A 56,602-nucleotide genomic window follows, 5' to 3' on the forward strand; every position below is an offset into this window, starting at 1 on the left:
CAAGCGTACGGCACCTCGCCTAGGCTCGGCGTCCCCTCACTCCGGTGTCCATCAGGGGGCATCGCCTACGGTCTGCTTCGCGACGACCTCCTCTCGATGTGTCCGGCTGCGCCGTACGGCGCTGCGCGCCCACCCCCTGATGAACACCTGCGTTCGGCCTCCCGATAGGGGCGGGTGGATCAAGATCAACAGCAAAGCACGGCGGCCTACCGGCCGGCCTGAGTGGTTGGGGTGTGTGCGGCTTCAGATGCTGATCGTTCCCACGCGCAGCAAAGGAATGCATCCTGTGACGCTCTGCGTCACGCTTTGAAACAACGGGAAACGATCATCAAATCCTTGCAAATCCTGCAGGCATAAAAAAAGCGCGACCTCCGGGAGGGCGCGCTTTTTTTGTACGGCGGTGGATCAGCTGCCGAGAGCCTTCGATGCCAGCCAGAACAGGCCGGCCGACAGGGCCACCGTTGCCGGCAGGGTCAGGACCCAGGCCAGCAGGATAGTTTTCACGGTGCCGCCTTGCAGGCCGCTTTTGTTGGCGATCATGGTCCCGGCCACACCCGAAGACAGCACGTGGGTGGTCGATACCGGCAGGCTGAAGATGTTCGCCAGGCCGATCATGCCCGCCGTGGTGATTTGTGCCGACATGCCTTGAGCGTATGTCATGCCTTGCTTGCCGATTTTCTCGCCGATGGTCAGTACCACGCGTTTCCAGCCAACCATGGTGCCCAGGCCGAGTGCCAGGGCGACCGCCAGAATCACCCAGAACGGGGCATATTCGGTGGTGGTGGTCAGGTCTTTGCGCAGTTTGTCCAGGTCAGCCTTTTCGCGAGCATCGAGGCCAGGCAACTTGCCGACCTTTTTCGCCGTGTCGTCCAGGCAGAGCAGGTAACGACGCACTTCAATGCGGCTTTCTTGCGACAGCGAGTGGTAGTCCGCTACACCCTTGAGGGTGCCGAGCAGGGCGGTGATGGTCGGCTCGGTCTGTTGCGGGTTGCAGCGGAATTTCTCCGGCAAATCGCCATCCAGGCTTTTGCCCAAGGCCAGGAACTCGCCCAGGGTATCGGCATTGCGCTTATAGAACTGGCTCAGGTGCAGGGTCGCATCGCGAGTCCGTTCGATCTGGTAGGTGGTGCTGCTCAGGTCGAGTACGAACTGGGCCGGCACGATACCGATCAATACCAGCATGATCAGGCCGATGCCTTTCTGGCCATCGTTGGAGCCGTGAACAAAGCTGACAGCCATTGCCGAGATCACCAGAACCAGGCGGTTCCAGAACGGCGGGTGTTTCTTGTCGTCAAGCTTGCGGCGCTGCTCCGGTGTCTTGTGCATCTTGGACAGCGGACGCCACCATTTCAGGCCAATCAGCACCAGCGCGGCTACCAGGAAGCCGGCTAATGGCGAGAACACCAGCGAGGCGCCGATATCGATCGCTTTCTGCCAGTTGACACCGTCAGCCAATGGGATGTCGTTGATCAGGGCGTTCGCCAGACCCACACCGAGGATCGAACCGATCAGGGTATGAGAGCTGGAGGCCGGGATACCGAAGTACCAGGTCCCCAGGTTCCAGGTGATGGCCGCAGCGAGCAACGAGAACACCATCGCCAGCCCGTGGCCGGTATTCACATTGATCAGCAACTCCACCGGCAACAGGTGGACGATGGCATACGCCACGCCAACGCCGCCCAGCAACACGCCGAGGAAATTGAACACACCGGAAAAGAACACGGCCAGATGAGGCGGCATGGCTTTGGTGTAGATAACAGTGGCTACCGCGTTAGCGGTGTCATGAAAGCCGTTGATGAACTCGAAGGCGAGGACAAAGGCCAGGGCGAGCAAGAGGCTCACAAGCACCCAAGCATCCAGTCCGCTGAATAAATCGATCATGAAGGTTTTCTGACCCGGTCATAAGGGGGCGCGATTATGCCAGAAAACCCCGCAAATCAATGCACTTGCTGCTCATCGGTTACATTCTTCAACGATTTAGTGTGTAACAAGGCCCTAAGTCCCAGCGTTGCCGTAGGTTTTTCAAGCCTTTGATTTCATTGGGTGTTGTGGCGCACGCCGGCATTTCAGCGACTTCGATGGGAGGCTGAACGGGGTGTGTGAAATATCTGTAAGGAGGGCCAGCCAAGCGCCAATAACCTCATCCGGTAGGAGTGAGGTGGCAATCGCCGGCTTTTAGCAGGCGCGATATGGGACGCCAATTCATTCAGCGTGTAGCTGAAGGCGACGCAGGCCCTGAAAACTCAAACCTTCGCAATTATGGCTCTTCGGCTTTGAGTTCCTTTTCCATCTTCTGCAGTTCCTGGGTAAAGGCCTGATCGAGGATGCTGGCGCGTTTACGCCAAGGTTTGCGTTCCGGGTCGGGCTGAGCGGCGTAGGTGGTGACTTCCCCGCCGTAAACTTCCTTGTAACGTTGTTCCTGGCGCTCAAGTTCCGCGCGCAGTTCTTCTTTCGTCACAGTGTTACCTAATTGAGTTGAGATAAATTCTGGTGATACGCACTGCATTCGTTGTGTCGGTCACACGCCTCTCGAACAGAGTGTCCGGGAAGACACCCATTGCGACAGCGTTGTGCTTGACAGCTTCCTTCGTGCAGGCGGCCACGGCACCAGAGCAGAACCACTGACGTAGCATCAGTTCTTTGTTTTTTGCAAACGCATGGGTCGGGCATTCGAAATGAGCGTCAGGCGTTTGCCAGCAGGAAGCGGGGTTGAAACCTCGCGCTGCCTGAGTGATTGGATCCCGTGGTTACCAAGAAACACGGTCATCACTGAGTCGCATTATAGCGGCCGATCGGCAGAACACTATCTCGAATAACTTAAAAGTGCTTCGTTCTGTGAATTTGTTTTGTTACCCGCAAGTCGTCTGTGCAGTGCACTTTTGGGTAACGTCTTTAACAAGCTCATTTCCTGGCGCCATTAAGTCATACAAGTTGAGTGGATTAGAACCTGGTTGTTATTCAGTGTCAGCTAAAGTGTCAAAATCTGTAATGAACGGTTCCCGGTCTTATCGGAAAATGTACTGCAGTCCTCATGCCATTTGGTCGTGCACCAGTTGATTTCGATTATCGATTAATGGTTCGATAATCGCCCAGCCTTGGCTGCCGATGCTTGTGCGCAAGCTCCGGAGCAGCTTGTAATAGCTATCGAATTCTGGGGAATGACCTGACATGAACGATCAATTGCGCAATTCCTTTGCTTCAGTGGCGCCGCCGATCGTCGCTTCACCGGCCAAGCGGATTCAGGCATTCACTGGCGATCCGGACTTCATGACCTCCCTGGCCCGTGGCCTGGCAGTGGTCCAGGCCTTTCAGGAGCGCAAGCGGCATCTGACCATCGCGCAAATCAGCCACCGTACGGAAATTCCCCGCGCCGCCGTACGCCGTTGCCTGCATACATTGATCAAGCTCGGCTACGCGACCACTGACGGTCGAACCTATTCGCTGCTACCCAAAGTCCTGACCCTCGGCCATGCCTATCTGTCCTCGACGCCGCTGGCGGTATCGGCCCAGCCTTATCTGGACCGCATGAGCGAACAACTGCACGAGGCTTGCAACATGGCCACGCTGGAAGGTGATGACATCTTGTACATCGCCCGTTCGGCTACGACCCAACGTTTGATCTCGGTCGATCTGTCGGTGGGCGGGCGTTTACCGGCTTATTGCACCTCCATGGGTCGGATTCTTCTGGCTGCGCTGGACGATGCATCGCTGCACGATTACCTCGAACATGCCGAATTGCAGGCCAAGACCAGCCGCACCCTGCATACGCGCGAGTCGTTGCTCGAATGTCTCCAGGAAGTTCGGCAGCAAGGCTGGTGCATTGTCGACCAGGAACTCGAGCAAGGCCTGCGCTCGATTGCCGTTCCGGTGTACGACGCATCCGGTCAGGTGCTGGCTGCGCTGAATGTCAGCACACATGCCGGGCGGGTCAGCCGCAACGAACTGGAGCAACGCTTTTTGCCCGGGTTGTTGAGTGCCAGCCGTGAGTTGAGTGCCCAGCTGTTTGCGTAAGCTGTTCGGTAAACGCACAGAGTCGCGTTTGGCGAATTGACGCTGTTTCCCTTGCCTCATTAATGTCGCGGCAGCGTCATCCGCTGCTGTTGGCCACCGTGCCAAGCACCGGAAGACGACCGAATAATAATGAAGAGGCGATTGCCCGCGCGTATTCGCCTGCGCTTCTTGCCTGGAATAAAAATAATGAACCAGCCTCAATCCGCTGTCGGGAACTGCCTCGATGTGCAGTCCTTTATCAATGCCCAACCGCTGTCGCGCTATCAATGGCGGGTGGTGATCCTGTGTTTCCTGATTGTGTTTCTCGATGGCCTGGACACAGCGGCCATGGGTTTTATCGCACCGGCGCTGTCTCAGGATTGGGGGATCGACCGCGCCAGCCTCGGCCCGGTGATGAGTGCGGCGCTGATCGGCATGGTCTTTGGCGCACTGGGTTCAGGACCATTGGCTGACCGTTTTGGACGGAAAATCGTACTGGTCGGCGCGGTGCTGTTATTCGGCGCCTTCAGTCTGGCCTCGGCTTACAGCACGAATGTTGAGCAGTTGCTGGTGCTGCGTTTCCTGACCGGGCTTGGCCTGGGCGCCGGCATGCCGAACGCCACCACGCTGCTGTCGGAGTACACCCCGGAGCGCAAAAAATCCCTGCTGGTGACCAGCATGTTCTGCGGCTTCAACCTGGGCATGGCCGGTGGCGGTTTCATCTCCGCCAAGCTGATCCCGGCGTTTGGCTGGCACAGCCTGTTGCTGATCGGCGGGATTCTGCCGTTGATTCTCGGCGTGGTGCTGTTGCTGTGGCTGCCGGAGTCGGCGCGTTACCTGGTGGTGCGCAATCGCGGCACTGACAAGGTGCGCAAGGCACTCGCGCCGATTGATCCGGCGACTATCGCCCAGGCGTCGAGTTTCAGCGTGCCCGAACAAAAAACCGTGAAGGCCCGCAATGTGTTCGCGGTGATTTTCTCCGGCACTTACAGCACTGGTACGTTATTGCTGTGGCTGACCTATTTCATGGGATTGGTCATCGTCTACCTGTTGACCAGTTGGCTGCCGACCCTGATGCGTGACAGCGGCGCGAGCATGGAGCAGGCGGCCTTCATTGGTGCGTTGTTCCAGTTTGGCGGCGTGCTGAGTGCCGTGGCGGTGGGGTGGGCGATGGACCGGTTCAATCCGCACAAGGTGATCGGCACTTTCTACTTGTTGGCCGGGGTGTTTGCCTACGCTGTAGGGCAAAGCCTGGGCAACATCACGCTGCTGGCAACGTTGGTGCTGGTCGCGGGGATGTGTGTCAACGGTGCGCAATCGGCGATGCCGTCGCTGGCGGCGCGCTTCTATCCGACTCAAGGTCGGGCCACGGGCGTGTCGTGGATGCTCGGGATCGGTCGTTTCGGGGCGATTCTTGGTGCCTGGATGGGGGCGACATTGTTGGGCCTGGGCTGGAATTTCGAACAGGTGCTGACAGCCTTGGTGATTCCGGCGGCGTTGGCCACCACGGCGGTGGTGATCAAAGGCATGGTTAGCCATGCGGATGCGACCTGAGGGCAGGACTCAGATTTTTTAGCGAGTTTGATGGCCTCTTCGCGAGCAAACCCGCTCCCACAGGGATCACCCATCACCTGTGGGAGCGAGCCTGCTCGCGAAGCTTTTGATTCGATCAGTAGGAAGACAACAATCTGTTCGATAAACGAACACTTAGTCGATTATCGGATTGTTTGGGTTTTTTCGGCGGCTTAATCTTCAGTCATTCCGGCGCTGCTCATCGCGCCTTGTCCTCCACATCGGTTTACTGAGAATCGGGAGTCCAACCCCATGGCTGAAATCCTTTCGCTGCACGACGCGGTGAAGCAATTCGTCAACGACAGCGATACCGTCGCGCTTGAAGGCTTCACGCACTTGATTCCGACCGCAGCGGGTCATGAAATCATTCGTCAGGGCAAGAAAGACCTGACGCTGGTGCGCATGACTCCTGACCTGGTCTACGACCAACTGATCGGTGCCGGTTGCGCTCGCAAGCTGATTTTCTCCTGGGGCGGAAACCCGGGTGTGGGTTCGCTGCACCGTCTGCGCGATGCCGTCGAGAAGCAGTGGCCGCATGCGCTGGAAATCGAAGAACACAGCCACGCCGACCTGGCCAATGCCTACGTTGCGGGCGCCTCCGGCCTGCCGTTCGCAGTGCTGCGCGCCTACGCCGGCTCCGACTTGCCGAAGGTCAACCCGCTGATCAAAAGCGTGACCTGCCCGTTCACCGGTGAAGTGCTGGCGGCAGTGCCTTCGGTGCGCCCGGACGTCACGGTGATCCATGCGCAGAAGGCCGATCGCAAGGGTAACGTCTTGCTCTGGGGGATTCTTGGGGTGCAGAAGGAAGCCGCATTGGCTGCCAAGCGCTGCATCGTCACCGTTGAAGAAATCGTCGACGACCTGAAAGCGCCGATGAACGCCTGTGTCTTGCCGACCTGGGCCTTGAGCGCGGTTTGCCATGTGCCCGGTGGAGCGCATCCGTCCTACGCCCACGGTTATACCGAGCGCGACAACCGCTTCTATCAGGCCTGGGACCCGATTGCCCGCGACCGTGAAACCTTCACCGCGTGGATCAACGAATACATCCACGGCAGTGCTGACTTCAGTGAATTCCAGGCCAAGCTGGCCGCTGCAATGGAGGCTCAATAATGGCTTACTCCACCAATGAAATGATGACCGTCGCCGCCGCTCGCCGCCTGAAGAATGGCTCGGTGTGCTTCGTCGGCATCGGCCTGCCGTCGAAAGCGGCCAACCTGGCGCGTCTGACTTCCTCTCCAGATGTAGTCCTGATCTATGAATCGGGTCCGATCGGTGCCAAGCCGACGGTATTGCCGCTGTCGATCGGTGACGGTGAGCTGGCGGAAACCGCCGACACCGTCGTCCCGACCGGTGAGATTTTTCGCTACTGGTTGCAAGGCGGGCGCATTGACGTCGGCTTTCTCGGTGCCGCTCAGGTCGACCGCTTTGGCAACATCAACACCACCGTGGTCGGCGATTACCATCAGCCGAAAGTCCGCCTGCCGGGTGCCGGCGGTGCGCCGGAGATTGCCGGCTCGGCGAAAAGCGTGTTGATCATCCTTAAACAGTCGGCTCGCTCGTTTGTCGACAAACTCGACTTTATTACCTCGGTCGGCCACGGCGAAGGCGGCGACTCGCGCAAGCGTCTCGGCCTGCCGGGCGCCGGTCCCGTGGGGATCATTACTGACCTGTGCATCATGGAACCGGAAGCCGGCAGCAATGAATTCGTGGTCACCGCGCTGCACCCGGGCGTGACCCGCGAGCAAGTGATCGCCGCCACCGGTTGGGCTGTCCGCTTTGCCGATCAGCTGGAGCAGACCGCCGAACCGACCGACATCGAATTGGCTGCGCTGCGCGATCTTGAAGCGCGTACTGCTGCCGCCCATGGCCAAGCACCGGGAGAAGCCTGATGCGCGAGGTTTATATCTGCGATGCGATTCGCACACCGATCGGCCGTTTTGGCGGTGGTTTGTCGACGGTTCGCGCTGACGATCTGGCTGCCGTACCGATCAAGGCGCTGATGGAGCGCAACCCGAGTGTCGATTGGAGCGCTGTGGACGAAGTGTTCCTCGGTTGCGCCAACCAGGCCGGCGAAGACAACCGCAACGTGGCGCGCATGGCATTGCTGCTGGCCGGGTTGCCGGACAGCATTCCCGGCGTGACCCTCAATCGCCTGTGCGCCTCGGGCATGGACGCCATCGGCACTGCGTTCCGGGCAATTGCCAGCGGTGAGATGGAGCTGGCGATTGCCGGCGGCGTCGAGTCGATGTCCCGCGCACCGTTCGTGATGGGCAAGGCCGATGCGGCGTTCTCGCGCAACATGAAACTGGAAGACACCACCATCGGCTGGCGCTTCATCAACCCGTTGATGAAGGCCCAGTATGGCGTCGATGCGATGCCGCAAACCGCTGACAACGTGGCCGATGATTACGCGGTTTCCCGTGCTGATCAGGATGCTTTCGCAATGCGCAGTCAGCAACGAACGGCGGCCGCGCAAGCTGCCGGCTATTTCGCCGAAGAAATCGTTCCGGTGCGCATTGCCCACAAGAAGGGCGAAAGCGTGGTCGAGCAGGACGAGCATCCGCGCGCTGACACCACCCTGGAAACCCTGAGCAAACTCAAACCGGTCAATGGCCCGGACAAAACCGTCACCGCTGGCAACGCCTCGGGCGTGAATGACGGTGCCGCGGCGCTGATTCTCGCGTCTGCCGAAGCGGTGAAAAAACACGGTCTGACCGCCCGTGCTCGGGTATTGGGCATGGCCAGCGCCGGCGTCGCGCCACGGGTGATGGGCATCGGTCCGGTGCCGGCGGTGCGTAAGTTGACCGAGCGCCTGGGCGTGGCGGTCAGCGATTTCGATGTGATCGAACTCAATGAAGCTTTTGCCAGTCAGGGCCTGGCGGTGTTGCGTGAACTCGGTCTGGCCGACGACGCAACGCAGGTCAACCCGAACGGTGGTGCCATCGCTTTGGGGCATCCGCTGGGCATGAGCGGTGCGCGGCTGGTACTGACGGCGCTGCATCAGTTGGAAAAAACCGGCGGCAAGAAAGCGCTGGCGACCATGTGCGTTGGCGTTGGCCAAGGCCTGGCACTGGCCATCGAACGGGTCTGATGCGCCGCCGCGCTATCGAACAAGAAAAGAGGATGTTTCATGACTGACAAGCCTGGTTACCGTCGCCCGCAAGCGGGCACCCAGCCGGAATATTTGCACCCGGCCTATCAATCGACCAACCGCCGTTCTCCGTCGAAGCCGTTGGTGTTTTTGCCTCACTCATTGTCGGAAATTACCGGTCCGACTATCGGCGCCGAGTCTCTGCAAGAACGGGACAATGACCTGACCGCCCAGCATCAGGGCGCGCCATTGGGTGAGCGGATCATCATTCACGGCCGCGTGCTGGATGAGAATGGCTTGCCGGTGCCGGGGATTTTGCTGGAGATCTGGCAGGCCAACGCCGCTGGCCGCTACAACCATGACCGCGACCTGCATGACGCGCCGCTGGACCCGAACTTCACCGGTACTGGCCGCACCGTGACCGACGCCGATGGCTGGTACCAGTTCCAGACCATCAAGCCTGGCGCTTACCCGTGGGGCAACCACCACAACGCCTGGCGCCCGGCGCATATCCATTTCTCGCTGTTTGGGCCGAGCATTCTGACGCGACTGGTGACGCAGATGTACTTCCCCGGTGATCCGTTGCTGGCCTACGACCCGATCTACAACTGCGTACCCGACACCAGCGCCAAAGAGCGCTTGATCGCCAGTTTCGACCTGGAAAAAACCATCCCGTCCTACGCCCTCGGTTATCGCTGGGATATCGTTTTGCGCGGCCGCGATGCCACGCCGATGGAGAAATAAGATGACGCTGAACGCGACGACGTCCCACACGGTCGGGCCGTATTACCACATCGGCCTGACCTGGTTGAACCGTGAAAACCTGACCGTTGAACAAACCCTCGGCGAGCGTGTGACGATCACCGGGCAAGTGGTCGATGGCAACGGCGATTTCGTCAACGACGCGATGCTGGAAGTCTGGCAGGCCAATGCCGCCGGCAAGTATGACCATCCAGAAGACGAGCAAGACAAACCGCTGGACCCGAATTTCGAAGGGTTTGGCCGAGTGCCGGTGGACGCAGAAGGGCGATTCCGTTTCACCACCATCAAACCGGGGACTGTGCCGGGGCTCAAGGGCAGCACACAGGCGCCGCACCTGGTGGTACTGGTGTTTGCCCGAGGCCTGGTCAAGCACTTGCTGACGCGAATCTATTTTGACGGCGAACCGGCCAACGCCGGCGACCCGCTGCTGGCCTGCGTACCTGAAGAGCGCCGCACGACCTTGATGGCGAAAGCCAACGGGACGGGCACGTTGCAGTGGAACGTGATCCTGCAGGGCACCGATGCCGAGACGGTGTTTTTCGATTACTGAGTTACCGCACTTCTGTGGCGAGGGAGCAAGTCCTAATACCGGTAAGTTAAGCCCTTACACGATTCGTAGCAGCTGGCGAAGCCTGCGTTCGGCTGCGAAGCAGTCGTAAAATCAGACACCACGTTTTTTCAGGTTAACCGTGGAGGCAGGATTTACGGCCGCTGCGCAGCCGAACGCAGGCTTCGCCAGCTGCTACGAGGAATATGCCGAACCTGAAATCCTTTTACTTACCGGTATTAGGGCTGCCCCCTCGCCACAGGGATGTGCACCTGTGGAGCGGGGCTGTTGCAAAGTATGTCTAGACTCTCACTGTCCCCATCGAGTGAAAAACCATGACAACAATAACCAGTCTCTACACCGCTGAAGAGCGTGGCAAAAGGATCTTTGCAATTGTCGGGGCTTCTTCCGGCAACCTGGTCGAGTGGTTCGACTTCTATGTTTACGCCTTCTGCGCGATCTATTTTGCCCCGGCGTTTTTCCCCTCCGACAACCCCACGGTGCAATTGGTTAACACCGCCGGGGTGTTCGCCGCAGGGTTTTTGATGCGTCCCATCGGCGGCTGGCTGTTTGGCCGGGTGGCCGACAAGCACGGGCGCAAGAACTCCATGATGATTTCGGTGCTGATGATGTGCGCCGGCTCATTGCTGATCGCTTGCCTGCCGACCTACAAGGACATCGGCGTCTGGGCACCGCTCCTGCTGCTGGTGGCGCGCCTGGTTCAAGGCGTGTCGGTGGGCGGTGAATACGGCACCACCGCGACCTACATGAGTGAAGTTGCACTCAAGGGCCAGCGCGGTTTCTTCGCCTCGTTCCAGTACGTGACCTTGATCGGCGGCCAATTGTTGGCCGTGTCCTTGGTGGTGATCCTGCAACAGTTCCTGACCGAGGACGACCTGCGTGCCTGGGGCTGGCGGATTCCGTTCGTGGTCGGTGCGGCAGCGGCATTGATTTCGCTGTTCCTGCGTCGTTCGCTGAAAGAAACCACCAGCAAGGAAATGCGTGCAGACAAAGATGCCGGCAGCATGGCCGCGTTGTTCAAGCACAACACCGCAGCCTTTATTACCGTGCTCGGCTTCACCGCCGGCGGTTCGCTGATTTTCTACACCTTCACCACCTATATGCAGAAGTACCTGGTGAACACCGCCGGGATGCCTGCCAAGACCGCCAGTTACATCATGACCGGCGCACTCTTCCTTTATATGTGCATGCAGCCGTTGTTCGGCACGCTTGCCGACAAGATCGGCCGGCGTAACTCGATGCTTTGGTTCGGTGCCCTGGGGACACTGTTCACCGTGCCGATCCTGCTGACCTTGAAGTCGGTGACCAATCCGTTCCTGGCGTTTGGGCTGATCACCGTGGCATTGGCCATCGTCAGTTTCTACACCTCGATCAGCGGTCTGGTAAAAGCCGAAATGTTCCCGCCGCAAGTCCGTGCGCTGGGGGTGGGCCTGGCTTACGCGGTGGCCAACGCAATCTTTGGCGGTTCGGCCGAGTACGTGGCCTTGAGCCTGAAATCGGTGGGTATCGAAAACTCCTTCTACTGGTACGTGACCGCGATGATGGCGGTCGCCTTCCTGTTCAGCCTGCGTTTGCCGAGAGAGGCAGCGTACCTGGAACACGATCTTTGACTTGTCGGCGCGCGCCTCAAGCGGGCGCGCGCCGCGTAAGGAATTCCCTATGCAACGACCGGGCAATCAATTGTTCGATGCCTATTTCACGGCTCGAAATATGCGCGAGGTGTTCAGCGATCAGGGCCGGGTTCAGGCCATGCTCGATTTTGAAGCTGCATTGGCTCGGGCCGAGGCGCGGGTCGGGCTGATTCCGGCATCTGCCGTTGCCCCGATCGCGGCGGCTTGCCGGGCCGAGCACTACGACTTTGCGGCCCTTGGCGAGGCGATTGCGATTGCCGGTAACTCGGCGATTCCGTTGGTCAAGGCGTTGGGCAAGCAGATCGCCGCACATGATCAGGACGCCGAACGTTACGTGCATCTGGGCGCAACCAGTCAGGATGTGATGGACACCGGGCTGGTGCTGCAACTGCGCCAGGCACTGCACTTGATCGACAGCGATCTGGCGCGACTCGGCGAAGCGTTGGCGATCCAGGCCCGACGGCATGTGGTCACGCCACTGGCCGGACGTACTTGGCTGCAACATGCGACGCCGGTCACGCTGGGGATGAAAATCGCCGGTTGGTTGGGGGCGGTGACGCGCAGTCGGCAACGTCTGCACGCACTCAAGCCGCGCCTGCTGGTGCTGCAATTTGGTGGTGCCAGCGGAACACTCGCAGCCCTCGGCGAGCAGGCCATGCCGATTGCCGAAGCGCTGGCGCAGGAGCTGCAACTCACATTGCCGGAACAACCCTGGCACACCCAGCGCGACCGGCTGGTGGAGTTCGGCGCGGCGCTGGGCCTGATTGCCGGCAGCCTCGGCAAACTCGGCCGTGACATCAGCCTGCTGATGCAGACCGAAGCGGTGGAAGTCTTCGAACCTTCGGCACCGGGCAAGGGCGGCTCCTCGACCATGCCGCACAAACGCAACCCGGTGGGCGCGGCGGTACTGATCGGTGCTGCTACGCGCATTCCCGGGTTGCTGTCGACACTGTTCAGCGCCATGCCGCAAGAGCACGAACGCAGCCTGGGGTTGTGGCATGCCGAGTGGGAAACCCTGCCGGAAATCTGCTGCGTGGTGTCCGGTGCCTTGCAGCAAGCGCTGTTGATAACAGAAGGGCTGGAAGTCGACGCCGAGCGCATGGCGCAGAACCTCGATTTGACCCAAGGTCTGGTGCTGGCCGAAGCGGTCAGCATCGTTCTCGCTCAACGGATCGGTCGCGATAAAGCCCACCATCTGCTGGAGCTGTGCTGCAAACGCGCAGTGGCCGAGCAGCGACATTTACGTGCGGTGCTCGGTGATGAGCCGCACGTGACTGCAGAGCTTTCGAGTGCTGAACTCGATCAATTGATGAACCCTGCGCACTACCTCGGTCAGGCTCAGACCTGGGTTGAGCGTGCGTTGGCCGAACATGTTGCCCTGACTGTCTGAAGGAGAATTTCTGTGGGATTCGTACAACTCGCCGACGGCGAACTGAACTACCAACTCGACGGTCCGGAACACGCTCCGGTGCTGGTGCTGTCGAACTCGCTGGGCACCGACCTGCACATGTGGGACGTACAGATTCCGGCGTTCACCAAGCACTTTCGCGTCCTGCGTTTCGACACTCGCGGTCACGGCCATTCGCTGGTGACGCCGGGGCCGTACAGCATCGAGCAATTGGGCCGTGACGTACTGGCGATGCTGGATGCCTTGCACATCGAGCGCGCCCATTTTTGCGGTTTGTCCATGGGCGGGCTGATCGGTCAGTGGCTGGGGATCAACGCCGGCGAGCGTCTGCACAAACTGGTGGTGTGCAATACCGCGGCAAAGATCGGTGATCCTTCTGTGTGGAACCCGCGCATCGAAACCGTACTGCGCGACGGTCCGGCGGCGATGGTCGCATTGCGCGATGCATCGATTGCCCGTTGGTTTACCCCGGACTTTGCCCAAGCCAATCCAGCGGTGGCGAAGCAGATCACCGACATGCTCGCCGCCACTTCACCGCAAGGTTATGCAGCCAATTGCGCGGCGGTACGCGATGCCGATTTCCGCGAGCAACTGGTTTCGATCACGGTGCCGACCCTGGTCATCGCTGGCACCGAAGACGCGGTCACGCCACCTTCCGGCGGGCACTTTATTCAAGAGCGGGTGAGAGGCGCCGAGTACGCCGAGTTCTACGCCGCCCATTTGTCCAACGTTCAGGCCGGTAGCGCGTTCAGTGACCGGGTGCTGAGTTTTTTGTTGGCTGAACAGTCTATCTGAGGAGCGATTTGTGGACGAGAAACAACGTTACGCCGACGGCATGCAAGTGCGTCGCGCGGTGCTCGGCGATGCCCATGTCGATCGCAGCCTGGCGACCCTGACCGAGTTCAATGCAGAGTTTCAGGACATGATCACTCGCCACGCCTGGGGTGACATCTGGACCCGCCCTGGCTTGCCACGCCATACCCGCAGCCTGATCACCATTGCCATGCTGATCGGTATGAATCGCAACGAAGAGCTGAAAATGCACCTGCGTTGCGCGGCGAACAATGGCGTCAGCCGTGCCGAAATCAAGGAAGTGCTGATGCAGAGCGCGATCTACTGCGGCATCCCGGCGGCCAATGCAACCTTCCATCTGGCCGAGTCGGTGTGGGATGAGTTGGGTGTCGAATCGCGCGAGTAGTCGCGACCTCAGGCCCTGACATGGCTGTCAGGGCCGCACTGCCTCAATGAGAGTTGCTGTCCCAGAACCAACTCCACACACCAGGCAAATGCACCGGTTGGTTGGCATCGCGCACGGTGCGGGCCATGGCGGCCCGTTGCACGGCTGCCTGGTCGTCGTAAAACGGTTTGGCGGCAGTTGTCACACCGGTCTCGCGGGCGCTGTCGAGCAGAATCTGTAGATACTCCCCCATATGCCAGGACGTGTAGCGATTGAGGTCGTGAAACGTCACCACCACCGGAATAACACCGTCGACCGTCGGCAGTTCGCCGGCCGCAATCCGTTCGCGCACCTCGGACATTTGCCTGAGCATGTTGGAGCGCCGGCGCGGGCTGCCATTGAAGCCCCATATTTTGCCGTCATTGGCGCTCAGGTCGGTCAGCAACACGTGCAAGCCATGTTGTTGATAGGCGGCGAACGTGCGTTTGTCGTAATTCCAGAACGGCGGCCGCAGCAGTACCGGCGTGCTGCCGGTGATCGCAGCAATGTCCGCAGAGCCTTGGGTGAGCGACTGTTCGAGTTCTTCCGGGGAGAGCGAGCGGTGATTGGTATGCCACTGTGTGGCGGTGTGGAAGCCCAGGGTCTGGCCCTCGGCATGTTCACGCTGCATGATTGTTTTGCCCAGTTCGCTGCCACCGGCCCGGGGGGCTTGTGTCTGCACGAAGAACACCGCCTTGATACCCGGCTCAATCGGGTTGTTGGCGAGTACATCGAGAACGGCACTGGTCGGATTGAAAAAACTGGACGCGCTTGGACCATCATCGAAGGTCAGCAGAAAGCGGATCGGCGGGGTCGAGCGCAGAATCTGCTCGGTCTTCGGGGTCAGTTCGATCGGTGGGCCGATACAGCCACTGAGGCCGACTGTAACGGCAAGGACTGATAAGACAGCAGCGATCAGTTTCATGTTTTTGCTTTGGCCTACGACAGATCAGGACGAATGCAGACTGTCGGCGCGCAGTTATTCACCACGCCGCCAACCGTCGCTCCTATGGAAGTCTCCATAGGAGCATAACGGTGCTGAACGGTTCATGTCCTCGCGGTATTTTTATCGCATCAGAGCAGGCTGATCGGATAGCTGACGATCAGGCGGTTTTCGTCGAACTCGTTGTTGCTGTAGTCCCGACGCATGGTCGAGTTACGCCATCTGACGTTGAGGTTTTTCAGGCTGCCGCTTTGCACGGTGTAGCCGATTTCGCTCTCGCGACCCCATTCCTTGCCGTTGGTGACGGTCCCGGTGTGCACGTTGTCGCCGCTGATGTAGCGGTTCATCAGGGTCAGACCTGGAATGCCGAGGGCAGCGAAGTTGTAGTCGTGGCGCAGTTGCCAGGATTTCTCCCGGGCGTTGTCATAGCTTGAGTTGTAACTGTCGTTGGCCAGCGTTCCGCCGCTGGTGCCGTTGACCCGCATCCAGGCATTGTCGCCGGTGAGTTTCTGCAAGCCGACATAGAAGGTGTTGCCGCCATATTTGGCCGAGAACAGCCCGGACCAGGTTTTGTTATCGAGGTCGCCGGCCCGTGCGCTGCCATCTTCCTTGCCATAGAAGAAGCCAAGGTTGGCGCCCAGCGTCCAGTCGCCCAGTGGCTGGGTGTGGACCAGGTTGATGAATTGCTGGCTGTAGATGTCCTTGAGCTGGGCATTCCACACCCCGATTTGCGTGCGCTTGTCGTTAAAGCTGTATTCGGCGCCCTCAAAGTTGAAGCGGTCGGAGGTGACGGCGGGTTTGCCGGTCATCGACATGTCACTCATGCTGCTGTCGTCACGCGGGCTGTTAGCGCGCATCTGACCGCCGTAGAGCGTCAGGCCGTCGATTTCCTTCGAGGTGATCTGACCACCGCGGAATGTTTGCGGCAACGAACGCCCATCGTCCGAACGCAGGATCGGCAGCACCGGCATCCATTCACCGACTTTCAACTCGGTCTTGGAAAGCTTCGCCTTGAACGCCACGCCCAGACGTCCGAAGTTATCGGCGGGGCGACCATCGTGGTCCAGCGGCAACAGCTGCGTCCCACCAGTGCCGCGTCCACCATCGAGTTTCACCGAGTACAGGCCCAATACGTCCATGCCGAAACCGACGGTGCCCTGGGTGAACCCGGATTTGGCATCGAGGATGAAGCTTTGCGTCCATTCTGCCGCCGTGCCCTGCGCATGGGTCGGGTTGGTGAAGTTGCGGTTGAAGTAGAAGTTGCGCAGGTTGAGGTTGGCCTGGGCGCCGTCTAGAAAACCTGACTCTTCGGCTAACGCCGGTAAGGCCGTGCTGACCAGTGTGGCGGTCAATAGAGTCGGCAAGAGCTGTTTTGCACAGGTGGAAGGCTTCATGAAGTCAGGTCTCTCTAATTGTTAGGGATGAAGCAGGACGCAGCCGCAACCAGGGGTTGCAGACAAAAATTCGAATCCGGGGCAACGAACGGGCGAGATCAGCCGGAGCGGGTAGGGTGCGCAGTCATGGTGCCGGACCTGTTGTTATGGGTTCTTGTAGGTGAGGGAATGGTGCGGGGGATCAATGGCGGGATTCAATCGGGCGTACCGGGTTTTGGGCGATAATCGAACGCTAATCAGCGCCTGTCGGATCACCAGCGGTATGAAGCATTGTTAATTAAATCCCATAGTTATTCGGGTCGATAATGGGCGTCCGACGTTGTGTTCTATTAATGACGCATTGCTGTCTAGTGGCTATTAAATAGAAGTGCCTATTGCTTTAGTTGTAAGAGGTTTCCTACAGTTCTTGTTGTCATTAAAGCATTATCCATCATCGCCAGTTAACCTTAAGAAACGGTGTTATCGATTATCGTGAAACGGTTTAAAGGGAGTTGTGGGTATGGCTGGAAAAGAGCAGTGGCCTTGCTATATTCAAAGTCCCCAGGGCGGGCGAAGGAAAGTTTCATGCGTCGTCAGGGGGGCATTTTCCGTCATGCCGGAATAACAAGGAGAAGTACCATGAGCAATAAAGTCAATCAGCAGACCCTGGCCACGGTGGTTGGACGTGCTGTGCTGGATCAGGGGTTTGCCGATGCACTTCACAATGATCCTGCTTCGGCAGCTAAAAATATTGGTGTGCATCTAAGTGCTGATGAAATTGCGGCGGTTAAAGGCATTGATGCTGCAAAACTGTCAGCTGCCTCTGCCGGTATTCGAAGTAATCTGGGGACGCGTGCCATATTTGATACCCAGCAACAGCAAGCGCGCATGGATTAACGACCGGTGATGCCATTTGGCGTGCCCCGAAAGGTGGGTCTTTCACGGTGGTACGCCGAATGGCTTTATAAACTGTCATGAGGCACAGCGGTCGAGCGCGGAGTGAATGACTCATGTCTGTCACCTTGGCTCCAATGGATAACGCGGACTTTGCAACGTTCGCCGAAAGAGCCGTTGCGGAATATGGCAACGGTATGGTCGTCGCGGGGGAGTGGGCCCATGAGGAGGCCGGACAAAGGGCACGCAGTGTCTTCGAGCAGTTGTTGCCGCAAGGGCGATCGACTGAAAAAAACCAACTCTGGGTGATCAAGGATCAAGAACGTCGCATTGGCGAGTTGTGGGTCGCCGAGCGACACACCGGTGCCGGCAAGAGTGCCTTCATTCTGGACATTTACATTGACCCCGGAGAGCGCCGCCAGGGTTATGCAAAACAATCACTGTTGGCCCTCGAGTCATGGGCACGCCAGGCGGGATGCGAAGAAGTGCGACTGCATGTCTTTGGTCGCAACGATGCGGCGCGTCGTCTTTATGAACAATCAGGGTATGGCATCGCCAGTCTGACGATGGCGAAGCCGTTGCCGCCTACCTAAGGGAAGGTTGAAAAATGGAAATCGGGAACAGTGGTCTGCGTGAGCTATCCGATGACGAGTTGTTTCAGGGCACGACATTTCTGCCGGACACGGAGCCTTCGCGATTTGACGTATTGCTGGAACGTGTCAGTCGAAATCGCTACACAAGCTTTGTTGCGCTGTACACCGAACTTTTTCAACTGTTTCCCAATGCTCCGCAGTTGGCGGAGTTTTTCGAGCAGGCATTCAATCTTATCGTGCCGCCGAGCCGCGAGCAGCGCGTGATTATCAATGATCCGGTGTTTCAAGTGTGGAGTGTATTGACGGCTCATTATGCCAACCTGGTCATCACGAAAAAGGCAGCGAATACCGATGAGTTAGAGCACATGTTGGTCGAGTTTCCACTGATGCTGGCGCGGGTGAAAAAGAACGACAGTGTTCACATGAATGATTACTGCCCACCCGTGTATCGTTTTAATGTTGATCCGTTGGTGACGAAAGTGGCACCGCCCAGTTATGAGTTTCCGCAAGATGAAGCGACCCGTAAGCAATTGGAGCGTCATGGTCATTCCGTGAGTTTCTTTTGCGATGTGGTGAATATTGCGTTGTTGCGGATAGAGCACTCGTGGCCCGCCTGTCGTGAACAGTTTAGAAAACTGGTCAAGTCCATCTGTTATTTGCCCGATGGCTCATTTCGAAGCTGCTCGGCTTCGCGCTTCACCGGGATCATCCTCATCTCGAACCGGGATGATTCGATACTCGACCTCGAAGAGTCGCTGGTGCATGAGGCCACTCATCAGTTGCTCTACAACATTGTCGAAGTGTGCCCGGTCGTCAGGGATGAGACCTCGCGGGAGGCACTGTTCACCTTGCCGTGGTCGGGGCAGAAGCGTGACCTCTATGGCTATTTCCATGCATTTTTCGTGTACGTCGCGTTGGTCAAATACCTGGAGCGGGTTCGTTCGCGCTCGTCCCAAGAACTGCAGCGGGCGCAAAAACGCCTGGTGTTCATCCTGCAAGGCTTGATCAAGGCGTTACCCGATTTCGAAGCGTGCGCGGATTTCACCCCTCAAGGCCGCCAACTGCTGGAAAGCCTGATCAAAGAAGTCAGGGCGCTGGAAACTCAACACGCCGCGTTGTTGGCGATATCGGGCGCTGCGGCGGGGGCTAAACGCATGCTGGGCCTGACCGGTTGACGCCAGGGAGGCGGACATGGCGATGTTTGATGCTTCGCAGTTTCCCGAGGCCGGCGTCGGGCTGGAATACCATTTGCCACGGCACACGCCTCAGGATGAATTATCGGAGGAGGGGCTCGACCCGACCATAGAACGGATTCTTGCCGAGGGCTTGCCGCACTTCGATTACGTTGAGTTTCAGCCGACGCACTGCATTCTGGAACCGCGTCTGCTTGAGCTCGGTGCGCAAGTACCGAGCTTGCTGCATTCTTCCAGTTTGTCCCTGGGCAGCGTGGGCATCGCGATGGACCGCGAATTTCTGCAAATGACTCGGCGGCTGTGCGAAAAAACCCGCTCGCCTTGGCTGGCCGAGCATATTTCCTGGTCGCGGTTTCACGGTGGCGACACTCAGCACTTCATTTTGCCGACCCTGGCCCAAGAGGTGGCTGACACGGTGGTAGCCAACGCCATCGAATTGCGTGACCTCACGGCAACGCTGCTGGTGCTGGAAAACGCACCACGGTTGTTTTCGTTGCACGACGCACAAGACCAATCTGAAGGCGCGTTCATCTCCAGAGTGGTGGAGCGCAGTGACTCGGGCTTTCTGCTGGACCTCGACAGCGCGATCGCGACCGCCAGAACCCTGGGTTATGACCTGAACACCTACTTGCGTTCGTTGCCGCTGGACCGGCTGATTGAAATACATACCGGCCATCCACAGCGGGATTGGGACATCTTGCGTCACTTGTTTGATTCATCGCCGGTGAAAGCGATCACCCTTGAGTGGGATATTTCCCGCAAAGCCGATGATGCAGAACTGTTGACGTTGATCACGGCCATCAAGTCCCTTCGGCCCAAAGCCTTGTTCTGGCAGGGTTTTTCCCGGCAAGAGCCGCAAACGCAACTCGAGCAGGGTGCGCAAACCCTGTTGAAACTCAGGGAAAGCACCTGGCTCAGCGTCGGCTCGGCATCGTTTTTTATCCGCGATCGGCAGTGGGACCTGAGTCTGGAATTCGGTGTAATGTTTCTGCCGTTGCTGCGCCACTTCCTGACTCCCCAGACACTGGGCAGTGCCTTGTTGCTGCCGGGTGTTTTGCAGAGTCCCGAGCAAGACGACCACCTGGCGTTCCTGCGGGAGCTGATCAGCCAGGGTGTTCTGCAGCCGGTCGAGACGTCATCTGACACTGGCGCTTCTATTGAGCGCAGCCATCCGACCAGCCTTTGGGCCCATTGGGACGCGGCGCTGGAGTTTTACCTGAGCACTCGGACTGGGTCGCACACGCCCTACATCAGTGTCAACGATCTAGAAATGCAGCTTGAGCAAAAGGCCTCGGCGCGACGTCAGCCGTCGGCGTTCAAGGATTATTTCTCCCATCCTTTCGTTGCCCTGGAAAACCCGCTGCTGGCGCCTTCCGGCGCGATTGCCCAATCGACATTGCTCGATTCGCTGTGCGAGCGCCGCACGTCGCGAACCTTCAGTGACCAGCCGCTGAGCGCGCAGCAATTGTCCCTGTTGCTCTACTACACGTGGGGCGCGACGGTCATGGAGCAGAACCGCATGGGCGATTATTTCCTGAAGAAAACCTCACCGGCCGGCGGTTCGCTGCAGGGCACCGAGGTGTATGCGGTGCTGATGAATGTGCAAGGTTTCGAACGCGGTCTTTACCACTATTCGGTACGCCGCCACGGGCTCGAGCTGCTGTCACGGGAAGACCCGCGAATCTGGATCAGCGACGCCTGTGGCGAACAGCCGTGGATCAAGGGCGCAGCGGCAGTGTTTGTGTCCACGGCGCGGGTCGAGCGGATGGCCTGGAAATATGAGTTCAGCCGGGCGCTGCGGGTGGCATTGATGGATGCCGGGCATCTGAGTCAGACCTTTTCACTGGTGGCCACCGCCCTGGGGCTGGGTTGTTTCACCACGGCGGCATTACGCGATGAAGTGTTCGAAAACCGGCTGGGGCTGCACTATCTGGAAGAGCCGGTGTTTCTGGTCAACGGGGTTGGGGGGGGAGACGTTCTGTCATTTGAAATTGGCTCCCCAAAAAACCGGTTATGAAGGCTAGTGAATCCGTAGCAGCTGCCGAGCCCGCGAGGCTGCGTTCGGCCGCGAAGCGGTCGTAAAATCAGGCAACACGTTCGTTCAGGAAAACCACGTACGCAGGGTTGGCGAGGACTACGTCCTCGAACGCAGCCTCGCGGGCTCGGCAGCTGCTACGACGGGTGTTTAAGCTTGCCCACGCTGTGCCCATCGGAGGCTACAACGCCTTGCGTCACGGCCTACACCTGCGCCAGAATCCGCCAGCTTGTGCGCCTTGGTCGTCGCCTCTATTGTTTCCGTGTCACTGCCCATCAGTGATCGGGTTTAGTAGCCCGCGTTAACTTTCCAACGGCTGCATGAGTGTCATCCAGTCAGGGTTTCCCTGCACTTGATGGTAGCTGTGCGCATGGCGCCCTCGGGCGCGCCGGCTTTGGTGGGTTACCCGGTCTACTAACTTGCGCACAGCTGCCACCCTTTCGTTTAGTAGCGCAATGGTTGCAGCCCTACTAATGGATGACCCCCAATGTTCAAACCTACGCCGAATCCTCCCGAAACCGACCCTGTTTCCCCCTACGCCTCCCTCGACTCAAAAGAACTCCACGCCGCCGCACACCGTGCACTCGATCATTACCTGGTGCTGCCCGAAACCAAACAACTGTTAGCCGATCGACGTCCCGGCTGCATTTTTGTGATCGCCCCTGACGTCGACAGCGAAACCCTGCTGGCCCACGCCTGCGAAACCCTCGCCTCAGCCAATGTCATGGCCAGCGATCTGGCGTTCGACCTCGACGGTCCCAAACGCAATACCGCACTGGCGATTCAACAGATGATTTCCCTGGCCGAGTTGGCGGTGAATCGAGCACTGGACCACCTCGATCCACCGGAGTAACAGATAAGAACGCGGCTCCCGCGTAGCAGCTGTCGAGCCCGCGAGGCTGCGTTCGAGGACGCAGTCCTCGCCAATCCTGCACACGCGGTTTGCCTGAAAGAACGCGCTGCCTGATTTCACGACCGCTTCGCGGCCGAACGCAGCCTCGCGGGCTCGACAGCTGCTACGGTTTGCGTAACGGCTTGCGTAAACATTGATCGTTCACCCGCACGAACATCATCAATCAAATCGGCGTTCTTGTTTCTGTGTTTCCCGGGATTCCGTGAAGAACCAAAAAAAAGCCCACCAAATGGTGGGCTTCGTTTTTACGGGTGTTATCAGAACATCTTCAGCTTCGGTGCTTCTTCTTTCACCGGCTCGTTCTTCGCGGTTTGCGCGTTCCAGCCACCACCGAGAGCCTTGTACAGGTTCACTTCGCTGACCAGTTGCGACAGGCGGTCGGTGATCAACGATTGCTGCGCGCTGAACAACTGACGCTGGGCGTCGAGGAAGGTCAGGTTGCTGTCGACACCGATGCGGTAGCGACGCTCGGCCAGGCGGTAGTAATTCTGGTTGGCGGCCACCAGATCACGCTGGGCCTGCAACTGTTCGTTGAAGGTCAGGCGTGCGGCGAGGCCGTCGGAGACTTCCTGGAAGGCGGTCTGAATCGACTTCTCGTACTGCGCGATCGTGATGTCCTTCTGGATTTTCGAGTAATCCAGGCTGGCGCTCAGGCTGCCGGCATTGAAGATCGGCAGGTTGATTTGTGGCTGGAACAGCCAGGTCCCCGAACCACCCTTGAACAGACCGGAGAGGTCCGGGCTCAGGGTGCCGGCATTGGCGGTCAGGCTGATGCTCGGGAAGAACGCTGCCCGTGCCGCGCCGATGTTGGCGTTGGCAGCCTTGAGCTTGTGTTCGGCTTCAAGGATGTCCGGGCGACGTTGCAGCAGGTCGGACGGCAGACCGGCCGGCACTTCACTGAGCAGGTCATCGGACAACGGCTGGCCCGCTGCCAGGTTGGCCGGTAAACCGGTGCCCAACAGCAGCGCCAGGCTGTTTTCATCCTGGGCCACCAGGCGAGTGAATTTCGCCTGTTGGACCCGGGCGGTTTCCACGGCCGTACGCGACTGGCTCAGGTCCAGCGCCGACGCCACGCCGACTTCGTTGCTGCGGGCGGTGAGCCGGTAGCTTTCTTCGAAGGTGGCGAGGGTGTCCTGGGACAGTTTCAGCTGTTCCTTGTCGGCCTGCCAGGTCAGGTAGGCGTTGGCCACGCTGGCCACCAGGCTGATCTGGGTGCTGCGGCGTGCCTCTTCAGTGGCGAAGTAGTTTTGCAGCGCTTGTTCGTTCAGGCTGCGAACGCGACCGAACAGGTCGAGCTCATAGGCGCTGACGCCCACGGTGGCCGAGTAGCTGGCGTTGATGCTCTCTTTACCGGTCTGCGATGCTCGCGCCGGAATCCGCTGGCGGCTGCCGGTGCCGGTCGCCGAGACGGCCGGGAACAGGTCGGCGCGCGAGATGCGGTATTGAGCCGCAAAGGCGTCGATGTTCAGTGCCGCGACACGCAGGTCGCGGTTGTTCTCCAGAGCGGTCTGGATCAGCTGTTGCAGCGCCGGGTCACGGAAAAACTGCTTCCAGCCTTGTTCGGCTGCAGCCTGGTTTGCGGCCTGGGCCGGCGAGTACGCCGGACCTTGTGGGTATTGCGACGCAATCGGTGCGGCAGGCTGCTGATAATCCGGTATCAGCGAGCAGCCACCGAGCACGAACGCGGCGATGGCTAGGGAGAGTAGCGACTTGCTCATTGGCCAGCCTCTTTAGAAGTTTCTATAGCGACGTCATCCTGATCAGCAGTCTTGCGTTGACCCATCGACGACACAGTGACAAAGAACAGTGGGACCCAGAAGATCGCCAGTACGGTGGCCGTCAGCATACCGCCGATCACCCCGGTACCGATCGCATGCTGGCTACCCGAACCTGCGCCGGTGGAAATGGCCAGCGGTACCACGCCAAGGACGAACGCCAGCGAGGTCATGATGATCGGTCGCAAACGCATCCGACAGGCTTCGATGGCTGCGTCAGTCAGGCTGCGCCCTTGTTCATGCAGTTCCTTGGCGAATTCGACAATCAGAATGGCGTTTTTCGCCGCCAGACCGATGGTGGTCAACAGACCCACCTGGAAGTACACGTCGTTGGACAGTCCGCGCAGGCTGGTGGCGAGCAGGGCACCGATGATCCCCAGCGGTACAACCAGCATTACCGCAATCGGAATCGACCAGCTTTCGTACAGCGCCGCCAGACAGAGGAAGACCATCAGCAACGACAAGGCGTACAGCGCCGGAGCTTGCGAGCCGGACAGACGTTCCTCATACGACAGACCGGTCCAGGAAATACCCACGCCCGCCGGCAGTTTCTGGGCCAGGGCCTCGACTTCGGCCATGGCTTCACCCGTACTGTAACCAGGCGCTGGCGCCCCGAGGATTTCTATCGCTTCTACGCCGTTGTAACGCGCCAGCTTCGGCGAGCCGTAGATCCACTCGCCCCTGGCGAACGCGGAGAACGGAACCATGGTGCCCTGGCTGTTGCGTACGTACCATTTCTTCAGGTCTTCAGGGCTCATGCGAGCACCCGGCTGGCCTTGTATGTAAACCTTTTTCACTCGACCACGGTCGATGAAGTCGTTGACGTAGCTACTGCCCAGCGCAATCGACAGAGTGCTGTTGATGTCGGTCATCGTGATGCCCAAGGCACTGGCCTTTTCATCGTCGATTTCCAGCTGGTATTGCGGTTCGTCGTTCAGACCGTTTGGACGGACCTGCGACAGCACCTTGCTCTGCGCCGCCATACCGAGGAACTGGTTGCGGGCAGCCATCAACTTCTCGTGACCGATGCCGGCGCGATCCTGCAGGTACACGTCGAAACCAGTGGCGTTACCCAATTCCAGTACCGCCGGTGGCGCGAAGGCGAACACCATGGCGTCACGGAAGGTGAAGAAGTGCTGTTGGGCGCGGGCCGCAACCTTGAACACGCTGTTGTCGGCGTTCCGCTCGTGCCATGGCCTGAGCATGATGAACGCCATACCCGAACTCTGGCCACGGCCGGCGAAGTTGAAGCCGGTCACGGTAAACACCGAGTTCACCGCGTCGCCTTCACCGCCATCCTTGCCTGGACGCAGCAGGAATTCGCGCATTTCATCCACAACCACTTGCGTACGCTGGGAGGTGGAGCCGGCCGGGGTTTGGACCTGGGCGAAGAGTACACCCTGGTCTTCTTCCGGCAGGAACGCCGTCGGAATGCGGGTGAACAGCCAGATCATGCCGACCACGATGATGACGTAGGCCAGCAGGTACGGGGCCTTTTGCTTGAGTATGTTACCGACACCGCGCTCGTAGCTTCTTACGCCGCGGTCGAAGTTGCGGTTGAACCAGCCAAAGAAGCCGCGTTTCGGCGCGCCGTGCTCACCGTGGGGAATAGCCTTGAGCATGGTGGCGCAGAGCGCCGGGGTGAATATCAGGGCAACCAGTACCGACAGGGCCATGGCCGAGACAATGGTGATCGAGAACTGCTTGTAGATCACACCCGTAGAGCCGCTGAAGAACGCCATCGGCAGCAGTACCGCCGAGAGTACCAGGGCGATACCGACCAGTGCGCCCTGGATCTGGCCCATGGATTTCTTGGTGGCTTCCTTGGGCGACAGGCCTTCTTCGCTCATCACCCGTTCGACGTTTTCCACCACGACGATGGCATCGTCCACCAGCAAGCCGATGGCGAGCACCATACCGAACATGGTCAGGGTGTTGATGCTGAAACCGAACGCCGCGAGGATCCCGAACGTACCCAGCAACACCACAGGCACAGTCATGGTAGTGATGACTGTGGCGCGGAAGTTTTGCAGGAACAGGAACATCACCAGGAACACCAGCACGATCGCTTCAACCAGGGTTTCAACCACACCCTTGATCGACTCGGTCACCACCGGAGTGGTGTCGTACGGGAACACCACTTCCATCCCTTCCGGGAAGAATGGCTTGAGGTTGTCGATGGTCTTGCGCAGGGCTTTGGCGGTGTCGAGGGCGTTGGCGCCGGTGGCCAGTTTTACCGCCAGACCGGAGGCCGGGGCGCCGTTGAACTGGGCGTTGATGCTGTAGTTCTCACCACCCAGCGCGACATCGGCGACGTCTTTCAGGCGAACCTGAGAGCCGTCCTTATTGACCTTGAGCAGGATTTCCTTGAATTGCTCTGCGGTCTGCAGGCGGGTCTTGCCGATGATGGTAGCGTTGAGCTGAGTGTCGGGCTGGGCAGGCAAACCGCCGAGCTGACCGGAAGATACCTGCACGTTTTGTGCAGCAACGGCAGCTTTGACGTCCACCGGGGTCAAGTTGAAGTTGTTCAACTTGGCCGGGTCCAGCCAGATACGCATGGCGTACTGGGCACCGAACACCTGGAAGTCGCCTACACCGGCTGTCCGCGAGATCGGGTCCTGCATGTTGGACACGATGTAGTTGGACAGGTCGTCCTTGGTCATGCTGCCGTCACGCGAGACCACGCCAATCACCAGCAGGAAGTTTTTCACTGCCTTGGTCACGCGGATACCCTGTTGCTGCACTTCTTGCGGCAGCAACGGGGTGGCCAGGTTCAGTTTGTTCTGGACCTGGACCTGCGCGGTATCGGAGTTGGTGCCTTGCTCGAAGGTGGCAGTGATGGTCATGGTGCCGTCGGAGTTACTTTCCGAGGACACATAACGCAGGTTATCGATACCGTTGAGCTGCTGTTCGATCACCTGAACCACGGTGTCCTGCACGGTTTGTGCGGAAGCGCCTGGGTAGGTAACGGAAATGGCGATCGCCGGCGGGGCGATGCTCGGGTATTGGTTGATCGGCAACTTGAGGATCGATAAAGCCCCGACCAGCATGATCACCAGGGCAATAACCCAGGCGAAAATCGGACGGTCGATAAAAAATTTCGACATGGTTTACTCCCCTTTACCGCCAGCGGCAGTGTTAGCTGCCTGTGCGGGGGCTGGGTTCTTTGCGCCTACGTTAGTTGCTTCAGTGGCTTTGACTACGACGCCAGGTTTGACGAATTGCAGTCCTTCGGTGATCAGGCGATCGCCGGCCTTGAGGCCATCTTCAATCAGCCATTGGCTGCCGACCGTGCGGTTGGCCTTGAGCTGACGCAATTCGACCTTGTTGTCTGCACCGACCACCAGAGCGGTTGGCGCGCCTTTGAGGTCACGGGTCACGCCCTGTTGCGGCGCGAGAATCGCGGCGGCGTTCACCCCGGCTTGCAGTTGTGCATGAACGAACATGCCCGGCAGCAGGGTGTGGTCCGGGTTGGGGAACACGGCGCGCAAGGTCACGGAACCGGTGGTCTGGTCGACCGACACTTCAGAGAACTCAAGCTTGCCCTGTTGCTTGTACTGGCTGCCGTCTTCAAGGGTCAGCTTGACCATGGCGGCATTCTCGCCGGCCTTTTGCAGACGACCGCTTTCCAGTTCGCGGCGCAGTTCAAGCAGCTCGACCGAGGACTGGGTAACGTCGACGTAGATCGGGTCCAGTTGCTGGATCACGGCCATGGCGTCGGCCTGGCCATTGTTGACCAGCGCGCCTTCGGTGACCGAAGAGCGGCCGATGCGACCGGAAATCGGTGCGTAGACCTTGGTGTAGCGCACATTGATCTCTGCGCTTTTCAAGGCGGCTTCCGATTGCAGGCGGTTGGCCACGGCGGTGTCGTATTCCTGACGGCTTACGGCTTGCTCGTTGACCAGTTGCTTGTAGCGATCGGAAATCGACTTGGTCGATTGCAGGTTGGCTTGTGCGCTGTTCAGGGTGGCCTGATAGACCGAAGGATCGATCTGGTAAAGCTGCTGGCCTTCCTTCACTTCGCCGCCTTCCTTGAACAGGCGCTTGAGAATGATGCCATTGACCTGTGGGCGAACTTCCGCGATGCGGTAGGCCGTTGTGCGACCCGGCAGCTCGGATGTCAGGGTAAAGGCTTGCGGTTGAAGGGTTACGACGCCGACCTGAGGGGCTGGAGGGGCAGGGGGCGCCTCTTCCTTTTTACATCCGCTGAGCAGCGATGCCAGGGCGACGGCAGTAACCAGAGCGGTAACAGCTGGCTTGAATTGCATGAAGATCCTCGGGTCAGGCGCGCAACACGCGCACAAGAAAAGTGTAAAGGTAAAAAATTATGCCGGGTGGATAAGTAGCTTGCTAAGGAATATACTTACGTTCATGGTTGTTTGTAAATAGCCTGGCTCAGTACCCATCCGGTTACAAAAGTCGATGCAAGGTGAGAATTGTAGGCTGGGGATGAGACTTCAGAGAGCTCGCCCCACATTTGTTCAGACGGTGTACAGACATCGCTGAAGCATTCCTGATTGAGGTTTTACTGCCATGGTCCGTCGCACCAAAGAGGAAGCTCAAGAAACCCGTAGCCAGATACTCGAAGCGGCAGAAAAGGCCTTTTACGAAAGGGGCGTAGCGCGCACGACACTGGCGGACATCGCTACCCTGGCCGGTGTTACGCGTGGGGCTATCTACTGGCATTTCAGCAACAAGGCCGATCTGGTTCAGGCGATGCTCGACAGCTTGCATGAGCCGCTGGATGAGATGGCCAGGGCGAGCGAAAGTGCAGAGGAAGAGGATCCGCTGGGATGCATGCGCAAACTGCTGATTCATTTGTTTCATCAAGTTGCCCTGGACCCGAAGACCCGACGCATCAATGAGATTCTGTTCCACAAGTGCGAATTCACTGATGAAATGTGTGATCTGCGCCAGCAGCGCCGCACCGTGAGTCTGGAGTGCAATGTGCGTATCGAACTGGCATTGCGTAATGCAGTGAAACGGGGCCAGTTGCCGGAGAATCTCGACACGGCCCGCGCTGCGATCAGCATTCACGCTTATGTTGACGGCATTCTGTATCAGTGGCTGCTCGCTCCCGACAGCTTTCAGCTACACATTGAAGCTGCGCGCTGGGTCGACACGGGTCTGGACATGCTGCGCTTGAGCCCCAGCCTACGCAATTGAAACAAAATGCGTAATTGGATCCCATTGTGTCAATGCCCGATTCGGGTGAAGGGTGCTTTTATATACGTACGCTCGCCAGGTTGATAGGTAGCGAGCTACGTATTTTGTAGGGAATTTGTTGCGGGTTTGTGAATGAGTGTGAGGAAGCTACGGCCCTGCAATGTTCGCAAAACAAAATCTATGGTCACCCCCGTTTTTGCAATACTGATTAATGGGTGAAGTGGTTGGCTTGCTTAAATCTATCCGGCGTCTGTTTGGGGCATGCCCCGCGCCACGATGAGAGTCGCGCCTGACGATCCTTAAAAAGCCCTCGGCTTCAGGAGCCGATTTGTTTTACAGGTTCTTCGTCAGGCCGGTGGGCCGTTCACGTCATCCGTTGTTCAGCTATCGCAAAACCTGAAGGGTGGTTCGTGGTACTGCAACAACCGCAGGGTCAGGCGTTCAGCGCGTCTGGCCCTGCTTCATATTGCGTATGGTGAGCCGCTAGCGCCCAAGCGATTCGCGCCAGCTTGTTGGCCAAAGCACAGGCCACCACATTGGAGTGGCGTCGCGTCAGCATTGAGCGTACCCAGTCGGCCAAACGGCCACGCTGGTAGTCCAGCCTTTGCATGTAGACCCGAGCACACTGCACCAGTAATTGCCGCAGGTGCTTGTCACCGCGCTTGCTGATGCCGAGCAAATTCGCCTTGCCACCGGTGCTGTACTGTCTGGGCACCAGCCCCACAGACGCGGCGAAGTCGCGACTGCACTTGTACTGTTGACCGTCGCCCATTTCGACCGCCAGCAGGCTGGCGGTGATCGGGCCGACACACGGCATGCTCAGCAGGCGACTGCACAGATCATCGGCGGCCAGCTGGCTTGCCAGCTCTTTATCCAGGTCCTTGATCTGCTCATCCAGGTAAACGAAGTGATCGTGCAGTCGTTGCAACTGCCCGATGAGCCGAACCGGCAACTCATGCTCAGCCAGGATACTCGCCAAACGTTTCATGATCGCCAGACCTTTGGGCAGGCTGATACCAAACTCCAACAGGAAACCGTGCATCTGATTGGCGGCTTTGGTGCGGTCGTGCACCAGCGATTCGCGCAGGCGGTGCAGAACGGAAAGCGTCTGCTGTGCCTCTGTTTTAGGCGAAACGAAGCGCATCGATGGACGCGAGGCCGCTTCGCAAATGGCCTCGGCGTCGACGAAGTCGTTTTTGTTGCCCTTGACGAAGGGCCGGACGAACTGCGGAGAAATCAGTTTGGCCTGATGCCCCATGGCGATCAGCTGACGAGCGACAAAATGTGCGCCGGCACACGCCTCCATCACCACGACACAGGCCGGCAGGTTGCCGAAGAACTGCATCATCTGTGGACGCGAGAGCTTCTTGCGAAACACCTCGCGACCCGATTTGTCCTGGCCGTGCAGATGAAAACTGTGTTTACCGAGATCGATCCCGACCAGTGCAGACTCGCTCATGATGATGGCCTCCGAAAACAAAACACCCTGCGAAAGCGTAGCCCTCGCAGGGTGTGGGGGTGACCATCTCATTAAGCCCCGATTCGCGAGAGTCGGGGCTTTTGTTTGTAGAGCGATTTATTACAGCGTCGGATAGTCGATGTAGCCGACCGGACCTTTGCCATAGAACAGCTCCGGACGCGCTTCGTTCAGCGGTGCATCGGCCTTCAAGCGTGCAGGCAAGTCCGGGTTGGCAATGAACGGCACGCCGAAGGCGACCGCATCGGCCTTGCCGCTGGCCAGCCAGGCGTTGGCGCTGTCCTTGGTGAAACGTTCGTTGGCAATGTACGGGCCGCCGAAGGCTTCTTTCAACTGCGGGCCCAGGCTGTCGCCGGCTTCTTTCTCGCGGGAGCAAATGAACGCGATGCCGCGTTTACCCAGTTCGCGAGCGACGTAGGTAAAGGTCTCGGACAGGTTGTCGTCACCCATGTCGTGGGAGTCGGCGCGCGGTGCCAGGTGCACACCGACGCGACCTGCGCCCCAGACTTCGATGGCGGCGTCGGTCACTTCCAGCAACAGGCGAGCACGGTTTTCCAGGGAGCCACCGTAATTGTCGGTGCGCTGGTTGGTGCTGCTTTGCAGGAATTGGTCGAGCAGGTAGCCGTTGGCACCGTGGATTTCCACGCCGTCGAAACCGGCAGCCTTGGCGTTTTCCGCACCAACGCGGTAAGCGTCGATGATATCGGCGATTTCAGCGGTTTCCAGTGCGCGTGGCGTTGGGTAGTCGGCCAGTGGGCGAACCAGGCTGACATGACCTTTTGGCTGGATGGCGCTCGGTGCAACCGGTGCTTCGCCGTTCAGGTAGGACGGGTGGGAAACCCGGCCCACATGCCACAGTTGCAGGAAGATCTTGCCGCCGGCACCGTGCACCGCTTTGGTCACGTTGCTCCAGCCGCGCACCTGGTCGTTGGACCAGATGCCCGGGGTGTCCGGGTAGCCGACGCCCATCGGCGAGACCGAGGTGGCCTCGCTGAGGATCAGGCCGGCGGACGCGCGCTGCACGTAGTATTCAGCCATCAGTGCGTTCGGTACGCGGCCTTCGTCAGCGCGGCAGCGGGTCAGTGGCGCCATGATGATGCGGTTCGCCAGTTGCAGGTCGCCAAGCTTGATTGGATCGAAAATAGTCGTCATTTAATACAACCCTCGTGAGGTATCAGTTGGTAGCAGGGGCCAGTTCGGGATTACCGCTCTGACGGAAAGTAATCAGGGTTACCAGCAGCGCCAGGATCGCCAGTGCAGCGGCTGCGAGGGGCACGCTGGTCAGGCCGAAACCGTGGGCGATGACGCTGCCGCCAACCCAGGCACCGAGTGCGTTGCCGACATTGAAAGCGCCGATGTTCAGGGTCGACACCAGGTTCGGTGCCGCCTTGCCGAAGGTCACTACGTTCACTTGCAGGGCGGGGACGGCGGCAAAGCACGCCGTGGCCCAGAGGAACAGGGTGATTTCGGTCGGGATCAATGCAACGCTGGTCCAGGTCAGCACGGTGGAGACCACCGCCATGCTGATGAACACGCCAATCAGCGTCGCCGCCATGCCTTTGTCAGCCAGCTTGCCGCCGATGATGTTGCCGACCGTCAGGCCCAGGCCGATGAGCACCAGGGTCCAGGTCACGCCGCGTGGCGAGACACCGGTGACTTCGCCCAACAGCGGTGCGACATAGGTGAACAAGGTGAAGACCGATGCGGCGAACAGTGCGGTCATGCTCAACGACAGCCAGATCCCGGCGCCTTTGAGGGCAGCCAGTTCGGCGCGCATGTCGAGTTTTTCTTCGTCGCGTTTGGCCGGCAGGAAGCGGATCAGGCCGATCAGCGCAATCACGCCGATCACGGTCACTGCCCAGAAGGTCGAACGCCAGCCGGCTTCCTGACCCAACGCAGTGCCCAGCGGTACGCCCAGCACATTGGCCAGGGTCAGGCCGGTGAACATCAGTGCAACGGCCGAAGCCCGCTTGTTGGCAGGCACCAGACCTGCGGCCACCACTGAGCCGATACCAAAGAACGCGCCATGGCACAGGGCGGTGACGACACGGGCAAACATCAGCACGTTGTAGTCACTGGCCAATGCACAGAGCAGGTTGCCGACAATGAAAATGCCCATCAACACGACCAGCGCAGCCTTGCGTGGCAGCCTGGCGGTGGCCAGTGCCATGAACGGCGCGCCGATGGCCACGCCCAGGGCGTAACCGGTCACCAGCCAGCCGGCGCCAGGGATCGACACACCAAGGTCGGCCGCCACGTCGGGCAGCAAGCCCATGATGACGAACTCGGTGGTGCCGATGGCGAAGGCGCTCAGGGCCAGAATGAGGAGCGAGAGGGGCATTGTTGATTCCTTATCGGCGTACTGACGTTAGGGGGCGTTCTCAATTAGTTTCCCCGCCGCGTTGTTCCTTAAAGCGGGCCAGGCAAGGCGCAGGCCGCTGGGAATGGTTGTTCCCTTTCCAAGGCCTGCAACGCAGCATGGCCCGCTTTAAGGCTCAACCCGAAGGGCCGGGCCTGCTGTTGTGCAGGGCTGTGTTGCTCGAAGCTTATTTGGAACGACCAAACCACGCTTCTCGCGCCTTGCCCTGCACAACAGCAGACCCGGCGCGGTGTGGAAACTAATTGAGAACGCCCCCTAAGGGTCAGAGCTCTTTGCTGAAGGTGCGGAGGAATTCCTGAATGGTTTCCTCGTTGCGTTTGAAAAAATGCCACTGGCCGACTTTACGGCTGCTGATCAGGCCAGCGCGTTGCAAGGTCGCCAGATGGGCGGAAACCGTGGACTGCGACAAACCGCAACGTTGATCGATCTGCCCGGCACAGACGCCGTGCTCGTTGCTGTGGGATTGGTCGGGGAATTCGACGGTCGGGTCTTTGAGCCAGTGCAGGATTTCTCGCCGTACCGGGTGCGCCAGGGCTTTTATTATTTCGTCGAGGTCAATGGTGGACATGGCAGTGCTCGGGTTGGGTAAAACGTTATATCGCGATGAGGCGAACTTTAAATCGGTATTTCGCGATATACCAATATGATTTTGATCTGATGACAGCCTAAATCGGTATATCGGGTTATAACGATATGTTGATTGTAAAAATACAAGGGGGCAGTGCTAAGCTGCGCCCATGAACTATCTCGCACATCTTCATCTCGGTGGCCAGCGCCCCGGTCAATTGCTCGGCAGTTTGTATGGCGATTTCGTCAAAGGTCGGCTGCAAGGGCAGTTCAATCCGGAGATCGAAGCGGCCATTCAGCTGCATCGCAGCATCGACGTGTTTACCGACCGCCATCCATTGGTCGACCTGGCGTTGTCGCGCTTTACGCTGACACGACGGCGGTATGCCGGGATCGTGCTCGATGTGTTTTTCGACCATTGCCTGGCGCGGGACTGGAGGCTTTACGCTGACCAGCCGCTGGAACGGTTCACTTCGGATGTGTACCGGGTGCTGGCTGCCGAACCGCAGTTGCCAGGGCGACTGGCGCAGATCGCCCCGCACATGGCGGCAAATGACTGGCTGGGTTCTTATCGGGAGTTTGCGGTGCTGGACCAGGTGCTGCGGGGGATTTCACGGCGCCTGTCGCGACCTGAAGAACTGGCTGCGGCGATGGAGGAGTTGCGACGGTTGTATGAGCCGTTGAGTGATGATTTCCGGTTGTTCTATCCGCAGCTTCAGAGGTTTGCGCAAGACCACCTCATAGCGCAAATCTAATGTGGGAGCGAGCTTGCTCGCGATGGCGGTGTGTCAGTCAACATCATCGTTGAATGATAAAGCGCTATCGCGAGCAAGCTCGCTCCCACAGGGGGCTTTTGTTCCTGCAGGGGATTTGTTTCAAGCCGCTATCGCTGGACGCAAAGGACGCTGCTGCGTTTCCGGGATTGTTCCAAACAACGCCTTCTGCACCGCTTGCTGCGCCGCAAAGGCCAGTGCTGCGCGTTCCTGGCCGTGGCAGGCAATCGGTTTGAGCAGATGGATCTCGACGTCGCCCCGATCGTTGGCGAACAAGCGCATCAAGTGCGAAAGCAAGTCGTCATCGCCAATGAACGGGGCGAGCGGGTCGATCTGGCCATCGCGCAGATAACGAACGGCCACCGGTTGCAGCGCCACGTCCGCGTCGATGGCAGCCGACAGCAAGCGACCATGAAAGGTGCGCAACGAACGGCCATCGGTGGTGGTGCCTTCCGGGAACATCAGCAACGGATGGGCTTGCTCAAGGTGACGGCTCATCTGTTTGCGGATCAGTTGGCTGTCACCCGAACCCCGACGAATGAACAGGCTGCCAGCCTTGGCCGCCAACCAGCCGGCGACCGGCCAGGTACGCACTTCGGCCTTGGACAGGAAGGACAAGGGAGTAAGCATGCCCAGCAGCGGAATGTCGGTCCAGGACACATGGTTGCTGACCCAGAGCATCGGCTTTTGCGGCAGTTCGCCGTGGACCGTTACGCGAAAGGGCAGGGCGTTGCTCAGCCGGGTCATGAAAAACCGCGACCAGCGTTGGCGCCGCACCATCGAGTTGGCCACCCCCATGCGCTCGAACAGCCCGAACACGCTGGCCATGCTCAAGCCGAGCGCGACCACCAGCAGCACTCGCGCGATTCGCGCGTACACCCGTAACCGGCGCATTACACGGCCGCCTTGAAGTGCTTGGCGTAACGCGGGCACAGCTCGTCGCGCTTGAGCAGGATGAACACGTCGGCGACCTGGAAGTCTTCGTCCCAGCACGGCTCACCGCAGATCTTCGCGCCCAGGCGCATGTAGGCCTTGAGCAGTGGCGGCATTTCGGCGATCACGTTGGACGGGATGTCGAGAGCCGGCAGCGGTTTCTTCGGTTCGGCGCGCAGGTGCTCGGTGCACAGATAGCGTTCACGCAAACGCTGCATGATCGCCTGGGCCTGAATGCCGCCGTCCTGCATCGGAATGCTCGCGCAGCCCATCAGGTAGCTGTAGCCGCCCTGATTCAGTACTTCGGCCAACTCGCCCCAGAGCACGGCGATGGTGCCGCCGTTACGGTAGGCCGGGTCGACGCAGGTGCGACCGATTTCCAGGATCGGACCTTGCAGATGGACCAGGCCGTGCAGGCTGAATTCTTCTTCGCTGTAAAAACGCCCCAGGCTGCTGGCGGCCTGATGGTCGAGCAAACGCGTGGTTGCTACCAGGCGTCCGCTATTCAAATCACGCACGCCGATGTGGGCGCAGTGAACATCATAGTCATCCATGTCCAGACCCAATTCTGCGCCTTTGAGCTTGGCGTTGAACTCGCCGCTGAAAACGTTGAAGCGCAGGGCCTGGGCTTCCTGCAATGCCTCGGCGCCGATCAGGCGTTCGGCTTGCAGGCGGCGTTCATTGCCGGTGTCGCTGATGCGGGCGATCTGAGTCATTGCGAATCTCCGTACGGGCTGCGAACCCGTCTTGGGTTGCAGTCGATCGACTTTGTTGTGCAAAGTCAGGCTATGTAGCCCCGGTGTCATCGCCATGAAGCTTTGGTGATGCTTGTGTGACAGCCCCCAGAGGACCCGTTTATGCCTTGGCAAGCCTTGTTGAACTGTAACCAGCGCCAGCCCGAAAACCCTGATCTGGCGGAGGGGTATGCGACGTTGCTGCATGTATTGGGCGCGGTGACGCCGTTCGAATTGGCGGTGCGTGGCGGGCGGATGATGGCAACGCCGGGCTTGGCCTTTCTGGTGGGGTATCAGGCGGCGTTGCGGATGTTGTGGCCCAGCGCACCGCCGAGCCTGGGGGCATTGTGTGCGACCGAACAGCGCAGCCTGCGCCCGGCCGACCTGCAAACCCGGCTCAAGGATTTGCGTGTGAGCGGGCGCAAGGATTTCGTGACTGCAGGTGATGCGGCGGACTGGCTGTTGATCGCCGCACGCAGCGAAGAGCTGGGCGAGTCACCGCGTTTGAGTCTGGCGGTGGTGTATCCCGGCGAACCCGGTGTACAGGTTGAAAAGCTGCCGGCCATTGCCTTGATGCCGGACATCAGTCACGGCCGGCTGTTTCTCGACAATGCGTTGTGTGAACTGCTCGCTGGAGATGGCTGGGACGCGTACGTCAAACCGTTTCGCACCCTTGAAGACATCTATGTACTCAGCGCCATGAGTGCCTGGTTGTACGGTGTCGGTCAGGACAGCGTCTGGCCGCAAGACCTTCAACTGAAGTTGCTGGCACTGTTGGCCGGGTGTGCGGAAGTCAGCCGCCAACCACCGAACAGTAGCGCCGGGCATGTGTTGCTGGGCGGGTTGTTTGCGCAGTTCGATGGGCTCAAGCCAGCGCTCAATGAAGCCTTTGCCAGCGGACCGCCGCAATGGGCAGCGTTGTGGACGCGCGATCAGGCGGTGCTCGATCTGGCGGCGGGGGCTCGGGCCAAGCGGTTGGCCAAGGCGTTGGCGGGATCTTCGCTGAACTGAAGGGCCTCATCGCGAGCAAGCTCGCTCCCACATTGGATGGTGTCGTGCCGCAGATCCATGTTCTACACAGTTCCCTGTGGGAGCGAGCTTGCTCGCGATGACGGTCTCACTGACAGCGCAACTTTCGAACTGTCATTTATCTCGACTACGCTCAGAGGGTTAATCCCTCTGAGTGCCTGCCGTGTTCAAACGCCTGACTCTGCTGTTCCTGTTGCTGGTCAGCCTTCCGGTTCTGGCGGAAAACTGGCCCGCCGAGCAATGGTCGCCCGGCCCGAAAATCAGCGGTCCGGCGCTTGAGGCCCTGGAGGATTACGCCTTTGCACCGCGCGATGACGGCAGCCGTAAAGGCGTTCGCACCGATGCCTTGCTGGTGATTCGTGACGGGCAATTGATCTACGAACGCTACGCCGGCCCAACCACAGCCGACACACCGCACCTGACCTGGTCCGTCAGTAAAAGCCTGATGGCTGCGGTGTTGGGCGTGGCCTATGGCGAGGGCTTGTTCAAATTGCAGGACCCGGCAGCGAAGTTTTATCCACCCTTGCAGAGCCATCCGAATGTATCCGTCGCTGATTTGCTGCATTGGGCCTCGGGGCTGGACTGGCAGGAAACCTATGAATATGCACCGCTGAATTCTTCGATAGTGGCGATGCTCTACACCCATGGACGCCAGGACATCGCCGCGTTCGCTGCCGGCCATGACGAGTTCAGCCCACCGGGTCAGGCGTTTCGTTATTCCAGCGGTGACAGCAATCTATTGTCGGCAACGCTGAAGACCATGGTCGGTGCGCAGCGCTATGCCGACTATCCATGGACCGCGTTGTTCGGCCCCTTGGGGATTCGCAGTGCCGTTTGGGAGAGCGATGCCACGGGAACGTTTGTTGCCTCGTCCTATGCCTATATGACGGCGCGCGATCTGGCGCGGATCGGCCTGTTGATGCAGCGCGACGGTCGCTGGGGTAACCGGCAGTTGTTGCCAAAAGACTGGGTCGAGTTCAACCGCCAACCGTTCATTCGCTTCAAGGCCAATCAGGATGAAGCTGTTCCCGGCGGGCATTGGTGGCTCAACCGGGCGGTCGACGGCGCCGAAAGACCCTGGGAGGACGCACCCGATGACACCTTCGCTGCACTCGGCCATTGGGGGCAGGCGCTATACGTGGTGCCCAGCGAGAATCTGGTGATCGTGCGCTATGGCGATGATCGCGACGGCAGTTACCGGCACAACGAATTGCTCAGACTGGCACTGGCGGCATTTGCGCAGAAGGTGCAGCCATGAATCCCGGTTTTATTCTTCGTCGACCACGGCTCAGCATGCTGCTGTTGTTGATCGTTGTATTGCTTGGCTGGATCTGGCAGGAGCGAGTTGCATTGTGGGCGTTCCCCGACATCATCAGCGCCTACACCGCCAAGGAATATTGCTCGTGCCGGTATGTCGAGAACAACCCGGCGGACTATTGTCAGGGCTATGTGGCGCAGTACGTGCCCATCAGCAGTTTTCTCGATGACGCTCCCAACAAGCGCGTGACGGTCAGCGGCATGGGGCGCAGTCATATCGCTGCGTGGCTCGGGGCTCGTCAGGGGTGTCGGTTGAGCCCATAGGGGCGGTCTTTTGCCTTGCGCGGTTTGCAAGCGCGTTCACTCAGGCTAAGGTTCGGCTCAGGTTTACTTGCCCATGAGTGTTTATGTTCAAGCGGTTTTGCTGCACAGCCCTGGCCTTGCTGCCGTTGGCTTTCGTTACCTCGCCAGCCCACGCCGACTGGTACCTGGACGGTGAGTCTTCTCGTCTGTCGTTTATCTCCACCAAGAATGCCAATCTCTCCGAAGTTCAGCGCTTTCTGGTGCTGCATGGCAAGGTCGACGCCAGCGGCCAGGCGCAAGTTCAGGTCGAACTGGAGTCGGTCAACAGCGGCATTCCTCTGCGCGATGAGCGCATGCGCAAAGAGCTGTTCGAGATCAAGGCGTTCCCTGAAGCGCTGATCAGCACACAGATCGATTTGCGGCCGATCAAGGATCTGGCCCCTGGTGCACAACTCGAATTGCGTTTGCCACTGACGGTCAGCCTTCACGGCAAAGAGCACGCTTACAACGCCGAGTTGTTGGCGACACGCCTCGATGATCGGCGTTTTCAAGTGGTGACCCTGGAGCCGCTGATCATTAAAGCGGAGGATTTCGATCTGCTGCCAGGGCTGGAAAACCTGCGCACAGTCGCCGGCCTGTCAGCCATCAGTTCGTCGGTGCCGGTGGGTGCGGTGCTGATTTTCACGGCGCGCTGACATGAGCGGTGCAGTGTTTCCCTGGCGTGAAGGCAATCGCTATGAGCTGTTGATCGACGGGCCGCAGTTTTTTCCACGAATGCTGGCGGCGATTGCCGCTGCGCGGGAACAGGTCGAACTTGAGCTGTACCTGGTGGAGGCGGGCGCCTGTGCCGAGATGATCGTTCAGGCGCTGGTGCAAGCCGCCGGGCGCGGTGTACGCGTGCGTTGCCTGTTCGATGACTACGGCAGCCTGGCGTTCACCCTGAGCCTGCGGCGACGCCTGATCGAGGCTGACGTGGAGCTGCGTTTCTACAATCGCCTGAGCTGGCGGCGCTGGGTGCGCAATCTTTACCGTGACCACCGCAAGTTGCTGTTGGTCGATCAGACGCTGGCAGTGGTCGGTGGCACGGGCGTCACCGACGAGTTCTGGACCCCCGGTCACGACACCAGTGAGTGGCATGAAGTGATGGTGGAAATCAGCGGCCCGCTGGTGCTCGACTGGCAGTTGCTGTTCGACCGCCAATGGATCGCCAACCGCCACCGCCGCGCCTGGAAACCTGCCTCCCACTTCGGTTTGCCGCGTCTGCCACGGGTGCCGCCGATGGGTGAAGGAATGGGCCGGGTAGCGTATGCCGACGCCAGGCAACACCGGGACATCCTGCAGTCGCTGTTTCGTGCATTGAACAGCGGTCAGCAGCGAATCTGGCTGGCCACGCCTTACTTCCTGCCGACCTGGAAAGTCCGCCGCTCATTGCGCAAGGCCGCCGCGCGGGGCATCGATGTGCGCCTGCTGCTGACCGGGCCGCGTACCGATCACCCGTCGGTGCGCTACGCCGGGCATCGTTATTACCCACGCCTGCTCAAGTCCGGGGTGAAGATCTTCGAATACCAGCCGTGTTTCCTGCACTTGAAAATGGTCCTGATCGATGACTGGGTGAGCATTGGCTCATGCAATTTCGATCACTGGAATCTGCGCTTCAACCTGGAGGCCAACCTGGAAGCCCTCGATCCGACCCTGAGCATGGCGGTGGCGGCGAGTTTCGAGAAAGACTTTGCCTTGAGTCATAGCGTCAGTCTTGAGGAATGGCAACGCCGACCGTTGTGGCGACGGATCAAGCAGCGGGTGTGGGGATGGGTGGACCGGATGGTGGTGAATCTGCTGGATCGGCGGGGCTGAACACAATCCCCCAAACACCAAAAAACAATGTGGGAGCGAGCTTGCTCGCGATGGCGATATAACAGTCAACAGAGATGTTGAATGTTATGACCTCATCGCGAGCAAGCTCGCTCCCACAGGTACTTCAGGTAACTTCGGGGGTTAAAGCAACTCGAAGCTCTGCTGCGTCACGTCCTCGGAATCGAGGCCGATCTGCACGTTGAACTTGCCAGGTTCTGCCGCGTATTTGAGCTGGGCGTTGTAGAACTTCAGGTCGTCCTCGTCGATGGTGAAGTGGATGACTTTCTGTTCGCCGGCCTTGAGCATCACTTTCTGGAAGTTTTTCAGTTCCTTGAGCGGGCGAATCATCGAACCGACCACATCCTGAATGTACAACTGCACCACGGTTTCACCGTCACGCTTGCCGGTGTTTTTAACGGTCACGCTGGCGTCGATTTTGCCGGTCTTGTTCAGCGTGGTCGACGACAGGGCCATGTCCGACAGGCTGAAGCTGGTGTAGCTCAGACCGTAGCCGAATGGAAACAGAGGACCTGTGGTGTCATCGAAATACTGCGAGGTGTAGTTGCCCGGTTTGCCAGGGGTGAACGGACGACCGATGCTCAGGTGGTTGTAGTAGGTCGGAATCTGCCCCACCGAACGCGGGAAGCTGATCGGCAGCTTGCCGGACGGGTTGTAGTCACCGAACAGCACGTCGGCAATCGCGTTGCCGCCTTCGGTACCGGTGAACCAGGTTTCGAGGATCGCGTCAGCCTGGTCCTTCTCGTCGAGAATGGTCAGCGGACGGCCGTTCATCAGCACCAGCACCAGTGGTTTGCCGGTGGCTTTCAGGGCCTTGATCAGGTCGCGCTGGTTGGCCGGGATGTTCAGGTCGGTACGGCTCGATGACTCGTGGGACATACCACGCGACTCGCCGACCGCTGCCACGATGACATCGGACTGCTGAGCGGCTTTCACTGCTTCGTCGATCATGACCTGCGCCGAGCGCGGATCATTCACCACTTCCGGAGCGTCGAAGTTGAGGAAGTTCAGGTAATCGAGGACTTTCTTGTCCTCGGTGATGTTGGCGCCACGGACGTAGGTCAGCGTGGACTTATCGCCGAGGGCACGGGTCATGCCATCGAACAAGGTGACCGACTGTTCCGGTTTACCGGCGGCAGCCCAACTGCCCATCATATCGATCGGTGCCTTGGCCAGCGGGCCGACCAGAACGATTTTCGCGGTCTTCTTCAGCGGCAGGGTTTCGTTCTGGTTCTTCAGCAACACCAGGCTGCGACGTGCAACGTCACGGGCCTCGGCGCGGTGCAGACGGCTGTCGGCGTAAGTGTCGGCCGGATCATCCTCGGCCTTGCCGATACGCAGGTACGGGTCCTTGAACAGGCCCATGTCGTACTTGGCACCCAGCACTTCACGCACGGCGTTGTCGATGTCGCTCTGCTGGATCTCGCCGGACTTCAGCAGCCCTGGCAGTTCCTTGCCGTACAGTGTGTCGTTCATGCTCATGTCGATGCCGGCCTTGATCGCCAGCTTCGCCGCTTCGCGACCGTCGCGGGCCACGCCGTGCTTGATCAGCTCGAAGATTGCCCCGTGGTCGCTGACCGCCAGGCCCTTGAAGCCCCACTCCTTGCGCAGCAGGTCCTGCATCAGCCACATGTTGGCGGTGGCCGGAATGCCGTTGATCGAGTTCAGCGCAACCATCACCCCGCCAGCGCCGGCATCAATGGCGGCGCGGTACGGTGGCAGGTAGTCCTGGTACATCTTCACCGGGCTCATGTCGACGGTGTTGTAGTCGCGACCACCTTCGACAGCGCCGTACAGGGCGAAGTGCTTGACGCTGGCCATGATGCTGTCGGCCGCGCTCGGGGTCTCGCCTTGATAGGCCTTGACCATCACTTTGGCGATGCGCGAGACCAGATAAGTGTCTTCGCCGAAACCTTCGGAGGTGCGGCCCCAACGTGGGTCGCGGGAAATGTCGACCATCGGCGCGAAGGTGATGTCGAGGCTGTCGGCGGCGGCTTCCTTGGCGGCAATGCGCCCGCTGCGACCAATCGCGTCCATGTCCCAGCTCGAGGCCAGGGCCAGAGGGATAGGGAAAATGGTCCGGTGGCCGTGGATCACGTCATAGGCGAAGAACATCGGGATCTTCAACCGGCTGCGCATGGCCGCGTCCTGCATCGGACGGTTTTCCGGGCGAGTGATCGAGTTGAACGTGCCGCCGATGTTGCCGGCGGCGATTTCCTTGCGGATCAGCTCGCGGGGCATTTCCGGACCGATGCTGATCAGGCGCAATTGGCCGATCTTTTCTTCAAGGGTCATCTGCTTCATCAGGTTGCTGATGAAAGCGTTCTTGTTTTCAATCGGTGCAGGCGTTGTGTCGGCCCATACAGAGTGACTGGCCAGGCCGATGGCAAGGCCCAGCAAACACAGCTTCTTCATGAATAGTGATCTCAAAAGCCTAAACGGACGCAGTGGTTACGCGCCGGTCAGCCAAAATTAGGGAGCGTCTGTTGTTGTTCGGCTAAATGCAGCAAACTTCTGAACTCTTTTCGCGCTGGGCATCTTTTAGCCGATTGGCCCGATGCAATCCAGTGGCGGGGGCAGATTATGCCCCAAGAGCTTGATTTGGAGGCACGTGGATTACTTCCACGGTAATGGGCATGGAGCTTCTGCACGATCAGCTACGGCAAGCGTTCAAGAGGAATGCACCTGCGAAGGCCAAGGACTTGGGGGGCAGAGGCAGCGGGTCATAACAATAATGAATGAGCATTCAACACCATGGCATTACTGAGTGAGTACGAACAGCGTCAGGTCGCCGAAGCGATTGCCCGTGTCGAGCGCGACACCGACGCGGAACTGGTCACCGTGCTCGCAGCCCGGGCCGATGACTACGCGTACATTCCGCTGCTCTGGGCCAGTCTGCTGGCGCTGATCGTGCCGGGCATCGTGCACTACGTTACCGGCTGGCTGAACATGCACACCTTGCTGCTGGTGCAGTGGGTGAGTTTCATCGTGCTGTGCCTGGTGTTCCGGATTCCGTCGATCACCACCCACCTGATCCCGCGGTCGGTGCGCCACTGGCGCGCCTCGAACCTGGCGCGCCGGCAGTTTCTGGAGCAGAACCTGCATCACACCGTCGGCGGCACCGGCGTGCTGATTTTCGTCTGCGAAGCCGAGCGCTATGTGGAGATTCTGGTGGACGAAGGGATTTCCAGGCGGCTGGATAACAAAAACTGGGACCCGATCGTTGCAGCCTTCACCCGGAGGGTGAAACAGGGCCAGACGTTGCAAGGTTTTGTGACCTGCATCGAAGCCTGTGGCGAACTGCTCAAGGTGCATGTGCCGGTGACGCATGTGCGCAATGAGTTGCCGAATCGGTTGGTGGTGTTGGGGTGAGATTGGGACTTTTGTCAGGTTTCAAATCCACCCCTCACCCCAGCCCTCTCCCCAGAGGGGAGAGGGTGAAAGGGAGCTGATCTCCTTTGCTTTCAAGACCTGAGTTCGACTCGATATTTCAGGTCGCAGCATTGCGAAAGACACCTCGGTCAGTCCCCTCGCCCCTTGGGGAGAGGGCTAGGGTGAGGGGCGATTTCAAACCGTTCAGTAAATAACTGCGTGTCCCGACGCGCCATCCCCCCTAAAATACCCGTCATTCCCCGATCCGTACCGCCCGAGGCGTTTTCTACATGTCTGTTACCGCAACTCCCGCCAGCCTCACGCCGGATCATCATGCGCAATTTATCGACCTGCTGAGCACCAGCCTGGCGCAGAACGCCTTTATCAAACTGGTGCTGGCCAAGTACGTCGGCGCTGAAGTCGACTTGCAGCGAATCATCATCAAGCAACTGACGGTCAAGGAGCAGCCGTGCCTGTCCTTCGTCTATCGCTACAAGACGCGTGACATCACCAAGAATTTCCCGGTCGAAGAGGGTATCGCGACGATTGCTGCGCTGTTGCCACAGGACTTCAAGAACGCGCACCTGCTAGCGCTGACCGATGAAGCCCAGCTTGAATACAGCAAGAAGGGCAAGAGTTCGCTGTTCAAGAGCAAGCCCCAGCAACTGCGCGAAGTGCCGTCTGCCGAGCACAATCGCGAGAAGAACCGCTTCCTCGACCTGACCCGACCGTTCCTCGCGGATCTCGGTGTAACCAACAGCAAGCACGAGCTGATTCCGGCGATGTCGCGCAAGTGGAAGCAGATCAACAAGTTCATTGAAGTCTTCAGCCATGCGCTGACGTCTTCACCGCTGGCGCTGGATAAACCGGTACGGGTGGCGGACTTCGGTTCAGGCAAGGGCTATCTGACCTTCGCCATTCACGATTACCTGCGCAACACCTTGCACGCCGAAGGCGTGGTCACCGGTGTCGAGTTGCGCGAAGACATGGTCAATCTGTGCAACACCGCTGCGGCGCGCCTTGAGCATCCGGGGCTGGTGTTCAAATGTGGTGATGTGCGTAGCGTGGCACCGAGCGAGCTGGACGTGATGATCGCCTTGCACGCCTGTGACATCGCCACCGACTACGCAATCCACACCGGCATCCGCTCCGGTGCGGCAATCATCATGTGCTCGCCGTGCTGCCATAAGCAGATTCGCCTGCAAATCCAGAGCCCGGCGCTGCTCAAGCCGATGCTGCAATATGGTTTGCACCTTGGTCAGCAAGCCGAAATGGTCACCGACAGCCTGCGGGCGTTGTTCCTCGAGGCCTGCGGATATGAAACCAAGGTCTTCGAGTTCATCTCCCTGGACCACACCAACAAGAACAAGATGATCCTGGCAGTCAAACGCGCTGAACCGGTGGACCCGGCCCAGCTGTTGGTGAAAATCCAGGAGCTCAAGGCGTTCTACCACATCACCGAGCATTGTCTGGAAACGCTGCTGCGGGCCGATGGGCTGCTTATTTGAACGGCTTGATCTGAATACCCGTCGGTAACGTGCCCGGTTGTGCCGGGCGCACCGCCGTCTTGCGCCCGAGCATCACGGTGACAATCACCCCGACCGCAAACAGCCAGGTAATCGGTTCGATGTGTTCGCCAAAGAACAGCGCCGAGAAGGCGATGGTGAAGAAGATCTGCAGCAGCTGGATCTGACTGACCCGGGCGATGCCTCCCATCGCCAGTCCGGCGTACCAGGCGAAGAAGCCGATGAACTGCGAGAACAGCGATACGTAACCGAAGGCCCACCAGGTTTTCGCCGAAATCTCGCCTTGGTGCTGCAGCGCCAGATACGTCACCGGGCCGATCAACAATGGTGTCGACAGCACCAGCGCCCAGCAGATCACCTGCCAGCCGCCCATCTCCTTGGCCAACCGGCCACCTTCGGCGTAACCCAGGCCGCCGATGGCAATCGCCCCAAGCATCAATAAATCACCGGCCTGGATACTTCCGGCACCGCTGATCAACGCGTAACCCAGGACCAACGCGCTGCCCAATGCGGCGCAAGCCCAGAAGGCTTTCGACGGCCGCTCATGGGACAACCACGCCGCATACAGCGCCACGCACAATGGCTGTAAACCGTTGACCAGCGCGCCATGTGACGCCGGCAGCGTTTGCATGGCCCAGGCCGAGAGCACCGGGAAACCGAGAATCACTCCAGCGATCACCAGGGTCAGGCCTTTGACCTGTTTCCAGGTCGGCCATTTTTCCCGCCGCCAGAGCAACAACATCGCTGCCGGAATCGCCGCGAACAACGCTCGGCCCAGACCATTGAGCAACGGATGGACTTCTTGCACCACAATCCGGGTGAAGGGCAGGGTCAGGCTGAAGATGACGACGCCGAGCAGGCCCAGCGCCATGCCGGTGTTTTCGCGGGAGGACATAACGGTAACCAGAATTCGAAAGTGGCGGGAGAGCGTTCATCTAGCCACAAACTGTGCACGCTGCGCTGTTACAGCTGGACACGGACTTATCCGTACAGTTTGCGGACGCCTTCGCGGGCAAGTCCGCTCCCACAAAAACGACACCGTACCCTGTGGGAGCGGGCTTGCCCGCGATGAACGATGACGCGGTACCTACGGCGTAGTAGCTGGTTATTACCCGTCCCGCTGGATTCGGACTACCTTGAATACTCCTTCCTGCCCAAGTTTTTACCAGAGGAGTCATCCCCATGGCCGCGAAAAAAATTCTGATGCTGGTCGGCGATTACGTCGAAGACTACGAAGTGATGGTGCCGTTTCAGGCGCTGCTGATGGTCGGTCATACGGTGCACGCGGTGTGCCCCGACAAAACTGCCGGGCAGACCGTGCGCACTGCGATCCATGATTTCGAAGGCGACCAGACCTACAGCGAGAAACCCGGTCACCTGTTTGCGCTGAACTTCGACTTCGCCAAGGTCGATGCGGCGGACTACGATGCGTTGCTGGTGCCGGGTGGTCGGGCGCCGGAATACCTGCGCCTGAACGAAAAAGTCCTGCAACTGGTGCAAGCCTTCGACAAGGCCGGCAAACCGATTGCGGCGGTCTGCCATGGTGCGCAATTGTTGGCGGCGGCGGGGATTCTTGAAGGCCGCGAATGCAGCGCTTATCCCGCCTGCGCACCAGAAGTGCGTTTGGCCGGTGGCACGTATATCGATATTCCGGTGACGCAAGGTCACGTTCAGGGCAATCTGGCGACGGCTCCAGCCTGGCCGGCGCACCCGAGCTGGCTGGCCGGTTTCCTTGGTCTGTTGGGCACCAAAATCACTTTGTAAGCGGAGACCTGCGCATGTGCGAGCTGTACGTCAAAGCCGACCCGATCCTGTACGAGTCACGCTCGCGCTCGCTGCGTATCTGTGGGGTGGTGACCACGCTGCGGCTGGAGAACCAGTTCTGGGACATCCTCAGCGAGATTGCCGAAGTCGATGGCATGACCACCAACCAGTTGATCGCCAAGCTCTATGAAGAGGTGATGGACTACCGGGGCGAAGTGGTGAATTTCGCCTCGTTCCTGCGGGTCAGCTGCACGCGTTACCTGAGCCAGCGCCGGGTGACGACGCCGGAGTTGTCGGTGGTGCGCGCGGTGGTGAAGTAGGGTGGCGTGGTCTTTACTCTGAAGCGCGAACCCCTTCAATCGCCAAGGAGAACGACCATGTCCGGATGGTACGAGTTGAGCAAAAGCATCAATGGCCAGTTTCGCTTTGTGCTGAAAGCGGCCAACGCCGAGACCATTCTCACCAGCGAGCTGTACACCACGCGCAGCGCCGCTGATGGCGGCATTGCCTCGGTTCAGGCCAATAGCCCACTGGATGAACGCTACGAGAAAAAGTCCACCAAGGATGGCCATCCTTACTTCAATCTCAAGGCCGCCAACCATCAGATTATCGGCAGCAGCGAGGCCTATTCTTCCGACGCAGCACTGGAAAAAGGCATCGCCAGCGTCAAGGCCAACGGGCCGACCAAGGTGATCAAGGACAAGACGTTGCCGGTGCTTTGAATACCCTCTTTCAAGACCAGTACAAATCCCCTGTGGGAGCGAGCTTGCTCGCGATAGCGGCATAACATTCGACGGAGATGTTGAATGTCAGATCGCCATCGCGAGCAAGCTCGCTCCCACATTGGTTTTGTATGTGCCTGAAGATTAGCGCAACGAGTTCAACAACCCTTGCAGTTGGCTGCGAGCTGCTTCACCCAGCGGGAACACCGGCAGACGCGGGTCGCCAACGTCCAGCCCGGTCATGCGCAGACCGGCCTTGATGGTCGCCGGCAAACCGCCCTTGAGGATGAAGTCCAGCAGCGGCAACTGGCGATAGAACAACTCCCGAGCCGTGCCCAGGTCATTGGCCAACACCGCTTGATACAGCGCGCCATTGAGCTGCGGGATCAGGTTCGGTGCCGCTGTGCACCAGCCTTTGGCGCCTGCTGCGAAAGCCTCCAGCGCCAGCGGGTTGCAACCGTTGTAGAACGGCACCTGACCTTCGCCGAGCCAGTGCAGCTTGTGCATGCGCTGGATATCGCCGGTGCTCTCCTTGACCATGGTCACGTTTTCCACGGTGTTGAAAATCCGCAGGATCAGTTCCACCGACATGTCGGTGCCGCTGGTGGCCGGGTTGTTGTAGAGCATGATCGGCACACCGACGCTCTCGCCGATGGCGCGGTAGTGGGCAAGGATCTCGGCTTCGCTGAGTTTCCAGTAGGACGTCGGCAAGACCATCACCACATCGGCGCCATGCGCCTCGGCGAAACGCGCGCGGCGCACGGCTTTGGCGGTGGTCAGGTCGGAGACGCTGACGATGGTCGGCACGCGCCTGGCCACGTGCTTGATGCTGAACTCGCTGACCAGATCCCACTCTGCATCACTCAGGTACGCCCCTTCGCCGGTGCTGCCCAACGGAGCGATGGCGTGTACGCCGCCGTCGATCAAACAGTCGATGGAGCGACCCAGCGCATCCAGATCGATGCCTTCGCCATTAGCGGTGAACGGGGTGATGGTGTAGCCGATGATGCCGTGAATAGAAGGGGTAGACATGGCGTCTCTCCGGTTAAGTAAAGGGATGGATTCAGTTCAGGCAATCGGCGTGTTGACGCAGGTTCTGCCGAGCGTAGTAGTTGAAGGCGGCACCGTGGCGTTTGGGTCTGGAGATCCAGTCATGGGCTTCGCGGCCGAGCGCCGGCAGAATCGGTTTGAGTTCGCCTGCCGACATCGCCAGCAGCTGCAATTTGGCCGCGCGTTCGATCAACTGCGCGATGACACAGGCTTCCTCGATGGTCCTTCCGGTCGACAGCTGACCGTGGTGGGAAAGCAGAATCGCACGCTTGTCGCCCAGGGCACCGGCGATGATTTCACCTTCTTCGTTGCCCACTGGCACACCCGGCCAGGCTTCGAGAAAGGCGCAGTCTTCATAGAGTGGGCAGAGGTCCATGTGCGAGATTTCCAGCGGCACTTCCAGCATCGACAACGCCGCGATGTGCATCGGGTGCGTGTGAATGATGCAGTTCACGTCCGGCCGGGCGCGGTACACCCAGCTGTGGAAACGGTTGGCCGGGTTGGGCATGCCGTGACCTTCCAGCACCTCCAGGTCTTCGTTGACCAGCAGCAAGTTGCTCGCGGTTATTTCGTCGAAACCCAGGCCCAGTTGTTGGGTGTAATAGCTGCCGGGCTGCGGGCCACGGGCGGTGATTTGCCCGGCCAGGCCGGAGTCGTGACCGTTCTCGAACAGAATGCGGCAGGTCAGGGCCAGCTTTTGCCGGTCGGTCCACGTATTATCCGCCAGCGTGCTTTGCATCTGCGAAAGCGCCTGCTTGATGAGTTGGTCCTTGGGTAGTGCTAATGTCTTGGCCATATCGGGTGTCCTTTGCAGTGATCAATGGACGTCGGATGTGTTTTCCCGCTGCTCGCAAAGTCGTTGGGTGAGCACAAATGACACTTAAGAGGCTATATGACACTTTGTGTCATTGGCAAGGACTAATCGTTGCCTCCTTGATGGATTAATCGCTCCACATGTCTATCCGTTTGAAATTACTGCGAAAAAAACTCGGCGTTACGCTGGAGGCCCTGGCCGAAAAATCCGGCATGACCAAGAGTTATCTGTCGAAAGTCGAGCGCGGGCTGAACACCCCGTCCATCGCTGCAGCGCTGAAACTGGCCAAGGCGCTGAACGTCAAGGTCGAGGAATTGTTCTCCGAGGAAACCATCAGCCTCGACAGCTATAGCCTGGTACGTGCCGAAGAGCGCCAGTCGCTGGCGGCCAATGATCAGGCTCCGGGTTATGCGGTGCTGGCCCATCAGGTCAGCGAGCGCAGCCTGCTGCCGTTCATCATTTATCCGCCCAAAGAATTCAGCGACAAGACCTTCAAGGAGCATATGGGGGAGGAGTTTCTGTTCGTCCATGAAGGCCAGGTCGAAGTCGACTTCATGAGCGAGCGAGTGATTCTGAACCGTGGCGACGCGTTGCACTTCAACGCGCAAAAGCCGCATCGCCTGCGCTCGGTGGGCGAGGTACAGGCGCAGTTGCTGGTGGTGGTGCATAGCGGCGAGGAGTGAGTCGACTGCAAAAAGCATCGCGAGCAAGCTCACTCCCACAGGGGGTATGTACGTCGCAGATCAAATGTGGGAGCGAGCTTGCTCGCGATGGCGTCGATCCTGGCGCCACTAAACCTCGACTGGAACGGATAGCTTCGGGCTACCCAACGCATGGCTTTTGGAATCAAAAAACCTCAGCTCCACGCCAGTCCCTTCAAACACCTTCGCATAATGCCGCTTCTGGCTCTGGATGAACGCCGCGCTGCGCGGGTAAATCGAGACTGCCACGGTCTTCGGTTGTGCCTGACGCAGCGCATGAACGATGTGAGCGTCCTGCTTGCCAAGGCTGTGGCCGAAGATGCACAGCGCGTCGCTTTGCTTGAGTAACTGGTCGTAGCAGAACGACAGGTAATCCGAACTGCGGATGGTCTTGAGCTTGTCTTCAGAGCTGCCTTCGCTGACGAACAGCGGCACGTCGTCCAGCGTCTTGATCGTGTTGTTGATCGCAAAACTGCCCAGCAGCGTACCCTCCGTCGAGGTCAGTTTGCGCGCTGTGCCATCCTGGTTGCGCACCAGGTGCAAGCCGCCGTGCAAGTAGAGCAGGCGGGTTTTATCCGCGGTGCTTGCGCTCAGGTCGAAGCTCGGCTCGGTGCCGTGAAACAGGTCACTGATGGCATCGGGTTGGTGCTGGATCGCCCAGTAATTGAGCAGGTCGTAGTTGGTGGTGAACACCGTCGGATAGGTGCTCAATTCCTGATTGATCGCCGCCAGGCTTGACGGTTGCACCAGGCGCCACGGGATGTGCACCGCATGCACGGTGTTGATCAGCGCTTCCTTGATCGCGTAGTAGCGATTGCGCGGTGCGGCGGAGCTCACGGCCAGGGCCTTGTTGACCCGGCTGGTGGTTTTCAGCGCGCTCAGCACTTGCTCGAAACTGCGGGTTTGCATCGCGTCGAACACGCTCAGTTCGGACTGGCTCAACGGTTTTTCTTCGACCGTGCGTGCGTTCTCGAACAGCGAGTCGTAACCAAAATCATCCCATACCGCACGGCTGGCGCCGTTGCCCACCAGCAGGGCGCTGAACGGGGTGGTTGCGCGCAACGCATTCCAGTCTTCTAGTCGGGCATCAAATTCCTGGAAATCGGTCATCGCGTCGGTCATCTCAAGCGGGTGGAGTGCAGGGCGCAGACTTTATCACGACCGGGTGTTGAGCCAGATCAAGATGCGCGATAACGGATGGGTCGATCCTTTGGGCCACCGCTGAATCGGGGTTGCCGGTTCGGCCCCATCGAAGAGGATTGGTGATGACCAGCACGTTTTTCATTCCTGCGGTGAACATCATGGGCACCGGTTGCCTCGACGAAGCCATGAACGCCATTCGCAACTATGGATTTCGCAAGGCCTTGATCGTAACGGACGCAGGATTGGCCAAGGCCGGCGTGGCAGGGTTGATCGCTGAAAAACTGGCGATGCAGGACATCGATTCGGTGATTTTCGACGGTGCCAAACCGAACCCGAGCATCGCCAACGTCGAGAGCGGCCTGGAACTGCTCCAGCGTAGCCAGTGTGATTGTGTGATCTCCCTGGGCGGCGGCTCGCCCCACGATTGCGCCAAAGGCATCGCGTTGTGCGCCACCAACGGCGGCAAGATCGCCGATTACGAAGGCGTCGACCAATCAGCCAAGCCGCAATTGCCGCTGATCGCGATCAACACCACGGCCGGCACTGCCAGCGAGATGACCCGTTTCTGCATCATCACCGACGAATCGCGTCACGTGAAAATGGCCATCGTCGACCGCAACGTCACGCCGCTGCTGTCGGTCAACGACCCGGCGCTGATGGCGGCCATGCCCAAGGGCCTGACCGCGGCGACCGGCATGGACGCCTTGACCCACGCCATCGAAGCCTACGTTTCCACGGCCGCCAACCCGATCACCGACGCCTGCGCACTGAAAGCCATCGAGCTGATCAGCCGCAACCTGCGTCAGGCCGTGCACGACGGCAGCGACATGATCGCCCGGGAAAACATGGCGTATGCGCAGTTCCTCGCCGGCATGGCATTCAACAATGCTTCGTTGGGGTTTGTGCATGCGATGGCGCACCAGTTGGGCGGCTTTTATGATTTACCCCACGGTGTCTGCAACGCGGTATTGCTGCCGCACGTGCAGAGCTTCAATGCCGCGGTTTGTGCCGAACGCCTGGCGGTGGTGGCGCAGGCTCTGGGGGTCGACACCCTCGGTGTCAGTCCGGAAGAGGGCGCTCAAGCAGCCATTGTGGCGATCCGCGCGTTGGCCAGGGATGTGGAAATCCCCGGTGGTTTGCGTGATCTCGGCGCCAAGTTGCAAGACATTCCGATCCTTGCCGCCAACGCCTTGAAAGACGCCTGCGGCCTGACCAACCCGCGGGCGGCGGATCAGCGGCAGATCGAGGAGATCTTTCGTAGCGCGTTTTGAACTGCTGTATCGAACGGGTTGAATCGACAGACCGGGCAGGCGATAGTGCAAGGCTGATCTTTTATCGATTGATGACGTTCGCAAGGAACAGGGAATGACCTTGAAATACAGCTGGTTGGGATGTGTGGCAATGAGTGGTGCGCTGGGCGCGACCCAGGCGTATGCCGAGTGTGTAACACCACCATTGCCCGAGGGTGTACCGGGTTATTCGGTGTGCAAGGACTGGCCGGCCTATGACGGCCAGACCATCACCGCACTGTCGCAAATCGAGCCGGATCCGACCCAGAGCAATGAGCCTGACGGCATGGGCATGTACGACTTGAAACTGGCCGTGGTGTCCAATGTCGACGGTAAGCCACTGGCCCGCTATGCCAAAGCCTCGGTGTTCAGCTCCGATGCCGTCCGGTTCGATGGGCTGAGCATCGACACCGCGCGCTACAAGCTTACTTCCGACCTGCGGGCATTCGGTGTGCGTGCGGGGTTCACAGGCTCGTCGCGGGCCAATCCTTTCGGCGAGTCCCAGCTGTCGCTGTATGTTCGCGAAGGCAACACGCTACGCCCGGTACTGGAGCAACTGGTGATCGAATCCGCTAGCGGTGAGTGGGATACCAACTGTGCGGGCGAGTTCTCGAACATCAAACGCACTCTGGATATCGCTAAAACCAGCAGCCACGGCTTCGCCGACCTGATCGTCAAATCGGTGACCACCGGCTCGCAAGACTCGGTGAAAAATGGCGAATGTGAATCCAAAGATACGGTGGGGAAAACGGTACTGACGACGCTGCGGTATGACGGTCAGCGGTATGTTGTTCCGAAAGAGTTAAAAGGGCTCTGAACCGATGCTATCCGGTTTCAACCACCTAACCCTGGCGGTCACTGATCTGGACCGCAGCGTGGCGTTCTATCATGGCCTGTTGCACCTGCGCCTCGACGCCACCTGGGATAGCGGCGCCTATCTGTCGTTGCCGGGGTTGTGGCTGTGCCTGTCTCTCGATCCGCTGCGCGAGACTGAGGCGGCGGTCGAATACACCCATTACGCATTCAGCGTAGCCGCCAGCGACTTCCCGGTATTGGTTGAACGACTGCGAGCTGTAGGTGTTCTAGAGTGGCGGGACAATCGCAGCGAAGGCGCGTCGTTTTATTTCCTGGATCCAGATGGGCACAAGCTTGAAGTCCATGTCGGGGATCTGGCGTCGCGACTTGAGGCGTGCCGCCAGAAACCTTATGCCGGGATGAAGTTTTTCACCCCATGACCGGGCGTACTCCCGGTATGTCCATAGCTGATTTTTCCAGGCTTCATTGGCGGTATCGCCGCATACGCTATTCTGATCGGCAATGTGGGCACTCGTCGGGTGCGCACGCTGTATCAGCGTCATGAGCTGGCATTTACCCGGATTGGCGGGGTAATGTTCATCGGTTTCGCCATCAACGCCTTGCTGCACGCGGTGCCAGGGTTGCTGACGAATAAAGTTTGAGGCTGCGCGCAGGGCTGCGACAGCTGCATCAGGACATCCGTTTCAGCGATGCCGGGTCCAGGGATTGATACTCACGGCTGCACTTTTGGACAGTATCCATCTTTGATGAGCACCAGTAATTCCGCGCCGCTGGCGAGCTATATCGATCTTTTGCTCGACGTCGTGTGTGCGGTCGATAGCCAGGGTCGCTTCGTCTTTGTCAGTGCCGCCAGCGAGCGAGTGTTCGGTTACACCCCGGACGAGCTGATCGGCCAGCCGATGATCGAGATGGTCCACCCGGCCGATCGCCAACGGACCCTGGATGCCGCCCGGGAAATCATGCGCGGCCAGCCCAACCCGAACTTCGAAAACCGCTACCTGCGCAAGGATGGTCAGGTGGTTCATCTTCTCTGGTCGGCGCGTTGGTCTGAAGTCGATCAGCTACGCATCGCCGTGGCCCGTGACATCACCGAGCGCAAACAGGCAGAGTCCCGGCAGGCCGCACTGTACGCGATCTCCGAAGCCGCCCATGCCGCTGAGGATTTGCTGGCGCTGTTCAAGCTCGTCCATCAACTGATTGGCGAATGGCTGCCGGCGCTGAACTTCTCGGTGGCGCTCTATGACGAGCACTGCGAGCAATTGAGTTTCCCGTACCACGTCGACGAACACGAGAGCGATCCGCTGTGCAGCGTTACCGGCCGGCTTTGCACCGAGGTGATCCAAACGGGGCAGCCGGTGCTGGTGACACCTGACCAACCTGTCTCGATGCCCGGACTGTCCGAGGTCGGCAATGGCCAGGACTCACCCTGCTGGTTGGGTGTGCCGCTGAACTCACAGAAAGGCACCATTGGTGCACTGATCGTCAAAAGTGTACCCGGTGGCGAACGCTATACCGAGCGCGACAAGGAGCTGCTGCAATACGTCTGTGCCCAGCTCGCGGCAGCCATTGAGCGCAAGCAGTTGCACTGCCGGCTGCAATTCATGGCGCAGCACGACCAGTTGACCCGCTTGCCTAACCGCGAGCTGTTGCGTGAACGCCTGACTGCGGCCCTCGGCAAAGCCAGAAAAAATTCTGGGCGCATGGCACTGTTGTATGTCGATCTGGACCATTTCAAACAGGTCAACGACACCTACGGCCATGGCGTCGGCGACATGTTGCTGCAAGCGGTGGCCAATCGACTGCAAGGCTGCGTGCGTGAGACCGACACGGTGGCGCGCATTGGCGGTGATGAGTTTGTGGTCTTGCTCGACAGCATTCAGGCTGCCGAAGACGCGGCGCGTGTGGCGATCAAGATCCGACAGGTGCTCGGCCAGCCGATGCGTCTGGACAGCCATAGCCTGAACATCATGCCGAGCATCGGTATCGCGCTTTACCCCGAGCATGGCAGTGAGGAAAAGCAATTGTTCAAGCACGCAGATGAGGCCATGTACGCTGCCAAGCGCTTGAGCGGGCGCCTGGACCGCGCCTGATTCGACGTTGGCGCGGGGCACCGTTCGTCGCGGCAGGCTCAACTTTTCTAAACCTTTGTGGTGTTTTAACTTCAGACGTCAGGCGGGGATGCCCGCTGCACTCATTTGCCTGTTCAGGAGGGCGTGACCATGAAGCGTATGGCCAGCCGATTATCGACCATCAGTTTTGCCGTGTTGCTGGGCCTGGGCGCCAGCAGCGCTTTTGCCCAGTCGCCAGCCGAATTCATCAACGACGCCTCGGCCAAAGGCATGGCCGACATTGAGGCCAGCCGCCTGGCTCACCAGAAGACCGAATCCAAAGAGGTCAAGGATTACGCGATTGTGGTGATCAACGACCGCACTACGGCCAACCAGCATCTGGCGAAAATCGCCAAGAAACTCGATCTGCCCGTTGCCCCCAGAGACGAGCTGGCCAACAAGGCCAAGGCGCTGATTCCTGAGGTAAGGGACGGCGACTCGTTCGACGCGACCTATGCCGCCAGCCAGGTGCAAACTACCCAGAAAGCCATCGAACAGTTGAAGCAGGAGGCACAAACCACCGACGTGCCGGAGCTCAAGGCCTTCGTTGCAGAGACCCTGCCCAAGCTCGAAAACCATTTGCATATGGCCAGGGCCCTTCAGGCTAACAGCCAATCGGGTCGGGTGGATGGTTGACGCGGACGCTGACCAGCACTGATTCAAATCCTGCTGTTGCTTGTCAGCAGCAGGTGAACCTTCCAGCGAAATTGTCTCGCTGTCACCAATGCTGTGTTTCCAGCCCCCGCATCTCGTTTTGCATTTCTTTGGTAGAGCGCGGTCATTCATCTTCCTGAACGGCTATAGAGCATCCCTGTCTTTCGTGTTCGTAGGAACGCTCTTCTTCTGACC

The 56,602-nt window shown here is 59.3% G+C and carries 52 protein-coding genes and 1 pseudogene; 35 read left to right on the forward strand and 18 right to left on the reverse strand.

The genetic code is table 11. The annotated features are described in order from the left end of the window. Window positions 1-405 precede the first annotated feature (405 nt). Both AC1DIG_RS20210 and AC1DIG_RS20215 read right to left on the reverse strand, forming a co-directional pair. Window positions 406-1,881 (reverse strand): inorganic phosphate transporter, encoded by a 1,476-nt coding sequence (locus AC1DIG_RS20210; RefSeq protein WP_477768704.1) that lies wholly within the window; start codon window positions 1,879-1,881, stop codon window positions 406-408. 376 nt (window positions 1,882-2,257) lie between these two features. Further along, window positions 2,258-2,458: a hypothetical protein gene (locus tag AC1DIG_RS20215; RefSeq protein WP_019692194.1), complete on the reverse strand. Its 201-nt coding sequence runs from the start codon at window positions 2,456-2,458 to the stop codon at window positions 2,258-2,260. Window positions 2,459-3,168: 710 nt separating this feature from the next. Here AC1DIG_RS20215 and pcaR point away from each other — a divergent pair. The 11 genes from pcaR to pcaC all read left to right on the forward strand — a co-directional run bounded on the left by pcaR (window position 3,169) and on the right by pcaC (window position 14,220). Beyond that, on the forward strand, window positions 3,169-4,011 hold the full coding sequence (pcaR, locus tag AC1DIG_RS20220) for a pca regulon transcriptional regulator PcaR (protein WP_054596029.1): 843 nt from the start codon (window positions 3,169-3,171) through the stop codon (window positions 4,009-4,011). Between the two features lie 186 nt (window positions 4,012-4,197). Further along, complete coding sequence (pcaK, locus tag AC1DIG_RS20225) at window positions 4,198-5,544, forward strand: 4-hydroxybenzoate transporter PcaK (RefSeq protein ID WP_145020269.1); 1,347 nt, start codon at window positions 4,198-4,200, stop codon at window positions 5,542-5,544. A 270-nt stretch (window positions 5,545-5,814) separates the two neighbouring features. Beyond that, window positions 5,815-6,672 (forward strand): CoA transferase subunit A, encoded by an 858-nt coding sequence (locus AC1DIG_RS20230; protein WP_477768705.1) that lies wholly within the window; start codon window positions 5,815-5,817, stop codon window positions 6,670-6,672. After that, the gene (locus AC1DIG_RS20235) at window positions 6,669-7,451 is read left to right on the forward strand and encodes a CoA-transferase subunit beta (protein WP_477768827.1); all 783 of its coding nucleotides are present in this window, start codon (window positions 6,669-6,671) and stop codon (window positions 7,449-7,451) included. The genes AC1DIG_RS20230 and AC1DIG_RS20235 overlap by 4 nt, the downstream gene beginning before the upstream one ends. Then, window positions 7,448-8,653, forward strand: a complete 1,206-nt coding sequence (pcaF, locus tag AC1DIG_RS20240; RefSeq protein WP_477768828.1) for a 3-oxoadipyl-CoA thiolase — start codon at window positions 7,448-7,450, stop codon at window positions 8,651-8,653. The genes AC1DIG_RS20235 and pcaF overlap by 4 nt, the downstream gene beginning before the upstream one ends. Window positions 8,654-8,692: 39 nt before the next feature. Continuing rightward, window positions 8,693-9,397 carry a protocatechuate 3,4-dioxygenase subunit beta gene (pcaH, locus tag AC1DIG_RS20245; RefSeq protein ID WP_145020257.1) on the forward strand — a complete coding sequence of 235 codons (705 nt, stop codon included), beginning with the start codon at window positions 8,693-8,695 and terminating at the stop codon, window positions 9,395-9,397. 1 nt (window position 9,398) lies between these two features. Beyond that, complete coding sequence (gene pcaG, locus AC1DIG_RS20250) at window positions 9,399-9,965, forward strand: protocatechuate 3,4-dioxygenase subunit alpha (protein WP_477768706.1); 567 nt, start codon at window positions 9,399-9,401, stop codon at window positions 9,963-9,965. A gap of 332 nt (window positions 9,966-10,297) precedes the next feature. Further along, entirely contained in the window at window positions 10,298-11,593 is a 1,296-nt protein-coding gene (locus AC1DIG_RS20255) for an MFS family transporter (protein ID WP_477768707.1), read from the forward strand. Between the two features lie 49 nt (window positions 11,594-11,642). Continuing rightward, window positions 11,643-13,004 (forward strand): 3-carboxy-cis,cis-muconate cycloisomerase, encoded by a 1,362-nt coding sequence (locus AC1DIG_RS20260; RefSeq protein ID WP_477768708.1) that lies wholly within the window; start codon window positions 11,643-11,645, stop codon window positions 13,002-13,004. A 12-nt stretch (window positions 13,005-13,016) separates the two neighbouring features. Beyond that, complete coding sequence (gene pcaD / locus AC1DIG_RS20265; RefSeq protein WP_477768709.1) at window positions 13,017-13,817, forward strand: 3-oxoadipate enol-lactonase; 801 nt, start codon at window positions 13,017-13,019, stop codon at window positions 13,815-13,817. A 10-nt stretch (window positions 13,818-13,827) separates the two neighbouring features. Continuing rightward, window positions 13,828-14,220: a 4-carboxymuconolactone decarboxylase gene (gene pcaC, locus AC1DIG_RS20270; RefSeq protein WP_477768710.1), complete on the forward strand. Its 393-nt coding sequence runs from the start codon at window positions 13,828-13,830 to the stop codon at window positions 14,218-14,220. Window positions 14,221-14,263: 43 nt separating this feature from the next. Here the strand turns inward: pcaC and AC1DIG_RS20275 are convergent, their stop codons facing one another. Further along, entirely contained in the window at window positions 14,264-15,163 is a 900-nt protein-coding gene (locus AC1DIG_RS20275) for a polysaccharide deacetylase family protein (protein WP_477768711.1), read from the reverse strand. Between the two features lie 149 nt (window positions 15,164-15,312). Further along, window positions 15,313-16,575: an OprD family porin gene (locus AC1DIG_RS20280; protein WP_477768712.1), complete on the reverse strand. Its 1,263-nt coding sequence runs from the start codon at window positions 16,573-16,575 to the stop codon at window positions 15,313-15,315. A 618-nt stretch (window positions 16,576-17,193) separates the two neighbouring features. On the opposite strand from AC1DIG_RS20280, the gene AC1DIG_RS20285 reads away from it, so the two are divergent. The 5 genes from AC1DIG_RS20285 to AC1DIG_RS20305 all read left to right on the forward strand — a co-directional run bounded on the left by AC1DIG_RS20285 (window position 17,194) and on the right by AC1DIG_RS20305 (window position 22,122). Then, window positions 17,194-17,451, forward strand: coding sequence for an Os1348 family RiPP precursor (locus tag AC1DIG_RS20285; RefSeq protein ID WP_477768713.1), 258 nt, complete (start codon window positions 17,194-17,196; stop codon window positions 17,449-17,451). A 113-nt stretch (window positions 17,452-17,564) separates the two neighbouring features. Continuing rightward, complete coding sequence (locus AC1DIG_RS20290; protein WP_477768714.1) at window positions 17,565-18,041, forward strand: GNAT family N-acetyltransferase; 477 nt, start codon at window positions 17,565-17,567, stop codon at window positions 18,039-18,041. A gap of 113 nt (window positions 18,042-18,154) precedes the next feature. Next, the gene (locus tag AC1DIG_RS20295) at window positions 18,155-19,216 is read left to right on the forward strand and encodes an aKG-HExxH-type peptide beta-hydroxylase (RefSeq protein ID WP_477768715.1); all 1,062 of its coding nucleotides are present in this window, start codon (window positions 18,155-18,157) and stop codon (window positions 19,214-19,216) included. 16 nt (window positions 19,217-19,232) lie between these two features. Further along, window positions 19,233-21,251: a multinuclear nonheme iron-dependent oxidase gene (locus tag AC1DIG_RS20300; protein WP_477768716.1), complete on the forward strand. Its 2,019-nt coding sequence runs from the start codon at window positions 19,233-19,235 to the stop codon at window positions 21,249-21,251. 505 nt (window positions 21,252-21,756) lie between these two features. Beyond that, window positions 21,757-22,122: a DUF6124 family protein gene (locus AC1DIG_RS20305; protein ID WP_477768717.1), complete on the forward strand. Its 366-nt coding sequence runs from the start codon at window positions 21,757-21,759 to the stop codon at window positions 22,120-22,122. A gap of 317 nt (window positions 22,123-22,439) precedes the next feature. On the opposite strand, the gene adeC is transcribed toward AC1DIG_RS20305, so the two are convergent. Genes adeC through emhA form a run of 3 tightly spaced genes read right to left on the reverse strand, consistent with a single transcriptional unit; the run spans window position 22,440 to window position 28,225 of the window. Then, complete coding sequence (adeC, locus tag AC1DIG_RS20310; RefSeq protein WP_477768718.1) at window positions 22,440-23,900, reverse strand: AdeC/AdeK/OprM family multidrug efflux complex outer membrane factor; 1,461 nt, start codon at window positions 23,898-23,900, stop codon at window positions 22,440-22,442. After that, entirely contained in the window at window positions 23,897-27,064 is a 3,168-nt protein-coding gene (emhB, locus tag AC1DIG_RS20315) for an efflux RND transporter permease subunit EmhB (protein WP_477768719.1), read from the reverse strand. Before emhB ends, adeC begins: the two co-directional genes overlap by 4 nt. Window positions 27,065-27,067: 3 nt before the next feature. Further along, window positions 27,068-28,225, reverse strand: a complete 1,158-nt coding sequence (gene emhA, locus AC1DIG_RS20320; RefSeq protein ID WP_477768720.1) for an efflux RND transporter periplasmic adaptor subunit EmhA — start codon at window positions 28,223-28,225, stop codon at window positions 27,068-27,070. Between the two features lie 265 nt (window positions 28,226-28,490). Here emhA and emhR point away from each other — a divergent pair, with 265 nt between their 5' ends. Further along, window positions 28,491-29,123 (forward strand): efflux system transcriptional repressor EmhR, encoded by a 633-nt coding sequence (gene emhR / locus AC1DIG_RS20325; RefSeq protein WP_477768721.1) that lies wholly within the window; start codon window positions 28,491-28,493, stop codon window positions 29,121-29,123. A gap of 433 nt (window positions 29,124-29,556) precedes the next feature. On the opposite strand, the gene AC1DIG_RS20330 is transcribed toward emhR, so the two are convergent. The 4 genes from AC1DIG_RS20330 to AC1DIG_RS20345 all read right to left on the reverse strand — a co-directional run bounded on the left by AC1DIG_RS20330 (window position 29,557) and on the right by AC1DIG_RS20345 (window position 33,548). Then, window positions 29,557-30,582, reverse strand: a complete 1,026-nt coding sequence (locus tag AC1DIG_RS20330; RefSeq protein ID WP_477768722.1) for an IS110 family RNA-guided transposase — start codon at window positions 30,580-30,582, stop codon at window positions 29,557-29,559. Window positions 30,583-30,702: 120 nt separating this feature from the next. Further along, a complete protein-coding gene (locus tag AC1DIG_RS20335) occupies window positions 30,703-31,752 on the reverse strand; it encodes an alkene reductase (RefSeq protein ID WP_477768723.1) in 1,050 nt (349 codons plus the stop codon). Window positions 31,753-31,774: 22 nt separating this feature from the next. After that, on the reverse strand, window positions 31,775-32,941 hold the full coding sequence (locus AC1DIG_RS20340; RefSeq protein ID WP_477768724.1) for an MFS transporter: 1,167 nt from the start codon (window positions 32,939-32,941) through the stop codon (window positions 31,775-31,777). 301 nt (window positions 32,942-33,242) lie between these two features. Continuing rightward, the gene (locus AC1DIG_RS20345) at window positions 33,243-33,548 is read right to left on the reverse strand and encodes an ArsR/SmtB family transcription factor (RefSeq protein ID WP_054596057.1); all 306 of its coding nucleotides are present in this window, start codon (window positions 33,546-33,548) and stop codon (window positions 33,243-33,245) included. A gap of 169 nt (window positions 33,549-33,717) precedes the next feature. Here AC1DIG_RS20345 and AC1DIG_RS20350 point away from each other — a divergent pair, with 169 nt between their 5' ends. Then, the gene (locus AC1DIG_RS20350; protein ID WP_477768725.1) at window positions 33,718-34,302 is read left to right on the forward strand and encodes an acyl carrier protein phosphodiesterase; all 585 of its coding nucleotides are present in this window, start codon (window positions 33,718-33,720) and stop codon (window positions 34,300-34,302) included. Window positions 34,303-34,422: 120 nt separating this feature from the next. On the opposite strand, the gene AC1DIG_RS20355 is transcribed toward AC1DIG_RS20350, so the two are convergent. Together AC1DIG_RS20355 and olsB are read right to left on the reverse strand one after the other, a co-directional pair. Then, a complete protein-coding gene (locus tag AC1DIG_RS20355) occupies window positions 34,423-35,214 on the reverse strand; it encodes a lysophospholipid acyltransferase family protein (RefSeq protein ID WP_477768726.1) in 792 nt (263 codons plus the stop codon). Next, the gene (olsB, locus tag AC1DIG_RS20360) at window positions 35,214-35,969 is read right to left on the reverse strand and encodes an L-ornithine N(alpha)-acyltransferase (RefSeq protein ID WP_054596060.1); all 756 of its coding nucleotides are present in this window, start codon (window positions 35,967-35,969) and stop codon (window positions 35,214-35,216) included. Before olsB ends, AC1DIG_RS20355 begins: the two co-directional genes overlap by 1 nt. A gap of 141 nt (window positions 35,970-36,110) precedes the next feature. Here olsB and AC1DIG_RS20365 point away from each other — a divergent pair, with 141 nt between their 5' ends. The 5 genes from AC1DIG_RS20365 to AC1DIG_RS20385 all read left to right on the forward strand — a co-directional run bounded on the left by AC1DIG_RS20365 (window position 36,111) and on the right by AC1DIG_RS20385 (window position 40,430). After that, window positions 36,111-36,998, forward strand: a complete 888-nt coding sequence (locus AC1DIG_RS20365) for an acyl-CoA dehydrogenase middle domain-containing protein (protein WP_477768727.1) — start codon at window positions 36,111-36,113, stop codon at window positions 36,996-36,998. A 181-nt stretch (window positions 36,999-37,179) separates the two neighbouring features. Then, window positions 37,180-38,274 carry a serine hydrolase domain-containing protein gene (locus AC1DIG_RS20370; protein ID WP_477768728.1) on the forward strand — a complete coding sequence of 365 codons (1,095 nt, stop codon included), beginning with the start codon at window positions 37,180-37,182 and terminating at the stop codon, window positions 38,272-38,274. Beyond that, complete coding sequence (locus AC1DIG_RS20375; RefSeq protein ID WP_477768729.1) at window positions 38,271-38,597, forward strand: amidase; 327 nt, start codon at window positions 38,271-38,273, stop codon at window positions 38,595-38,597. Before AC1DIG_RS20370 ends, AC1DIG_RS20375 begins: the two co-directional genes overlap by 4 nt. A gap of 83 nt (window positions 38,598-38,680) precedes the next feature. Then, entirely contained in the window at window positions 38,681-39,271 is a 591-nt protein-coding gene (locus AC1DIG_RS20380) for a YceI family protein (RefSeq protein ID WP_477768730.1), read from the forward strand. A gap of 1 nt (window position 39,272) precedes the next feature. After that, window positions 39,273-40,430 carry a phospholipase D-like domain-containing protein gene (locus AC1DIG_RS20385; protein WP_477768731.1) on the forward strand — a complete coding sequence of 386 codons (1,158 nt, stop codon included), beginning with the start codon at window positions 39,273-39,275 and terminating at the stop codon, window positions 40,428-40,430. 141 nt (window positions 40,431-40,571) lie between these two features. On the opposite strand, the gene bglX is transcribed toward AC1DIG_RS20385, so the two are convergent. Continuing rightward, the gene (bglX, locus tag AC1DIG_RS20390) at window positions 40,572-42,863 is read right to left on the reverse strand and encodes a beta-glucosidase BglX (protein WP_477768732.1); all 2,292 of its coding nucleotides are present in this window, start codon (window positions 42,861-42,863) and stop codon (window positions 40,572-40,574) included. A 339-nt stretch (window positions 42,864-43,202) separates the two neighbouring features. On the opposite strand from bglX, the gene AC1DIG_RS20395 reads away from it, so the two are divergent. After that, window positions 43,203-43,820 (forward strand): TPM domain-containing protein, encoded by a 618-nt coding sequence (locus AC1DIG_RS20395; RefSeq protein WP_477768733.1) that lies wholly within the window; start codon window positions 43,203-43,205, stop codon window positions 43,818-43,820. Between the two features lie 290 nt (window positions 43,821-44,110). Next, window positions 44,111-45,328, forward strand: coding sequence for a class I SAM-dependent methyltransferase (locus tag AC1DIG_RS20400; RefSeq protein WP_477768734.1), 1,218 nt, complete (start codon window positions 44,111-44,113; stop codon window positions 45,326-45,328). On the opposite strand, the gene AC1DIG_RS20405 is transcribed toward AC1DIG_RS20400, so the two are convergent. Beyond that, the gene (locus tag AC1DIG_RS20405) at window positions 45,321-46,241 is read right to left on the reverse strand and encodes a DMT family transporter (protein WP_019692235.1); all 921 of its coding nucleotides are present in this window, start codon (window positions 46,239-46,241) and stop codon (window positions 45,321-45,323) included. The genes AC1DIG_RS20400 and AC1DIG_RS20405 overlap by 8 nt on opposite strands. Window positions 46,242-46,528: 287 nt before the next feature. Between AC1DIG_RS20405 and AC1DIG_RS20410 the strand changes: the two genes are divergently transcribed. Genes AC1DIG_RS20410 through AC1DIG_RS20420 form a run of 3 tightly spaced genes read left to right on the forward strand, consistent with a single transcriptional unit; the run spans window position 46,529 to window position 47,832 of the window. Beyond that, complete coding sequence (locus AC1DIG_RS20410) at window positions 46,529-47,110, forward strand: DJ-1/PfpI family protein (protein WP_477768735.1); 582 nt, start codon at window positions 46,529-46,531, stop codon at window positions 47,108-47,110. A 14-nt stretch (window positions 47,111-47,124) separates the two neighbouring features. Further along, entirely contained in the window at window positions 47,125-47,430 is a 306-nt protein-coding gene (locus AC1DIG_RS20415; protein WP_054596073.1) for a ribbon-helix-helix domain-containing protein, read from the forward strand. 57 nt (window positions 47,431-47,487) lie between these two features. Continuing rightward, window positions 47,488-47,832, forward strand: a complete 345-nt coding sequence (locus AC1DIG_RS20420; protein WP_477768736.1) for a YegP family protein — start codon at window positions 47,488-47,490, stop codon at window positions 47,830-47,832. Between the two features lie 144 nt (window positions 47,833-47,976). Here the strand turns inward: AC1DIG_RS20420 and AC1DIG_RS20425 are convergent, their stop codons facing one another. Together AC1DIG_RS20425 and AC1DIG_RS20430 are read right to left on the reverse strand one after the other, a co-directional pair. Beyond that, window positions 47,977-48,864, reverse strand: coding sequence for a dihydrodipicolinate synthase family protein (locus tag AC1DIG_RS20425; RefSeq protein WP_477768737.1), 888 nt, complete (start codon window positions 48,862-48,864; stop codon window positions 47,977-47,979). A gap of 31 nt (window positions 48,865-48,895) precedes the next feature. Continuing rightward, on the reverse strand, window positions 48,896-49,678 hold the full coding sequence (locus tag AC1DIG_RS20430) for an aldolase (protein WP_477768738.1): 783 nt from the start codon (window positions 49,676-49,678) through the stop codon (window positions 48,896-48,898). A gap of 158 nt (window positions 49,679-49,836) precedes the next feature. Here AC1DIG_RS20430 and AC1DIG_RS20435 point away from each other — a divergent pair, with 158 nt between their 5' ends. Beyond that, window positions 49,837-50,379, forward strand: a complete 543-nt coding sequence (locus AC1DIG_RS20435; RefSeq protein ID WP_123428173.1) for a helix-turn-helix domain-containing protein — start codon at window positions 49,837-49,839, stop codon at window positions 50,377-50,379. A 108-nt stretch (window positions 50,380-50,487) separates the two neighbouring features. Here the strand turns inward: AC1DIG_RS20435 and AC1DIG_RS20440 are convergent, their stop codons facing one another. Further along, on the reverse strand, window positions 50,488-51,507 hold the full coding sequence (locus AC1DIG_RS20440; protein WP_477768739.1) for a DUF4917 family protein: 1,020 nt from the start codon (window positions 51,505-51,507) through the stop codon (window positions 50,488-50,490). A 155-nt stretch (window positions 51,508-51,662) separates the two neighbouring features. Between AC1DIG_RS20440 and yiaY the strand changes: the two genes are divergently transcribed. The 6 genes and pseudogenes from yiaY to AC1DIG_RS20470 all read left to right on the forward strand — a co-directional run bounded on the left by yiaY (window position 51,663) and on the right by AC1DIG_RS20470 (window position 56,389). After that, the gene (gene yiaY, locus AC1DIG_RS20445) at window positions 51,663-52,811 is read left to right on the forward strand and encodes an L-threonine dehydrogenase (RefSeq protein ID WP_477768740.1); all 1,149 of its coding nucleotides are present in this window, start codon (window positions 51,663-51,665) and stop codon (window positions 52,809-52,811) included. Window positions 52,812-52,905: 94 nt separating this feature from the next. Further along, window positions 52,906-53,646, forward strand: a complete 741-nt coding sequence (locus AC1DIG_RS20450; protein ID WP_477768741.1) for a PA3715 family protein — start codon at window positions 52,906-52,908, stop codon at window positions 53,644-53,646. A 4-nt stretch (window positions 53,647-53,650) separates the two neighbouring features. Further along, the gene (gene fos / locus AC1DIG_RS20455) at window positions 53,651-54,064 is read left to right on the forward strand and encodes a fosfomycin resistance glutathione transferase (protein ID WP_477768742.1); all 414 of its coding nucleotides are present in this window, start codon (window positions 53,651-53,653) and stop codon (window positions 54,062-54,064) included. Window positions 54,065-54,091: 27 nt separating this feature from the next. Then, window positions 54,092-54,286, forward strand: a pseudogene (locus tag AC1DIG_RS20460) (LysE family translocator); the annotation flags it as partial. A gap of 105 nt (window positions 54,287-54,391) precedes the next feature. After that, entirely contained in the window at window positions 54,392-55,735 is a 1,344-nt protein-coding gene (locus tag AC1DIG_RS20465) for a sensor domain-containing protein (protein ID WP_477768743.1), read from the forward strand. A 129-nt stretch (window positions 55,736-55,864) separates the two neighbouring features. Then, entirely contained in the window at window positions 55,865-56,389 is a 525-nt protein-coding gene (locus AC1DIG_RS20470) for a DUF4142 domain-containing protein (RefSeq protein WP_477768744.1), read from the forward strand. The last annotated feature ends 213 nt before the right edge of the window (window positions 56,390-56,602 follow it).

This window comes from Pseudomonas sp. 05N431, from assembly GCF_056397005.1.

Excerpts from the sequence above, each read along its gene's own strand:
- AC1DIG_RS20450 (WP_477768741.1), top strand. The coding sequence starts at position 52,906 with ATGACCTTGAAATACAGCTGGTTGGGATGTGTGGCAATGAGTGGTGCG.
- AC1DIG_RS20470 (WP_477768744.1), top strand. The coding sequence starts at position 55,865 with ATGAAGCGTATGGCCAGCCGATTATCGACCATCAGTTTTGCCGTGTTG.
- AC1DIG_RS20335 (WP_477768723.1), bottom strand. The coding sequence starts at position 31,752 with ATGACGACTATTTTCGATCCAATCAAGCTTGGCGACCTGCAACTGGCG.
- AC1DIG_RS20300 (WP_477768716.1), top strand. The coding sequence starts at position 19,233 with ATGGCGATGTTTGATGCTTCGCAGTTTCCCGAGGCCGGCGTCGGGCTG.
- AC1DIG_RS20465 (WP_477768743.1), top strand. The coding sequence starts at position 54,392 with ATGAGCACCAGTAATTCCGCGCCGCTGGCGAGCTATATCGATCTTTTG.
- AC1DIG_RS20405 (WP_019692235.1), bottom strand. The coding sequence starts at position 46,241 with ATGTCCTCCCGCGAAAACACCGGCATGGCGCTGGGCCTGCTCGGCGTC.
- AC1DIG_RS20340 (WP_477768724.1), bottom strand. The coding sequence starts at position 32,941 with ATGCCCCTCTCGCTCCTCATTCTGGCCCTGAGCGCCTTCGCCATCGGC.
- AC1DIG_RS20400 (WP_477768734.1), top strand. The coding sequence starts at position 44,111 with ATGTCTGTTACCGCAACTCCCGCCAGCCTCACGCCGGATCATCATGCG.
- AC1DIG_RS20430 (WP_477768738.1), bottom strand. The coding sequence starts at position 49,678 with ATGGCCAAGACATTAGCACTACCCAAGGACCAACTCATCAAGCAGGCG.
- pcaK (WP_145020269.1), top strand. The coding sequence starts at position 4,198 with ATGAACCAGCCTCAATCCGCTGTCGGGAACTGCCTCGATGTGCAGTCC.
- AC1DIG_RS20385 (WP_477768731.1), top strand. The coding sequence starts at position 39,273 with ATGAGCGGTGCAGTGTTTCCCTGGCGTGAAGGCAATCGCTATGAGCTG.
- pcaR (WP_054596029.1), top strand. The coding sequence starts at position 3,169 with ATGAACGATCAATTGCGCAATTCCTTTGCTTCAGTGGCGCCGCCGATC.
- AC1DIG_RS20275 (WP_477768711.1), bottom strand. The coding sequence starts at position 15,163 with ATGAAACTGATCGCTGCTGTCTTATCAGTCCTTGCCGTTACAGTCGGC.
- pcaG (WP_477768706.1), top strand. The coding sequence starts at position 9,399 with ATGACGCTGAACGCGACGACGTCCCACACGGTCGGGCCGTATTACCAC.
- emhA (WP_477768720.1), bottom strand. The coding sequence starts at position 28,225 with ATGCAATTCAAGCCAGCTGTTACCGCTCTGGTTACTGCCGTCGCCCTG.
- AC1DIG_RS20415 (WP_054596073.1), top strand. The coding sequence starts at position 47,125 with ATGTGCGAGCTGTACGTCAAAGCCGACCCGATCCTGTACGAGTCACGC.
- AC1DIG_RS20410 (WP_477768735.1), top strand. The coding sequence starts at position 46,529 with ATGGCCGCGAAAAAAATTCTGATGCTGGTCGGCGATTACGTCGAAGAC.
- emhB (WP_477768719.1), bottom strand. The coding sequence starts at position 27,064 with ATGTCGAAATTTTTTATCGACCGTCCGATTTTCGCCTGGGTTATTGCC.
- AC1DIG_RS20230 (WP_477768705.1), top strand. The coding sequence starts at position 5,815 with ATGGCTGAAATCCTTTCGCTGCACGACGCGGTGAAGCAATTCGTCAAC.
- adeC (WP_477768718.1), bottom strand. The coding sequence starts at position 23,900 with ATGAGCAAGTCGCTACTCTCCCTAGCCATCGCCGCGTTCGTGCTCGGT.
- emhR (WP_477768721.1), top strand. The coding sequence starts at position 28,491 with ATGGTCCGTCGCACCAAAGAGGAAGCTCAAGAAACCCGTAGCCAGATA.
- fos (WP_477768742.1), top strand. The coding sequence starts at position 53,651 with ATGCTATCCGGTTTCAACCACCTAACCCTGGCGGTCACTGATCTGGAC.
- AC1DIG_RS20285 (WP_477768713.1), top strand. The coding sequence starts at position 17,194 with ATGAGCAATAAAGTCAATCAGCAGACCCTGGCCACGGTGGTTGGACGT.
- AC1DIG_RS20420 (WP_477768736.1), top strand. The coding sequence starts at position 47,488 with ATGTCCGGATGGTACGAGTTGAGCAAAAGCATCAATGGCCAGTTTCGC.
- AC1DIG_RS20305 (WP_477768717.1), top strand. The coding sequence starts at position 21,757 with ATGTTCAAACCTACGCCGAATCCTCCCGAAACCGACCCTGTTTCCCCC.
- bglX (WP_477768732.1), bottom strand. The coding sequence starts at position 42,863 with ATGAAGAAGCTGTGTTTGCTGGGCCTTGCCATCGGCCTGGCCAGTCAC.
- AC1DIG_RS20210 (WP_477768704.1), bottom strand. The coding sequence starts at position 1,881 with ATGATCGATTTATTCAGCGGACTGGATGCTTGGGTGCTTGTGAGCCTC.
- AC1DIG_RS20350 (WP_477768725.1), top strand. The coding sequence starts at position 33,718 with ATGAACTATCTCGCACATCTTCATCTCGGTGGCCAGCGCCCCGGTCAA.
- AC1DIG_RS20440 (WP_477768739.1), bottom strand. The coding sequence starts at position 51,507 with ATGACCGATTTCCAGGAATTTGATGCCCGACTAGAAGACTGGAATGCG.
- AC1DIG_RS20260 (WP_477768708.1), top strand. The coding sequence starts at position 11,643 with ATGCAACGACCGGGCAATCAATTGTTCGATGCCTATTTCACGGCTCGA.
- AC1DIG_RS20290 (WP_477768714.1), top strand. The coding sequence starts at position 17,565 with ATGTCTGTCACCTTGGCTCCAATGGATAACGCGGACTTTGCAACGTTC.
- AC1DIG_RS20255 (WP_477768707.1), top strand. The coding sequence starts at position 10,298 with ATGACAACAATAACCAGTCTCTACACCGCTGAAGAGCGTGGCAAAAGG.
- AC1DIG_RS20435 (WP_123428173.1), top strand. The coding sequence starts at position 49,837 with ATGTCTATCCGTTTGAAATTACTGCGAAAAAAACTCGGCGTTACGCTG.
- AC1DIG_RS20375 (WP_477768729.1), top strand. The coding sequence starts at position 38,271 with ATGAATCCCGGTTTTATTCTTCGTCGACCACGGCTCAGCATGCTGCTG.
- AC1DIG_RS20365 (WP_477768727.1), top strand. The coding sequence starts at position 36,111 with ATGCCTTGGCAAGCCTTGTTGAACTGTAACCAGCGCCAGCCCGAAAAC.
- AC1DIG_RS20425 (WP_477768737.1), bottom strand. The coding sequence starts at position 48,864 with ATGTCTACCCCTTCTATTCACGGCATCATCGGCTACACCATCACCCCG.
- AC1DIG_RS20380 (WP_477768730.1), top strand. The coding sequence starts at position 38,681 with ATGTTCAAGCGGTTTTGCTGCACAGCCCTGGCCTTGCTGCCGTTGGCT.
- AC1DIG_RS20345 (WP_054596057.1), bottom strand. The coding sequence starts at position 33,548 with ATGTCCACCATTGACCTCGACGAAATAATAAAAGCCCTGGCGCACCCG.
- yiaY (WP_477768740.1), top strand. The coding sequence starts at position 51,663 with ATGACCAGCACGTTTTTCATTCCTGCGGTGAACATCATGGGCACCGGT.
- pcaH (WP_145020257.1), top strand. The coding sequence starts at position 8,693 with ATGACTGACAAGCCTGGTTACCGTCGCCCGCAAGCGGGCACCCAGCCG.
- olsB (WP_054596060.1), bottom strand. The coding sequence starts at position 35,969 with ATGACTCAGATCGCCCGCATCAGCGACACCGGCAATGAACGCCGCCTG.
- AC1DIG_RS20280 (WP_477768712.1), bottom strand. The coding sequence starts at position 16,575 with ATGAAGCCTTCCACCTGTGCAAAACAGCTCTTGCCGACTCTATTGACC.
- AC1DIG_RS20330 (WP_477768722.1), bottom strand. The coding sequence starts at position 30,582 with ATGAGCGAGTCTGCACTGGTCGGGATCGATCTCGGTAAACACAGTTTT.
- AC1DIG_RS20395 (WP_477768733.1), top strand. The coding sequence starts at position 43,203 with ATGGCATTACTGAGTGAGTACGAACAGCGTCAGGTCGCCGAAGCGATT.
- AC1DIG_RS20355 (WP_477768726.1), bottom strand. The coding sequence starts at position 35,214 with ATGCGCCGGTTACGGGTGTACGCGCGAATCGCGCGAGTGCTGCTGGTG.